The sequence below is a fragment of the Kribbella sp. ALI-6-A genome (genome assembly GCF_001984195.1).
Lineage (GTDB): Bacteria > Actinomycetota > Actinomycetes > Propionibacteriales > Kribbellaceae > Kribbella.
Window position 1 is genome coordinate 969119 of sequence record NZ_MTQN01000009.1, and the last position, 54349, is coordinate 1023467.

Below are 54349 nucleotides of genomic sequence, written 5' to 3' on the forward strand. Positions count from 1 at the left end.
TGATCCGGGCGCCGTAGCCGCGGAGCCCCAAGGCTGCATCCGAAAGGCAACCACCGTGACCGTGCGTATCGCTCTCGCGACCTCGGCCGACCACCCGGACCTGCACGAGCACGACCTCCCGCTCGTTCCCGCGCTCCGGGCGGCCGGGCTCGAGCCCGACGTCCGGGTCTGGACCGACCCGTCGGTCGACTGGTCGTCGTACGACGCCGTCCTGCTGCGCTCGGTCTGGGACTACCACACCCGGTACCTGGAGTTCACCGAATGGCTCGGCCAGCTCGACAAGGCCGGCGTCCGGCTGATCAACGACAGCGGACTGGTCCGCTGGAACTCCGACAAGAGCTACCTGCTCGAGCTGCGCGAGCGCGGCGTCGCGATCGTGCCGTCACAGGTCGCCGCCGGCGCCTGCCTGCGTGAGGTCGTCGGCGGGCTGTCCGGCCAGGAGATCGTCGTCAAGCCGACGGTCAGCGCCAGCGCGCTGCACACCGTCCGCGGCGTGGCCGGCTCCGAGGAGCTCAGCCGCGCGATGGACGACCTGCCCGACACGGTCTACCTGGTCCAGCCGTTCCAGCCGGAGGTGCAGACCGACGGCGAGTGGTCGCTGATGTTCTTCGGCGGGGTCTACTCCCACGCGGTCGTGAAGCGGCCGGGCACGGGCGACTACCGGGTCCAGCACGAGTACGGCGGCACCGCCGAGCAGGCCGAGCCGCCCGCCGCCGTCATCGCCGGCGCCACCGAGGCACTCGCCGCGCTCAGCACCACCCCGGCGTACGCGCGGGTCGACGGCATCGTCTCCGCCGGGCGCTTCCTGCTGATGGAACTCGAACTGATCGAGCCGTACCTGTTCCTGACTGACCACACCCCGGCGTTCGACACCTTCGCGCGGACCATCGCCGACGCGGTGCGTCAGCCGGCCGGGATCTCCGCGGCGAGGTAGGTCTCGTGGCCGGGTCGGCGAATTAGGCTCGGCCGCATGCCGACTCTCGCCGACATCCGCCACGCCGCCGCCGGGTTGTCCGGCCGGATCCACCGCACGCCGGTCATCACCTCGAGTGCGCTCGACGAGTTGTTCGGCGGATCGCTGGCGTTGAAGGCCGAGCTGTTCCAGAAGACCGGCAGCTTCAAGGTGCGCGGCCTGCTGCACAAGACGTTGCAGCTGACCGGCAGTGAGCGCGAGCACGGGGTGATCACCGTGTCCGCGGGCAACGCCGCGGGCGCGCTCGCCTGGGCCGCGCGCGACGCCGGGGTCCCGGCGACCGTGGTGATGGCGAGGACCGCCGTTCAGGCGAAGGTCGACGCGGCCCGCGCGTACGGCGCGCGGGTGGAACTCGTCGAGGGCGACCTGATCGCGGCGTACGAGGCGATCCGGGACGAGCGGCGGCTGACCGGCGTCCACCCGTTCGACGACCTCGACGTGATCACCGGGCACGGCAGTCTGGGCCTCGAACTGCTGGACGACGCTCCGCAGGCCCGCACGGTGCTCGTCCCGGTCGGCGGTGGCGGGCTGATCTCCGGCGTCGCGCTGGCGATGAAACTGTCCGACCCCTCAGTCCGGATCGTCGGCGTCGAGCCAGAGAACGCCGACGTCGTCAGCCGCAGCCTGGCCGCCGGATCCCCGCAGAAGTTGCCGACCGCGCGAAGCCTCGCCGACGGTCTGGCCGCGCCGGTCTGCGGCACGCACACCTTCGGCATCATCCAGCAGTACGTCGACGAGCTGGTCCGGGTCGGTGAGGACGCGATTCTCGAAGCCACCCGGCTGGTGATGTCCCGCACCAAGCTCGCCCTCGAACCGGCCGCGGCGGCGCCGTTCGCCGCCCTGCTCGAAGGCAAGCTGCGTCTCACCGGTCCCACCGCCGCCGTGATCAGCGGTGGGAACCTGGACGTCTCGAAGCTCTACTAGACCGCAACCCGCTCGCGAGGTGTGAAGTCGGGCGCGACGCCGTCGCCGGGATCGTCGACCAGGTCGCCCTGGCGGACCGGGTCCTTCTCGGGCAGCAGGATGTCGCGGGACACGATCACCATCAGGTAGAGCGTGCCGGCCATCCGCAGGATCACCGACAGCCAGTAGATCTTGTCCGGCGCCTCCGGCTGCCCGGGCACGAGGAACTGCGCCAGATGCAGCCAGACCATCATCCAGTAGAAGCACTCGCAGGCCTGCCAGATCAGCCAGTCCCGCAGCTTCGGCCGGGCCAGCGCGACCAGCGGCAGCAGCCACAGCACGTACTGCGGTGAGTACACCTTGTTGATCAGCAGGAACGCGGCGACGACCAGGAACGCCAGCTGCGCGAACCGCGGCGGCCGGGGCGCCATCAGGCCGAGGATCGCGATCGACAGACACAGGCCGGCGAAGATCACGATGTTCAGCTTGTTGACGTCGGCGACCTCGTTGCCGGCCAGCTTCAGCACGTACCAGATCGAGCCGTAGTCGCTGGCCCGCTCGTCGTTGAAGACCCAGAACGACATCCACTCGTTCTTGGCCAGCAGGTAGATCGGCGCGTTCACCAGGGCCCAGGCGACCACCGCCGCCACCACTGCCTGGAACCACGGCCACAGCTTGCGTCCTCGCAGGCACACGATCAGCAGCGGCCCGAGCAGCAGGAACGGGTAGAACTTCGCCGCCGTTCCCAGCCCGAGCAGGATGCCGAACCAGATCGGCTTGCCCCGAGACCACGCCCACATCGCACCGGCCGTCAGCACGACCGCGAACAGGTCCCAGTTGATCGTCGAGGTCAGCGCCAGCGCCGGCGCCGCCGCGACGTACAGGGCGTCCAGCGGCTGTCCGCGTGCTCCGCCCGGACGTGACGCGACCCCACGCGCGGTCGCGACGGTGAGCCCGACCAGCAGCAGCGCGCAGATGAACAGCAGCGCCACGTTCACCACGAAGAAGACCCCGGCGGTGTCACGCTTCTGCTCGGCCGTGACGTCCTGCTGCGGATCGCCGGTGATCACCCAGGTGATCTGCGCCGCGACCTCCATGAACCCGCCGGTCAGCACCGGGTACTCCAGCACCGGGTAGTTGCCGGTGTCGAGGAACGGCCGGTTGCCCTCGGCGAACCCGCGCTCCTGGTACAGGTACCCGATGTCGGAGTAACACAGCGCCTTGAACGGCCGCCAGCTCTGCCGGTCCCAGCCGGCGTCCATGCACGGCGCCTTCTGCAGCACGCCGAGCGCGAAGGTGACCGTGCAGACCGCGAGCGCGATCCGCAGCGGGGTCCACCACGACGAGCTCAACCGGGCGAACCGCCCCGCCGGGCCACCGAGACCGACCGTCAGTCCGGCGAGAGCCGGATCGGCCTCTGACGGGGCCGGCCGGGCCTGCGCGTCCTGGGCGTCACGTGAGGTCACGGGGGACATCGTCTCCTATCCGGTCGGCCGCCGGGGCAGGCGGCGCCCGCCAGGTTACCCAGAAGCGAGCGTGCCGAGTGCGTCGGGCACGGAGTCGGTGACCGGGAACCCGGTCGCCTGCAGCGCCGTACGCGACATCGCACCGGTGGTGACCAGCACACAGTGCGCGCCGACCGCACGGGCGGCATCGGCGTCGTCGACGACGTCACCGATCAGTACGACGTCCGCCGGGTCGAGCTGCTGTGCCGTGAGGTGATTGGCGAGGTGCTCCGCCTTCGAGCCGCCACCGACCGCACTCCGCAACCCGTCCACCCGCTGGAAGAGCTCGGTCAGCCCGAAGCCGTCGATCGTCGGGACGAGCTGCGCGTGGAACCACATCGACAGCAGCGACTGCGTCCGCCCACTCTCACCCCACGCCCGCAACCCGTCCGGTACGCCGGGCGCCAGGCCGCAGGTGTGCAGCAGCAGGTCGTACCGCTCGTGGTAGAGCTTGTCGACCCGGGCCCAGTCCTCCTCGGACAGCTCCCGGCCCAGGATCTTCTCGTACGACAGCCGCATCGGCCGCGCGTACACCTCGCGCCACTCGTCCCAGGTCAGCGGAGCCCGCCCGAACCCCGCGCACACCTCGTTGACCGCGGCAAGCACCGCCAAGTTGTCGTCGAGCAGCGTCCCGTTCCAGTCCCAGACGATGTGCGACACCTTCAGCCTCATCACAGCCGCAACCCTAGACATCCCCGCGGCGGGCCGGCGCGGGTGGGCAACACGAAGGCCCGCCGAGCGGGGCTCGGCGGGCCTTCGGGCGCTACGGTCTCAGCCCTGGCGGGCCTTGAACCGGGGGTCGCGGCGGTTGATCACGAAGACCCGGCCGCGGCGCCGTACCACCTGGGCGCCTGGTCGCGACTTCAGTGCTCGCAGGGAACGTCGTACCTTCATCGGACACTCCTTCGGTTCGTCCTGCTGACAGAACACCGCGAAGCCCGCGGGTGTTCCCGCGGGCCGGAGCGGCGCATGGCTCCTGGCACCCCGGGGTACCGGACTGTCACACGGGGACGCGGGAGGCATGATGCGGATCGCGAATCGGTACCAGCTGGAGTCGGTGCTCGGCCGTGGTGGAATGGGCGAGGTCTGGCGCGCCACCGACGAGATCCTCGGCCGGCCGGTCGCGATCAAGTTGCTGCCGCCGGAGCACACCGACGCGGAGGCGATGGAACGCTTTCGTCGCGAGGCGCACGCCGGAGCGGTGGTGAACAACCCGCACGTGATCGGTGTCCACGACTTCGGCCCGTACGGCGACAGCTGCTACCTGGTGATGGAGCTCGTCGATGGCGACAACCTCGCGACCGAGCTCCGCCGGGAAGGCAGTTTCGATCCGGCCGACGCGGCGTGGATCGCGGCGCAGGTCGCCGAGGGTCTGGCCGCGGCGCACCAGGAGGGTGTCGTGCATCGCGACATCAAGCCGGGCAACCTGCTGATCACTCCCGACCGTACGGTGAAGATCGCGGACTTCGGCATCGCCTGTTTCGTCGCGGACACCGACGAGGACGATTGCCCGGACGGTGAACTGCTCGGCACGAGCTACTACGTCGCCCCTGAGCGCGCGGCCGCCCAGCCGGCCGGCCCGGCCGCCGACGTGTACTCCCTGGGCTGCGTGCTCTACCAGCTCCTGACCGGCGGCCCGCCGTTCGTCGCGGATACTCCGACCGGCATCCTCCGCCAGCATCTGCACCGTTGCCCCGCGCAACCCGACCACGTGCACCGCGGCTTCCGCCGCTACCTGTCGCGCATGCTCGCCAAGAACCCTGAAGACCGCCCCGAAGCCTCCGACGTCGCGGCCTGGTGCTGGCACACCTATCTCAAGTCGTCCCACCGCCGCGGCCACCGGGCGCCGGCCCCGGTCCCCACTCTCCCGCTCGCCGACACCGCCCCGGCCACCGTGCCCGCCGAGCCGGCCGCCGTCTAAGCCGCCAGTCCCGAGCAGATGTCCCAGGCGGCCTGACGAATCAGCGCGGCCGTCTCCGCGTCGAGCCCCTTGACCGGCACCTCGATCCCGACCGGATCCGCCTCCAGCAGCGCGATCAGGAACACGCAGGCGGCCAAGTAGCTCCCGGCCACCGCGGGGTGACTGTTGTCGGCGTCGTGCAGCACCGGCTGCTCGTACGTCGCCAGGAATCGCTGCCACACCATCCCGACCGGCACGAGCGTCGCACCGACCTCGGCCGCACACCTCGCGTACGCCGCCGTGAGGGCTTCCTGCGCCTCGGGCTGGTTGCGCCGGGCCCAGGTCAGGTACAAAGCGGTCCGCGCGCCGGCCGCCTCGATCGCCGCCTGGAAGTCGCGCACGCTGTCCCGCATTCGCGCCGGGTTCTTGACCGGCAGCGTGCTCTGCTCCTGCAGGACGACGACGTCGTACTCGCGGCTCTCGATCGCGTCGAGGGCGGCGCCGGCGTTCAGGTGCTGACGCAGGGACGCGCCACCGGCGGAGATCAGCCGGTGGGTGACGTCGATGCCGCGAGCACCGGCCAGGCCGGCGAGCATTCCGGGCAGGTTGTTGCGAGCCGTGAAGCTGTTGCCGACGTACAGGAGCCGCACCCGCCGACCGTACTGCAGCCCGGGGCGACAAAGGGGCTCGGCCTGGCCGTCACGGGGGGAACGGCCAGGTCGAGCCGGACAGGAAGGTATCGATTCCAGCAGGGATCCGGCAAGACCCTGAGAGAAATCGACACCGGACAGTCACCTTTTCATCGAAACGTTGTCAACGGGACCGCAGCCGGGCCGGCCACCAGAACCTGTCACCGAGCAGGAAGGCCAGCGCGGGGACCACCACGGTCCGCACCAGCAAGGTGTCCAGCAGCACTCCGACGCAGACGATCACCCCGACCTGGGTCAGCGTGATCAGCGGCAGCACCCCGAGCACCGCGAACACCGCCGCCAGCAACAGCCCGGCGCTCGTGATCACGCCACCGGTGACGGCCAACGCCGTCCGCATCCCCTCCCGGGTCCCGTGGGTGGCGGCCTCTTCCCGGGCCCGCGTGCTGAGGAAGATGTTGTAGTCGACCCCGAGCGCGACCAGGAACAGGAACGACAGCAGCACCACCGAGCCGTCGAGCGCCGGGAAGCCGAGCACGTGGTCGAAGATCAGCCAGCTCAGCCCGAAGCTGGCGAAGAACGACGCCACCACGGTGAGCAGCAGCAGGATCGGCGCGAGCAGCGACCGCAGGACGGCGACCAGCACGGCGCCGACCAGCAGCAGGACCAGCGGGATGATGAGCAACTGGTCGCGCCGGTCAGCGCTCTGCAGGTCGAGGCTCTCGGCCGCGCCACCGCCGACGAGCACCTCGCTGCCGACCGCGTCGAGCTTCGTCCGGAGCTGCCGAACGGTCTCGAACGACGCCGCGCTGCCCGGCTCGGAGGTCAGCACCACGTCGTACCGGGCGAGGTCGGCGGTGCGTGCTCCCGGCCGGACCGACGCGACGCCCTCGACGGCGGTCGCCACCTGGGTGATCCCGGCCGCGGCGTTCGGCGGTCCGAGCACGACGACCGGCTCGGTGGTCCCCGCCGGGAACGCGGCGGCCAGGACCTTCGCGCCCTGCACCGACTCGGGCTCGACGCGGAACTGCTCGTTCTGCGCGAGCCCGGTCCGGACCCCGAACGTGCCGGCCGCACAGCCGGCCAGCAGGACCGCCGACGCCGCGAGGATCAGCACCGGACGCCGCGCGACGATCCCGCCGAGGCGGCCCCAGACCTTGCCGTCCCGCGCCGTGTCACCGACCCGGGGCACGAACGGCCAGAAGATCCCGCGGCCGAAGATCGCCAGCCCGGCCGGCAGCACCAGCAGGCCCGCGCAGATCGCCAGGGCGATGCCGATGATGCACGAGACCGCGATCCCCCGCAGCGTCTCGGTGCTCGCCAGCAGCAGTACGCCGAGCGCGCCGATCACCGTCCCGCCGCTGGCCAGGACGGGCTCGGCCACTCGGCGTACGGCGGTGCGCAGGGCGGCCAGTGCGTCGTCGGTGCCACGGAGTTGCTCGCGGTACCGCGCGATGAGCAGCAGGGCGTAGTCGGTGGTCGCACCGAACACGAGCACGCTGGTGATCCCCGTGACCTGGCCACCGCCGGGCAGACCGAGTGCGGCGAGCGCCTGCTCGGACAGCGCCGTGGTGACCTGCTCGGTCAGTGCGACAACGATCAGTGGCACCAGCACGAGTCCGGGGCTGCGGTAGGTCAGCAGCAAGAGCAGTGCGACGACTCCGGCCGTCACGACGAGGAGCCGGACGTCCGCGCCGTCGAAGACTCGCGTCAGGTCCGTACCGAACGCCGGCGGTCCGGTGACCTGGGCCTCGACGCCGGGCGGCGACTGCTCCCGCACCTTCTGGCGCAGGTCGTCGACCTGGCGTTCGGTCCCGGTCTCGTCGGCGGCGGGCAGCGGCAGGATCACCAACGCCACCTGCCCGTTCTCGGACAGCTGTGGCTGCGGGATCGCACCGCCGGGTGCGAGCCGGCGCAACGACTGAGCCAGTTGCCGGACGGCGGCCTGGTCCTGCTCGCTCAACCGGCCGCCGCCGTCCCGGCTGAACACGATCAGAGCGGCCGATTCGTCGGCCTTCGGCAGGCTCTCGCGCAACTGCTCGACCCGCGCGGATTCGGCCGACGTCGACAGCCCGGTCGACGACCGCGGCTCGGCCGGAGTCGCCGACGGCAGCAGCAGCGCGAGGGCGGCGACGGCGAGGCTGCCGAGCAGGACCAGCACAGCAGCCCCGCGGGAGCGAAGAACGGATCGGGGACCTGGCACAGTGACTCCACAGAGTTCGGTCGAGAGATAACTTGAGAATCAAGTATCTTGACAATCAAGACAATAGGAGGAGCAGGTGACCGCGCGCAAGCCGCCGGAAGGCGGACGGGACGAGCTGGTCCGGCTGGTGCAGACGCTGGTGGCCGAGGGCCAGCGGATCGGTCACGCGTTCGCGCACCGGCACGGGGTGCACGGCACCGACGTCGAGGCGCTGATCCGGGTTCTGGTCGCCGGGGACGGCGAGCGCCCGCTCACCGCCGGCGAACTGGCCGCCGAGCTCGGCCTCACCACCGGTGCCGTGACCACGCTGCTGGACCGCCTCGAACGGGCCGGCCACGTCCGCCGGGAACGCGACGAACGCGACCGCCGCCGGGTCAACCTGCACTACGGCGACGCCGGATTCGAGCTGGCCCAGCAGTTCTTCACCCCGCTGGGCGAGCTGCACCGCGCGGCCACCAGCGACTTCTCCCCCGACGAGCTGGAGACCGTACGGCGCTACCTCGGCGCCACCATCGAGGCGTTCCGGTCCTACCGCCGGCAGCTGGACTCGGGGCAGGCCTGAGAGGTCACGCGGGCAGGGTGCCCCGGATGACGCTGTCCAGCGAGTGGGCCGGATTGCCGTCGTCCGGTTCCAGCGAGACGTCGACGATCCGGTAACCCTGCGCCGGCAGGTCGCCAGGCACCTGGAACGTCCCGTCATGACCGGCCGCGAGTACGCCTAGCGAGACCATCCGCTTGCCGTCCTCGTTGATCAGCCACACCTCGTAGTACCCGCCGGCCGTCGGGAGCCCGGACGCCGAGACCTTCAGCTGCTGACCGGTCGCCGCCTGCACCAACCCCGCCGTACCGGTGCCTGTTTTCCCGGCCAGCGGCGCGAGCTGTACGACGGTCCGCGGCGTGGCCACCGGTGCGTCGTCGGAGTCGAACAGCAGGGTGCCACCGACTCCGATGCCGATTCCGGCGATCGCGGCAACACTCGCCGCCAGCGCCACCGACCGCCGCGTCCACCCGGCGGTCCGGCGTCGAGCCTCGGCTCCAGCACCCGCCGTGCGACCGGCGCCGGGCATGCCCCCAGCCCCCTGGGGATCCAGGGAGCTGGGGGCAGCTTCGGCCCGGAACCCGAGCTCGGCAGCGACGCGCTGCCACACCTCGTGCGGCGGCGATTCCAGCCGCGGCAGTTCTTCGACCGCGCCCGCCAGTTGCCGGAGCTCGGCCAGGTTGGTCGCGCAGTCGGGACAGCTCCGGAGATGGCCGGTGGCGTCGTCGTCGGGCTGGGTCTGCTCGAAGGCCCACTGGGCCAGCACCTCGTCGTCAAGATGCGTCGTCACCTTTCACCTCCTTCAGTCGGTCCCGCAAGTGCAACAGGCCACGGCGTACATGGCTCTTGACCGTTCCCAACGGTAGATCGAGCCGGTCCGCGATCTGTGGATACGTCTGGTCTTCGTAGAAGGCGAGCCGAAGGATGGTTCGGCGCGGCTCGTCGATCCGATCCAGCTCGTCGGCGATCACCACCCGGTCGACCAGCAACTGGTCGTGGCCGGGCTCGACCTCGCGCTCGACGAGGCTCTCCGCGGCGGCCTGGTCGCGCTGCGCCCGGTACCGCTCGGCCAGCCGGTCCGCGATCCGGTGCCGGGCCACGCCGGCCAGCCACGCTCCCAGCTCGCCCGCCCCGGGATCGAAACTGCCGCGTCCACGCCAGGCGGAGACGAACACCTGCTGGGTGACGTCCTCGGCGTCGGCCCGGTCGCCGAGCGCCCGCAAAGAGAGTGTGAACACTAGACCCGACCAACGCCGATAGGCGTCGGCAAGGCTGTCCTCCCGGCCATCGGTGAAGCCCTTCGCGATCTCGGCCGGAGCGGGTCCCACCTCCGCACTGGTCACGAATCGCACTCTAGCCACCTCGGGACGTGTTCGGTCACCGCGCAGCTGCGGTGACGACGAGGTTGTCGCGGTACCCACCGCCATTCGGGTCGTACGGGCCACCGCAGGTGACCAGGTGGAGGCGGCGGGCACCGGTCCGGGCGAAGAGCTCACCGACGGCCAGCTTCTGCTTGTCGACATCGCGCACTCCTTCCACCTGGTACCGCGCCGTACCACCGTCGGTGGTCCGGACCTCGATCAACGCTCCGACCCGCAGCTTGCGCAACCGGACCAGCGGGCCCACGCCGTACTCGCGGCTGTCCAGGTGCCCGCCGAGCACGACCGCCCCTTCCTGATCCGCCGGGACCGGGCCGAACCGGTACCAGCCGACCACCGCCGGATCCACCGGCAGGTCCATCTGGCCGTCGGCCGCGACCCCGACCGCCCGGACCGGCAGCTCGAGTCCGATCGAGCTGATCGTCACCCGGTCCGGCGCCGGACCACTGGTTGCCTTGGGCAACTCAGCGGCACGGGTCCGGACCGGCGCCGACGGTTCGGGTGGAGGCGCGGGGCGACCGGGAGTGGGGGAACCACCGGTCGCCGGCCCGACGCTCTCCACCCGCCCGCCTTCCGGCGCCGTCGATGACGACGACGAGGCGCCGGAGTCCCCACAGCCGCCCAGCAGCAGGATCATCGCGACGACGACCAGGCTCCGGGCGGCGTGCAGCGAGGTGAACGGTGCGGTCACGACCGGGCGCGCACCGCGGACGTGCCGACCCCGATCACACCGAGGGCGACGGCGCCGCAGAGCAGACCGAGCCACACCGGCACACCCTGCTCCTGGGCGGCCTGTCCACCGGTCCCGCCCGGGATGCCGCTCGGGTCACCGTGCAGGCCGGAGATCGACTGGACGGCGAGCTTCAGGTTCTTGCCGCTCGCACTGCCCCAGGCGTAGACGATCGTGTTCGTGCCTTCCTTCAGGTCCACGTCGGCCGGGCCGATCGCGACCGTCGAGGTGCCGGCCAGGACGACGTCCGCCTTGACCGTGCCGGCGGGCAGATCCGCCTTCACCTGCTTGGGGTTCGTCAGGCCTTCGAAGACCGGGTCGCCACCGGCCCGGACGTCGACCGCGGGTGCGGCCGCGGTGTGCCGGACGGTGATCCGGGCCTTGCCGGCGGCCAGCTTCGACGTGTCGTTCACGAACGGCGTCAGCACCGGCTTGCCCGCGGCGCTGAGGTGCGCGACCACGGTGACGTTCGCGCCGCCCGGTACGGCGACGTCGTTGGCCTGGATGACGGCGGCGCCTCCTGCGCCCGCGCCGGCCGCGGTCACCTTCAGGTCGTACTCCCCTTCGGGCAGCTTGAGCGGATCGGTCAGCGTGCCGGGCTTGAAGTCGGTCAGCAGCGCCTTGCCGTTGGCGTACACGTCGACGGTCGCGCCCGGTACGGCGTGCAGCACCGAGACGGTCGCGTTGGCCGTGGGCTTGGCCTGCGCGGTGCTGGCGGCCGCGACCGGAAGCGTCGCGGCGAGCAGTCCGGTGGCGGTCAGTGCGGTGATACGGCGTACAGACATGGAACCCTCCTGGGGTGGTGGTCTTGTGCCTGTCTGTTCCGTCCACGACCCCGGCGCGGATGCACTGCATCCGGGCCAAACTTATGCAAAACTCACGCGTGGCATCCTGGTGAGAGCACGACGAGCGGAGGAGACACGCGTGGGCCTGAGCTACAGCAGCATCGTCGCGGCACCACGGGACGAGGTGTTCGGCTGGCACGAGCGGCCGGGCGCCATCGAGCGGCTGACCCCGCCGTGGATGCCGGTCCGGATCAAGCAGGAGACCGACGACCTCGGCGCCGGCCGCGCGGTGCTCGGCTTCCCGTTTGGACTGGACTGGGTCGCGCAGCACCGCGACTGCGTGCCACCGGACCACTTCGTCGACGAGCTCACCTCGGCCCCGCTGCGCTGGGCCGTGAACTGGCGGCACACCCACCAGTTCGATGCTGTCGGCAACGACACGACCCGGATCACCGACCGGATCGACAGCAACGTGCCCGGCTTCCTGCTTCGCTCGATGCTGGCCTACCGGCACCAGCAGTTCGCCGACGACCTGGCCGCGCTACGTCGCGCGCAGGCGCTCGGCCTCACACCGCAGACCGTCGCGGTGACCGGCAGCCACGGCACGGTCGGCCGGAGCCTGGTCGCACTGCTCGGCACCGCCGGGCACACGGTGATCAAGCTCGTCCGCGGTGAACCGTCGGGCCCGAACGAACGGAAATGGAACCCCGCCGATCCCGCCGAAGACCTGCTCAACGGCGTCGAGGCGGTGGTCCATCTCGCCGGTGCGTCGATCGCCGGCCGGTTCACCGAGTCTCACCGGCGCGCGATCGTCGAGTCGCGCATCGGTCCGACGCGGGCTTTGGCGAGCCTCGCGGCCAGGAGGGGCGTCCGCACCTTCGTCTGCGCCTCGGCGATCGGTTACTACGGTCCGGACCGCGGCGACGAGGTGCTCACCGAGCAGAGCGACCGCGGCGACGGCTTCCTGGCCGAGGTGGTCGAGAACTGGGAGCGCGCCACCGACCCGGCCCGCGACGGCGGCGTCCGGGTGGTCAACATCCGCACCGGTCTGGTCCAGACTCCCGCGGGCGGCGTACTGCGTCTGCAGTATCCGATGTTCGCCGCCGGACTCGGCGGACCACTTGCCAGCGGCAACCAATGGCAACCGTGGATCGGGATCGACGACCTGCTCGACATCTACCACCGCGCCTTGTACGACGACCGGCTCACCGGGCCGGTGAACGGCGTCGGCCCCGACCCGGTCCGCAACCGCGACTACACCACCACGCTGGCCCGCGTCGTCCGTCGTCCGGCGGTGTTCCGGGTGCCGTCCTTCGGCCCGCGCATCCTGCTGGGCGACGAGGGCGCGAAGGAATTGGCCGAGGCCTCGCAGCGCGTCGTTCCCGCCGTGCTCGACCAGCTGGGCCACACGTTCCGCCACCCCACCCTCGAACCGGCCCTGCGCCACGTTCTGGGCAAGCCTTAGCGTTTGATGGCCGCCGCGAAGAGCGGAACGACCTTCTCCAGCGCGTACCCGGTGGACAACACCGAGTCGGTCGCGAAGGCCGAGCTGATCGTCTTGTCGTCGAAGACCACCGCACGTCCGGCCTTCACCGCCGGCACCGCCTGGAACAGCGGGTCACCGGTGATGTCCTGCGGCGTGACGCCGATCGGCGCCATCACGACCAGGTCGGCGTTCAGCTGGTCCAGGTTCTCCCGCGAGACCGGCACGGAGAACTTCTCCGTCGCCTTTGCCTGGATCACCGGATTGTTCTTGAATCCGAGCCGCTCGACGAAGTTCACCCGCCCGGTCCCGCTCACGTAGGCGCCGTACCCCTCGCTGGTCTTCGCACCGAGCGTGATCGTGCGCCCGGTGAACTCCGGGTGCTGGGCAACGGCCTGCGTGAACTTCTGCTTGGTCGAGGCAATCAACTCCCGTCCCTGGTCGACCCGCCCGAGCGCGGCCGCGACCAGCTCGGTCTGCTGCTCCCACGAGATCTTGTACGACTCCCCACCCGCCGGTACGCCGACCGTCGGCGCGATCGCCTTCAGCGTGTTGTACCGGTCCTCGTCGCCGCTGGACTTCGTGTCCAGGATCAGGTCCGGCTTCAGCGCCGCGACCTTCTCGTACTCCGGCTCCAGCGTGCCGATCAGCTGCGGCGCCTGCTGGTACTTGCCGGCCGCCCACGGGCCGACGCCCTGACCACCGAACGCCAGCCAGTCGCTCGCCCCCACCGGCTCGACGCCCAGCGCCAGCGCGGTCTCCGCGTCGCCCCAGCCGAGGGCGACCACCCGCTTCGGCTCCGCCGGGATCGTCACCTCGCCGAACTTCGTCGCCACCTTCGCGTACGGCGCCGAGCCGCCCGCGTCGGCGGCGTCGTCACCGCACGCCGCCAGGGAGCCGAGGGCAACGATCAGCAGGAGGACACCGAATCTACGCATGCCGCAAAGGATAGGCTGCCCTAAGTTCGGCGCCTCCGGCAGGTCTCACCAGCTCTGGTCGAGCGGCTTGCCCTCGGCGTACCCGGAGCTGGTCTGGATGCCGACCACGGCCCGCTCGTGGAACTCCTCCAGCGTGCGCGCCCCGACGTACGTGCACGAGCTGCGGACGCCGGACACGATCGAGTCGAGCAGGTCCTCGACGCTCGGCCGCTCGGGGTCCAGGTACATCCGCGCGGTCGAGATGCCCTCGCCGAAGAACCCCTTCCGGGCCCGCTGGAACGGCGTGTCGTCGGCCGTCCGCGATCGGACCGCCCGCGCCGAGGCCATCCCGAAGCTCTCCTTGTAGATCCGCCCGTCGCTGTCGTGGTGCGGGTCCCCAGGCGACTCGTACGTCCCGGCGAACCACGACCCGATCATCACGCTCGACGCGCCCGCGGCCAGCGCCAGCGCGACGTCCCGCGGATGTCGCACCCCACCGTCGGCCCACACGTGCTTGCCGAGCTCACGCGCCCGCGCCGCACACTCCAGTACGGCGGAGAACTGCGGCCGGCCCACCGCGGTCTGCATCCGGGTCGTGCACATCGCGCCCGGCCCGACCCCGACCTTCACGATGTCGGCGCCGGCCTCGACAAGGTCGGACACGCCCTCGGCGGTGACGACGTTGCCGGCCACCACCGGGACCTGCGGATCGAGCGCCCGGACCGTGCGCAGGACGTCGAGCATGCGCTCCTGGTGGCCGTGCGCGGTGTCGACGACCAGGACGTCGATGCCGGCGTCGAGCAGCGCCTTCGCCTTCTGCTCGGCGTCCCCGTTGATGCCGATCGCGGCCGCGACGCGCAGGCGGCCGTTCGGGTCGAGCGCCGGTTCGTACAGCGTCGCCCGGACGGCGCGCTGGCGGGTCAGGATGCCGACGATCCGCCCGTCACCGTCGACCACCGGGGCCAGCCGGTGCCGGCCGCCGTGCAGCTGGTCGAACGCCGCCTCGGCATCGATCCCGGCGGGCAGCGTGAGCAGCTCGCGCGACATCACGGCGTCCAGCTGGGTGAAGCGGTCGACGCCTTGGCAGTCCGCCTCGGTGACCACCCCGACGGCCCGGCCCTCGTCCATCACGATCACAGCGCCGTGGCCACGCTTCGGCAGCAGGTTCAGCGCCTCGGCGACGGTGTCGTGCGGAGTCATCACCAGCGGGGTGTCGTAAATGGTGTGCCGCTGCTTGACCCACGCGACCACCTCGGCGACCACCGGGACCGGGATGTCCTGCGGGATCACCGCCAGGCCGCCGCAGCGCGCGATCGTCTCGGCCATCCGCCGGCCGGAGACCGCGGTCATGTTCGCCGCGACCACCGGGATCGACGTCCCGCTGCCGTCGTTGGTCGACAGGTCCACGTCCAGCCGCGACGTCACGGCCGACCGGTTCGGCACCAGGAAGACGTCGTTGAACGTCAGGTCCTGACCGGGCACCGGTCCCTGGATGAAGCGCATCCCAACCACCTCACAAACCCTCGTCCCGCCCGGACGAGCTCAGCCCGAGGCTACGTGATCGGCTCCGGCGCCGGACCTGTCGACCAGCGTCCATCCGTTGTCTATGCCCGCGGCCGAGACTGAATGCCATGGACAACCTGGGGATGCAACCGTTCGTGATCGCCGAGAACGGAGCAAAGCACAAGCTGTACGCCGCGCTGGACGGCCCGGTGCATCGAGCGCAGCTGCCGAGTGGACCTGACATCTGGCTGGTCACCGGCTACGACGCGGTCCGGCAACTGCTGGCTCACCCCGACGCGGTGCGCGACCGGTTCGGCGGCGGCCCGTACTCCGAGCGGCTGCCCGCCGAGCTGCGCGACGCGCTGTTCCACAGCATGCTGCACGTCGATCCGCCCGACCACACCCGCCTGCGCAAACTGGTCGCCGGCGCCTTCACCCGCCGTACCGTTGAAGCGCTCGAGCCGCGGATCGAGGCGTTCACCGACGCGCTGCTCGACGGCTTCGAGGGCCGCGACGTCGTGGATCTGCTGACCGACTTCGCCTACCCACTGCCGATCCGGGTGATCGGGATGATGCTCGGCGTGCCGGAGCAGGACCAGCACCAGTTCCAGTCCTGGACGCCGCAGCTGATCTCGCCGAGCACGGTCGGCTACGACGCGTTCGCCGCGGCTGCGGCTGAGTTCCTGGCCTTCGCCCGCGCCCTGATCGCCGCGAAGCGCGCCACTCCCGGCCCGGACCTGTTGTCGGCGCTGATCGCGGCCCGCGACGGCGAGGACAAGCTGTCCGAGAACGAGCTCACCTCGATGGCACACGTGCTGGTCATCGCTGGTTACGAGACCACCGCCAACCTGATCGCGAACGGGACCCTCGCGCTGCTCGAGCACCCGGACCAGCTCGCGCGGCTCCAGGCCGATCCCACCGGCTGGCCGACAGCCGTCGAGGAACTGCTCCGGTACGACGGCCCGGTGCAGTCCACGCTCACCTACTACACCCGCTCGGACGTGGAGCTGGACGGCGAGACGATCCCGGCCGGATCGGTGGTTTTCGCCTCCCTGCTCGCCGCGAACCGCGACCCCGCCAAGTTCGCCCACGCCGACCAGCTGGACGTACGGCGATCGCCCGCCCACATGGGCTTCGGGCACGGCATCCACTACTGCCTCGGCGCTCCGCTGGCCCGGCTGGAGACCCAGATCGCCCTGCGCCGCCTGTTCGAGCGGTTCCCGCACCTGAGCCTGGCCGACGCCGATCTGACCCGCGCTCCAGCGGTCATCATCAACGCCTTGACCACCCTCGCGGTCAGGCCGGGTCCCCCGGCGGATACCGAAGGTTAACCCCTGGATTTTCGCCGTCCTGGTGCGGATCTGTCAGCGAACTGTCACGATCCGTGGCGTTGCGGTCAGTAGCCCACTGACCGCGTTCCGCCACCGACTAAGGAGTGAGGCTCCTATGTCCCGTCGTCTTCTGTCCGCTGTCACCGCTGTCGCCGCGGCAGCGCTTGCCGTCCCCGCACTGGCAGCGTCCACCTCCACCGCCGCCCCCGTCCCGGCCGCGCCGGCCCCCGAGACCACCACCTCGGCGTACGTCGGCACGGTCCAGGACCAGGCCGAGACCAAGGCCTTCTACGAGGCCGTGATGAAGTCCGCCCGGGCCAAGCAGGCCAAGAACCCGGACAAGACCGCCGCCGTCACGGTGGTCTACAGCGCCAGCCGCGCACCGAGCTTCGCCACCCAGATCGCCCGCAGCGCCCAGATCTGGAACAGCTCGGTCACCAACGTCCGGCTGGTCTCCGGCAGCAACTACGACTTCTACTACCGCGAGGGCAACGACCCGCGCGGGTCGTACGCGTCCACCAACGGTCACGGCCAGGGATACATCTTCCTGGACTACCGGCAGAACCAGGTGTACAACTCGACCCGCGTCACCGCGCACGAAACCGGCCACGTGCTCGGCCTGCCCGACCACTACTCCGGCCCGTGCAGCGAGCTGATGTCCGGCGGCGGCCCCGGCCCGTCGTGCACGAACGCGATCCCCAACTCGGCCGAACGGTCCCGCGTCAACCAACTGTGGGCCAACGGCTTCACCGCGGCGAACTTCGCCACCATTCGCTGAGCCCCGGCGCCGGGCTGATCACTCGGTCCGCTCGCTCGTCCGCAGCATCCGTCCGCGCCGGCCGCCCTCCGGCGCGGACGGTCTGTGTCGAGGGTTTGACCAGGACCGAAGGGCTTGGCCGGTGGCCGCGCAGGGGTCAGGTTGGAGTCGCACACCAGCTCTTCCCGGTCCGCCCTGAAGGAGAGTTCCATGAAAGACACCCGCCCCCATCTGGTCGCCCGCCGGCGTCTGCTGCTCGGCGTACCGGCTGTTGTCGCCGCCGCGACCCTCGCCCCTCGGGCCGCCTCGGCCGCCGGGCACCGCCCGCAAGTGATCGAGTGCGTCGCCGACCTGCTGCAGGCCGGCTGATGGCCACCATTGCCTGGCTGGCCGACGTACTGCGCGCGGCCGGCGTCCAGGTCGTTGAAGAAGGCAACTGGCTGGGCCGGGCGGTGAGCGGCTCGTTCAATCCGATCGGCGTGCTCTGGCACCACACCGCCTCGTCCACCACCAGCCCGACCAATCCGCACCCGGCGCTCAACATCGTCATCAACGGCCGACCGGACCTGCAGGGCCCGTTGTCCCAGGCGCTGGTCGACTACAACGGCGTCTTCCACGTCATCTCGGCCGGCCGCTGCAACCACGCCGGCGCCGCGCGGGTCAGCGGCCCGATCCCGGCGGGCGACGGCAACACCATGCTGATCGGCTGGGAGATCGACTACAACGGCGTCAGCCAGACCATGAGCCCGGCGCAGTACCAGGCTTCGCTCAAGGCGACCGCCGCCGTCCTGCGCCGGCTGGGCCGCGACGCGTCGTACGCCCGCGGCCACCGCGAGACCAGTACGACGGGCAAGATCGACCCGTACGGCGTCAACCTCGACACGATGCGCGCCGAGGTCGCCGGGATCCTCGGCGGGTCACCGCCGCCGACGTACAACTTCAGCACGTACGGCGCCGGCGTCAACGTGCGCGCCGACGCGCGGCTGAACGCGCCGATCGTCGCGACGCTGCCCGGTCCGACCCAGGTTTTCGTCCAGTGCCAGAAGCAGGGCGACACCGTCACCGCCGAAGGCCACACCAACAACTGGTGGTCGCGACTGCGCGATCAGGGTGGCTACATCAGCAACATCTACATCGACCACCCGGCCGCGCAACTGCCCGGGATCCCCAACTGCTGAACGACTTTCAGAGGTGGTCGGCGTCGATCACCGCCTGGGCGAAGGCCTGCGGCGCTTCCTGCGGGACGTTGTGGCCGATGCCCTCGAAGACCCGGTGCGCGTACTTGCCGGTGAACTTGTTGCGATAGCCCGAGCCGTCGGCAGCGGCGCCGTCGAAGTCGCTGCCGATGGTGATCGCCGGGACGGTGATCACCGGCCCGGCGGCGAGCTTGCGCTCGTACCGGTCGTACTGGCGCTCCCCCTCGGCCAGGCTCAACCGCCAGCGGTAGTTGTGGATCACGATCGCGACGTGGTCGGGGTTGTCGAACGCCGCGGCGGTCCGGGCGTACGTCGCGGCGTCGTACCTCCACAGCGGTGAGGCGATCTTCCAGATCAGGTCGTTGAACGCGTACCAGTTCTGCTGGTAGCCCTTCACACCGCGCTCGGTGGCGAAGTAGTACTGGTACCACCAGCCGAGCTCCGCGGCCGGCGGCAACGGCTCGAGGTTCTTCTCCAGACTGGTGACCAGGTAGCTGCTGACCGACACGATCGCCTTGCAGCGCTCCGGCCAAAGCGCCGCGATGACGCCGACGGTGCGCGCACCCCAGTCGAAGCCGCCGAGCACTGCCTGGTCGATCTCCAGCGCGTCCATCAGCGCGATGATGTCGAGCGCGACGGCGGACTGCTGCCCGTTGCGGAAGGTGCGTGACGAGCGGAAACGGGTCTGGCCGTAGCCGCGCAGGAACGGCACGATCACCCGGTAGCCCGCCGCGGCCAGGATCGGGGCGACGTCGACGTAGCTGTGCGCGTCGTACGGCCAGCCGTGCAGCAGCACGACCGGCTGCCCGGTCCGCGGCCCGAACTCGGCGTACGCCGTCTCCAGCACGCCGGCCTTGACCCGCTTGATCGGACCGAGCGAGGTGTGCTGGCCGGCGCCGGCCCGCAGGTCCGCTCCCGGCGTACGCGCTGTGGTGCCCGCCGCTGACGCGGTCAGCGCGCTGCCCGCCACGCCTGCCGCGCCCGTGGCCGCGACCGCCTGGGTGAACCGTCTCCTGCTGATCATCTGCATCGTCTCCACGCGTCATCGATCGGTAAGGCGTCACCACTTTGACCGGTGACGCATGGTTCGACATCATAGTCACCAGTTGAACCGGTGACGAAATGAGGAAACGATGGCCGACGCACTGCCCCCGGACCGGCTCGAACCGCACGACGAGACGGCCGGTCGCCCGATCGGACGCCGGATCGTGCTGTCGACGATCGCGGCCGGCGTCGCGGGCCTGTTCGTGGCCCCGAGCCTGCAGGAGAAGTGGAGTCAGTTGCTCGGCGCCGCGTCCCAGCGCGACCCCACCGGATTGTCCGGCCTGCTGCCGAACCCCGGTGGCTTCCGCTACTTCAGCGTCGCCGGATCGGTCCCGGAGAAGAACGCGTCGACGTACCGGCTGACCGTGGACGGGCTGGTGGACAAGCCCACGACGTACACGCTGTCGCAGCTCGGCGCGATGCCGCAGTCCCGGGTGACGCACGATGTCGTCTGCACGGACGGCTGGCAGGTCGACGACGTCCCCTTCGTCGGCGTCCCGCTGGCGAAGATCCTCGACGCGGCCGGCGTCCGGCCGGATGCGAAGGCGGTCCGGTTCACCTGCTTCGACGGGGTCTACAGCGAGAGCCTGACGATGGAGCAGGCGCGGCGGCCCGACGTCCTGGTCGCGACCCAGATGCTCGACCAGCCGATCCCGCACATCAGCGGCGGCCCGGTGCGGCTCTTCGTCGGTCCGATGTACTTCTACAAGTCCGCGAAGTGGTTGTCCGGCATCACCGTCACCGACGAGGTGGTCCCGGGCTACTGGGAGGAGTACGGCTACCCGATCGACGGTTGGCTGCCCGGCGAGGAGCCCGCCGGTGCCTGACCTCGCGGTACGCCGCTTCACCCGCGCCGAACGACTCGTCCACCAGACCACCCTGATCCTGATGGCGATCTGCCTCGCCACCGCGGCCGCGATCTACTTCGGCCCGATCGCCGCCGCGATCGGCCGACGCCATGTGGTCGCGACCGTCCACCAGTGGTCTGGCATCCTCCTGCCGGCACCGTTCCTGCTCGGCCTGATGTCCCGCGCCCTGCGACTCGACGTACGCCGCCTCAACCGCTTCACCCGCACAGACACCCGCTGGCTCCTCGGCGCCCTCCGCCGCGTCCCGCACCGCGACCAGGTCTCCGGCAAGTTCAACGCGGGCCAGAAGGTCTTCGCCTCCTGGCTGGCCGGCGCGATCGTCGTGATGGTGTTCACCGGCCTGCTGCTGTGGTTCAAGTTCAGCCTGTCCGGCATCCCCCGCGCCGGCGTGATCGCCGTCCACGACCTGCTCGCCGCGGCCATCACCATCGCCCTGGCAGGCCACGCGTACAAGGCCTACACCAGCACCGGCGGCTGACCCGGCCCGCCGATCGCGTGGCTGGACATACGGGTGGGTGGGGCTAGGCCCACTTCTGTGGCGAACTGCGGAATCCACGCGGTTGTTCGCTGCAGAGTGAGAGCATGAAGCGGATGGGAAGATTCGGGCTCGACGCCCTGACCGGGTTGTGGCGAGCGGGCGTGGTGGCCGCGGTGACGGTGCTCGTGCCGGCGATGTGGGCGGCTGCCGTGGCGCTCGCGGTGCTGTGGTCGGACAACCCGTGGTCCTGGATTCCACTGGTGATGCTGCCGGCTGTTGGTTCGCTCGGGTTGGCGCAGCCGGTCTGCCGGTGGGTTCGCTCGCTGGTCGCGCGCTGGACCGGCACGGTGATCGAGCCGGGCTATCGAGAGCCGCCGCCAGTGACGCAGCTGTCGACCGGCTACTGGTGGAACGGCTACACCTACGCGAGCAGCGCGAAACAGGCTCGGCAAGAGCAGGAGTGGCGGCACAAGCTGCGGGACCCTGCGACGTGGCGGGATCTGCGGTTCGCGGAGATTGTGGCGCTCACCGCCGGACTGGCCTCGCTGGTTCCGCTCGCCGGCATCGCCGTCGCGGTGGCCGGATTCGCCACGTCGTCGTACGTCGTGGGTGGGCTCGGGCTGCTCGCCGCGATCGGGACCGCGCCGTACGCGTGGCGGCTGCTGGAGCCGGTCGCCGTACGGTTCCTGCGTCCGCCGCCGCCGTCACTCGCCGACCGCGTCGACGAGTTGACCGCGCAGCGCGCGAACACGACGATCGCGCAGGCGGCCGAGATCCGGCGGATCGAGCGCGACCTGCACGACGGCGCGCAGGCCCGGCTGGTCGCGCTCGGGCTCTCGCTGGCCACCGCCGAGAAGCTGATGGACACCGACCCTCGACAAGCCAAAGCCCTGCTCCAGGACGCCCGCGCCGGCGCCGCCACGTCGCTCACCGAGCTGCGGGAGCTTGTCAAAGGCATCAATCCGCCGGTGCTGAACGAGCGCGGACTCGTCGACGCCGTCCGCGCCTTCGCGCTGGACAGCCCGCTCGAGATCACCGTCGATGCCGAGCCGGTCAGCCTCGACCCTCCGATCGAGTCCGCGGTCTACTTCGCCGTCGTCGAGCTCGTCACGAACGCGGTCCGGCACGCCGAGGCGACCAGCGCCACGATCTCGATCTCCCGGACGCCGGATCTCGTCGTCGTTGTCGAGGACAACGGCCGGGGAGGGGCCGTGATCCGTGCCGGCGGCGGGCTCGAAGGGCTGCACCGCCGGCTCGCCGCTTTCGACGGCACCGTCGCGGTGACCAGCCCGGCCGGTGGACCGACCCGGGTGAGGATGACGGTGCCGTGCGAATCCTCGTAGCCGAAGACCTGTACCTGCTGCGCGACGGTCTGGTCCGCTTGATCGAGGCGTACGGACACCAGGTCGTCGCGACCGCCGGCACCGGCCCGGAGACCCTCGACGCGCTGCTCACCCTCCAGCCCGACGTCGCGGTCATCGACGTCCGGATGCCGCCGACGCAGTCCGACGAAGGGCTGCGCGCCGCTCTCGCCGCCCGGCGCGAGATTCCCGGCCTGCCGGTGCTGATCCTGTCCCAGCACGTGGAGCAGCTCTACGCTCGCGAACTGCTTGCCGACGGCACCGGTGGTGTCGGCTACCTGCTCAAGGAAAGCGTGTTCGACGCCGACCAGTTCGTCGACGCGCTGGAACGTGTCGCCGCCGGGGGCACCGCGATGGATCCGGCCGTGATCGCGAAGCTGCTGTCCAGCGGCCCAACCACCCGACGCTTGGACCGCCTCACCGAGCGCGAGCACGACGTCCTGGCCCTGATGGCCGAAGGCCTGTCCAACCAGGCGATCGCCAGCCGCCTGTTCCTCAGCGAGAGCGCGATCAGCAAACACACGACCGCCCTGTTCGGCAAACTGGGCCTCACCGACAACGACACCAGCAACCGCCGCGTCCTCGCCGTACTGGCGTATCTGAACAACTAGGGCTGACCGAGCTCCACGAGCAGTCCGTAGTGGTCGCTGGGGGTCAGGTCCGGCTGGTCGAAGATCCGGTCGCAGCTGAGGATCGGCAGCGTCGGGCGGCCTCGCGGGCCGCAGCGGACCAGCACGTGGTCGATGCCTTGGAAGGGCCAGTCGCCGGACTCGAAGTAGGGGTTGTCCTGCACGTAGGTTTCCAGGGCTTCGCCCGGACGGGCCGACTCCCAGGCGCTGCGGTAGCAGACGCTCAGGTCGTCGATCACGTGCCGCCCGGTCCAGAAGCGCAGGCTGTCCGCGGTCAGTTCGGCGTCCAAATCGCCGGCGACAACGACGTCCCCGGGCGACTCGGCCACGAGCTCCTCGAGGCGTTGTGCGGCGAGAACGGTTTGCAGACAACGCTCCCGCTCGTGGTCGACCTGGTAGTCGGGGAAGTGGTTCGCCACCCAGAGCCGGCCCCACGGGGCGAGGATCTCGGTGATCAAACAGGTGCACGCGAAGTCGCTGGTCCGCTCGGTCAGGTGCAGGTCGAGTTCCTCCACCCGGCCGATCGGCCAGCGACTGGCCGTCGTGATGCCCTGCCCATCGGTCTCACGATCCGATGACTGCGCGAGCTGGTACGACGGCCCGAGCATCTCCGCCGCCTGATCGATCTCGTCGGTCAGGATCGTCTCCTGCAACGTGATCACGTCGGCGTCGAGCTGCTCGAATCCCTTGCGCAGCTGGGCTCGCCGGGCCGGCCAGTCGCCGCGGTCCCCCAGGTGTTCAGCGTCGCGAGTCGCATCCCCGTCTCCGGTCAGGGGCGGCGCCAGGACGGATCCTGCAGGTGGCTGCCCGCCATCGGGCCCATCTGCAGCATGCCGCCGTCGGCGACGACGCTGGTGCCGGTCACGTACGACGCCTTCTCCGAGGCCAGGAACGCGATCACCGCGGCGATCTCCCGCGCGTCGCCCGGCCGTCCCAGCGGTACGCCGGGCCGGTCCTTGCCGTGCGGGTCCTCGTCGGTCTGGCCGGTCATCGGCGTGGCGATCTCCCCGGGCGCGACCGAGTTCGCGGTGATCCCGTGCTCGCCGAGCTCGATCGCCAGTGTCTTCATCAGCAGCCCGAGCCCGCCCTTGGCCGCGTCGTACGGCGCGGCGCCGACGCGCGGCTGGTGCTCGTGCACGCTGGTCACCGCGATCAGCCGGCCGCCCCGGCCCTGCTCGATCATCCGCCGCGCGGCCCGCTGCAGGCACAGGAACGCCCCGTCCAGATCGACGTTGATCACCTTGCGCCACTCGTCGTACTCGAGATCGACCGCGAGCTTGCTGGTCCCGGTCCCGGAGTTCGCCACCAGCACGTCGACGCCGCCCAGCGACTCGATCAGCTCGTCGATCGCTCCCACCGCGTCCGGCAGCACCTCCAGGTCGAGTTGCCGCACCTCGGCCCGCCGCCCGGTCTTGCGCACCTCCTCGGCCGTCTCCCCGGCCCCGTCCTGATCGCTGTGCCAGGTCACCCCGACGTCGAAGCCGTCCTGGGCCAGCGCCACCGCGGCGGCCCGTCCGATTCCACTGTCCGATCCAGTCACGATTGCTACAGGCATACTCGAGCGGTACCCCGCGGCCGCACCCGAAAACCAGTGACGCGGTGGAATGCTCAGTCGACGGGCAGCACGCGCCGCCAGCCGTCGAAGGTGAGAGTGGGCTTCATGCCCACCGACGCGTACAGGTCCATCGCCCGGCTGGGATTGTTGGTGTCGACGAGCAGGATCGTGCCGACCCGCCCGGCCGCCGCGTCGATGGCGAACGCGTCGTGCAGCAAGAACTTGGCCAGCCCGCGGCCGCGGTACTGCTCGACGACTCCGAGCCCGGCGATGTGACCGCAGTTCTCGGTCTCCAGGGACAGGTCGCAGCAGTCCCGGAACGCGACCCCCTGGCCGTCGATCTCCAGCAGACAGAGCTGCGACCAATCGAACACGGCGCTGTGCTCGCGGAACTCGAGCCACTCCTCGTGCGGGCGAGGAACGAAGCCGAACTGGCCGCGGAAGCAGTCCACGATCGTGTCGTGAGCGGCCTGGCGGGCGGCGTCGCTGTACATACCTCGACGGACGACGACACCGGGCGGTGGTGCCGGAGCCGCGACCGGACCGGTGTGGTCGATCCGCATCCGTCGGTACGTCGTACCGGAGACGAAGTCGTGGTCGGACAGCAACCGGCGCAGCGGTTCGTCGGCCCGGTAGGCGAAGATGTCGATCGTGATCTCGGCATGCCCGCCGCGGCGGCCCATCTCCCGGGCGCGCGTCATCGACTGCTCGTACAGCCACGCGGCGACCGACGGATCCTGAGCGGTCACCTCGAGCTCGATCAGCTCGCCGGCGGCCTTGCCGAAGGCGGATCCGTAGCCCACCGGCACACCATCCGCGGCGAGCACCAGCCAGCCGTCGGTCATCCGGTCGAACCCGGGCTCGACCACCCGGTCGGCGATGTCGCCCAGCGTGCAGTCCGGGAACCCGAGCAAGGCGGTGTGGTGGGCCGAGACAAGCCCGAAGATCGCCTCGACATCGGTCGGTGCAGGTCGCCGGACGGTCAGACCGTACGGCAGTGAAGCGGTGCTGTTCATGTCTCACAGTGGTCGCTCGGGTCCGGATAGTCCACAGCCGGGCGACGAACAACTTCCGTGCGCCGGGCCGCATCTAAGAGGTGTCTCTAAGGGGGGACCAAGTGAAATCCATACACACCATCCGAAGACCGATCAGAACTGCGGTCGCCGTCCTGGCGATCACCGCCGTGCCGGCGGGCGCGGTCGCTGTGCCGAGCCTCACCGGCACCACGACCGCGATGTCGTCCACTGCTACCACGTGCCCCACCGGCTGGGGTTCGTTGCCAGAGGCAAACACCTTCGTGACCACCGGGATCCTTACGACCGTTCGGTCCGGCCGGCACTCCTGTTTCGACCGCGTCGTCTTCGACGTCTCCGGCACCACACCGGGGTACGGCGTGCGCTACGTGTCGAACGTCTTCCGCCCAGGCGCCGGCCACCTGATGCCCCTGCGCGGTGGCGCGAAGCTGCAGATCGTGCTCGGGGTCAACGAGTTCGACGACGCCGGGCACTGGGCCTACCAGCCGTCGAGGTCCGACGAGCTGACGAACGTGACCGGCTACCGGACCTTCCGGCAGATCGCGTACGCCGGCAGCACCGAAGGCGCCGCCTGGATCGGTATCGGGCTCCGTGCCCGTCTTCCGTTCCGTGTCCACACCCTCGCCGGACCCGGGACCGGCAGCCGAGTCGTCCTCGACGTCGCGCACACCTGGTGACACCTGGCCGGGCGCTCTCCCCAGCGCTCGGCCTTCCGCTCACTCAGAACGCGTACCGCACCCGGCAGTACGGCGCGTGGTGCTGCAGCAGTTGCTCGAACTGCGCCAGGTAGTCCTGTTTGTCCCGCCACCGGTAGCGCACGTTGGTCGCGCCGTTCTGCGAACGCTTCGTCTCCTGCAGCTCCGGGCGCCAGATCAGCTCCTCGGCCTTGGGATGCCAGCCGAGGTTGACCTGGTGCAGCTCTTCGTTGTGGGTCAGGAAGATGACTTCGCAGGCGAGCTGCTGCTTCGTCGCCGCGCTGGTCGCGGCGTCGAGCTGCTCGAACAGCTCGGCCCAGTCCGCGCGCCAGCCGTCGTACACGACCACGGGTGAGAAGTTGACGTGCACCTCGTAGCCGGCCTCGACGAAGTCGTTCAGCGCGGCGAGACGCTGCTCGACGGGTGACGTCCGGATGTCGAGCAGTTTCGACGCACGCGCCGGCATCAGCGAGAACCGGATCCGGGTCCGGCCCTCCGGCCGCAGCTCCAGCAGCTCGCGGTTCACGTACTTCGTCGCGAACGAGGCCTTCGCGTTCGGCAGACGGCCGAACGCGGCGATCAGCTCGGCCACGTTGTCACTCACCAGCGCGTCCACGCTGCAGTCGTTGTTCTCCCCCAGGTCGTACACCCAGTCGGTGGGATCGCACTGGTTCGGTGTCTTCGGTCCCTGCCGGCCGGCGTGCCGGGTGATCGCGCCGATGATCTTGTCCAGGTTGGTGAACACCGTGATCGGGTTGCTGTACCCCTTGCGGCGCGGGACGTAGCAGTACGCGCACGCCATCGCGCACCCGTTCGCCGACGACGGCGCGATGAAGTCGGCCGACCGCCCGTTGGGCCGCACGCCGAGCGACTTCTTCTCGCCCAGCACGAGAGCCTCACGCTTGATCCGCACCCAGCGCCGCACGTTGGTCTCGTCACCGTGCAACTCGGGAATCTTCCAGTGGCTCGCCACCTCGACCACCTCGGCACCAGGCCACCGATCGAGCACCTGGCGCCCACGCTCCGACACCATCGCCGCCGGCTCGGCGTAGATCCGCTGCACGTCCAGCAGCGGCGGCGTCCCAGCGGAGGCGTTCGACTCGTCCACGCTTCCACTGTCACAGACGCCTCCGACAGTTTGCGCACTCGCTCACCGATGAGCTCTACCCGACGATCTCCACCCCGGCCACGGCGACCACGAAGCCGGTCACGATCAGCGTCGTACCGATCACCAGGCGGTACCGCAGCGTGGCCACCAGGCCGCCGAGCACGGCGGCCAGGCCCACGATCCAGATCAGGACCCCGATGCGCATCCCGGCACCCTAACCACCGAAAACCGCGGCTCTGCCCGTCCTCACAAGCCTCTAACAAACTCCTGATCGACCAGCAGCAGGATCGGGCAAGAACCGAAGAGGATCGGTCTGTCCGCACACAGTGCCGGCTTGGTTGCCTGGAGGAGTCACATTTTCACGGCCAGGAGGCACATCATGAAGGTAGCCGTCGTCACCGGCGCCAGTTCGGGCATCGGGCAGAGCGCTGCCATCCAACTCGCCGAGCGCGGAAGCGGCGTCGTCCTCACGTACAGCTCGAACGAGCAGGGCGCCAAGGAGACTGTCGCACGCATCGAGCAGTCCGGCGGCAGCGCCGTTGCGCTGCACCTCGACATCAACGACACCGCCGGCTTCCCGGCCTTTCGGGACGCGGTGGCGGTCGCCGTACGCGACACCTGGCAACGCGACACGGTCGACCAACTGGTCAACAACGCGGGCTTCGCCGGCATGGGGATGATCGAGGACACCAGTGAGGACGAGTTCGACCGGCTGACCCGTGGCCTGTTCAAGGGTCCGTTCTTCCTCACCCAGACGCTGCTCCCGCTGCTCGCCGACGGTGCCGCCGTCGTCAACGTCACCAGCACCGCGGCGCGGACCCACGTGACCGCACCGGGCTACTCCGTCTACGCGGCGCTGAAGGGCGCGATGGTGGTGCTCACCCGCTACCAGGCCAAGGAACTCGGTCACCGGCGCATCCGGGTCAACTCGGTCGCTCCCGGCGCCACGCAGACCCGCTTCGCCGACGACGCGTTCGCGAAGAATCCGGAGATCATCCCGGAGCTGGCCCGGACCTTCGCGCTGGGCCGGATCGGTCAGCCGGACGACATCGGCATGGTGATCGCGATGCTGGTCAGCGACGAGGGCCGCTGGATCACCGGGCAGGACATCGAGGTGTCCGGCGGCCAGAACCTCTGATGGTCACAGGACGGGGTGGGCGCCCGAGGCCGCCGACGTGCTCCACTGGGCGTATGCCGGTGGAGGAGATGCGCGCGTTGCTGGACCGGCACGCCCGCCCCGACCTGGGCACGGCCATCGCCGGCGTACAGGTCTGCAGGTTCGAGCACACCGATCCACCGGTCTCGGGGATGTCCGGGACCGTGCTCGCGGTCATCGCCCAGGGTGGCAAGCGCCTGGCTTTGGGTGAGCGTCTGTGCGAGTACCGCGCCGGCCAGTACCTGGTCACGTCCGTCGATCTGCCGGGGACAGGACAGGTGATGGACACCGCGCAGCCGACGCTGGCCTTCGGCATGACGCTGCACCCGGCCGACATCGCGGCGCTCCTGCTCGAAGCCGACCCGGACGACCTCCCGGCCGCACCCCGCACGCCACAGGCCGGCGTCGCGGTCACCGACGCCCCGCCCGAACTGCTCGACGCGATCGTGCGCCTGCTCCGCCTGCTGGACCGTCCTGCCGACCGCCGGATCCTCGCGCCGATGATCAAACGGGAGATTCTCTGGCGACTGCTGTCCGGTCCGCAAGGACCGGCGATCCGGCAGCTCGGGCTGGCCGACAGCAGCCTCACCCACATCACCCGCACCGTGCAGTGGATCCGCGAGAACTACGCCAAACCCTTCCGGGTCGAGGAGCTCGCCGACCTGGCCGGCATGAGCGTGTCCGCGTTCCACCGCAACTTCCAGACCGTCACCGGGATGAGCCCGATCAGGTTCCAGAAGCACATCCGGCTGCAGGAGGCCCGGCTGTTGCTGGCGGGTCGCGGCGCCGACGTCACCGGAGTCGGCCACGCGGTCGGGTACGACAGCTCGTCGCAGTTCAGCCGCGAGTACCGCCGGATGTTCGGTACGCCGCCCAGCCAGGACGCCGTCCAGCTCCGTGCGCAGCCCGCCGTACCGGCTGCGGCGCTGCCCTAGACTGCTTCGGCAGCGGGGAGCGGGCGAAACTGAGGTGAACGTGAGCGGCCATCACATCGGCATCCTGGTCTTCGACGGTCTGAAGATGCTGGATCTGTCCGGGCCGGCCGAGGTGTTCAGCGAGGCGAACCTGCACGGCGCCGACTACCGGCTGAGCATCGTGTCGGCCGACGGTACGGCGGTCCGCTCGTCGATCGGGATGACGGTCCCGGTCGATCTGGCGGCGGACGAGTGCGTTGCCTTCGACACCGTGCTGATCTCCGGCGGCGACCGGATCCCGCAGCGGCCGGTCGATGAGGACCTGGCGGACGCGGCCCGGACCCTGGCCGCGCGGGCCGGGCGGGTCGCGTCGATCTGCACCGGCGCGTTCATTCTCGGCGCGGCGGGGCTGCTGGACGGCAAGCGCGCCACCACCCACTGGCGGCACACCACCGAGCTGGCCCGGCGGCATCCGACCACCCAGGTCGAGCCCGACGCGATCTACGTCAAGGACGGTACGACGTACAGCTCGGCGGGCGTCACGGCCGGGATCGACCTGGCGCTGGCTCTGCTCGAGGAGGACCGCGGGCCCGACATCACCCGGCTCGTGGCCCAGTCGCTGGTGGTCTACATGCAGCGCGCCGGTGGTCAGTCGCAGTTCTCCGCGTCGCTGCAGGGGCCGGTGCCGCAGACTCCCGTACTGCGACTGGTGATGAACGCCGTGCAGGCGGATCCAGCCGCGGACCACAGCCTGCCCGCGCTCGCCAACCGGGTCCATGTCAGCGAGCGGCACCTCACCCGGATGTTCCGCGCCGAGCTGGACACCACCCCGACCAAGTACGTCGAGCTGATCCGCTTCGACCTGGCCAAGGCGCTGCTGGACTCCGGGCGCAACGCGACCGAGGCCGCCGAGGCTGCCGGATTCCCCAGCTACGAAGCCCTGCGGCGGGCGTTCGCGCGGCATCTCGGGATCTCGCCGACGCGCTACCAGCAACGGTTCCGGACCAGCCGGGTCGACCAGGCCTGACGCCGCGCCGGATGGCCGGATTTGAGGGACTGATGGCCGAGCAGTAGCGGCCGAGGAGGTGGCGCCGCGCACACAGTGGAGCCATGACTCAGACAGCCTCGAACCAGACCACCATCGCCGGCATCACGATCCCCGACAGCCCGCTGGCCGTCGAAGCCACCGAGCTGATCCGCGAGACCACCAACCCGCTGATCTTCCACCACTCCCGCCGCGTCTTCCTGTTCGGCAGCCTGCAGGCCCGCGCCCTCGGCATCACCCCCGATCCCGAGCTCCTGTACGTCGCGGCGCTGTTCCACGACGCCGGCCTGGTCCCGCCGTACCGCAGCGACGACCAGCGCTTCGAGCTCGACGGCGCCGACCAGGCCCGGGCCTTCCTGCTCGACCACGGCTACTCCGAAGCCGACGCGCAGACCGTGTGGATCGCGATCGCGCTGCACACCACGCCGGAGGTCCCGTACAAGCTCGCGCCGGAGATCGCGGCCACCACGGCCGGCGTCGAGACCGACGTACTCGGTATGCGCCTGACCAACCTGCACAAGGCCGAGATCGACGCCGTCACCTCCGCGCACCCCCGCCCGGACTTCAAGCGGCAGATCCTGCAGGCCTTCACCGACGGCTTCAAGCACCGTCCCGACACCACTTTCGGCACCGTCAACGCCGATGTCCTGGAGCACTTCGTCCCCGGTTACCGCCACATCGACTTCGTCGACGTCATCCAGAACTCCGCCTGGCCCGAGTAAAGAAAGCACCGATGAACACGGCAACCATCACGACCCACGACGTCAGCTTCGAGCACCAACTCGTCGACCTGGCCCGCTACGCCCGCAAGGCGGCAACCGATCCCGCTTTGACCGGTCCCGGCACCACACTCCCCCTGCGCGACTGGCTCACCTACCTCGCCGACGACCTGCAGCACCACGCCGACACCTTGCGCCTGCCGACCACCGAAACCGGTGATGTCGCCCCCGCCGAAGAGCACCCGCTCGTCGCGATCAAGCAGGCCCTGGAACAACTCGGCAACACAGCACGCCACCGACTGATCGCAGTCCCCTCGGGATCCACCGAGGCCCACCGGCTGGACGAGCTGGTGCAGTCGCTCGACATGCACTGGTGGGTCTGCCACCGCGCCGCCGCCTGACCGCGGCGCGGTGCCCAGGCCGCAATGCTCGTGGGCCCGGGCCGGGCACTGGGGACAGCCGACCAGGGGGAATCCCGGGGGCGATCAGCGCCCGGACCGTGGACCGTGGAAGGTGAGCCGGCGGCAACCAGCCGCCGGCACCCAGCCACCACGGAACGCAAGAGGTGTGTCATGGACAACCTGCAGTCCTGGGAAGAGATCGTCCGGGCCCACTCGGCGCGGGTCTACCACTTCGCCTACCGCCTCACCGGCAACCGGCACGACGCGGAGGACCTGACCCACGACGTGTTCGTCCGGGTCTTCCGTTACCTGCACACCTACCGGCCCAACACCTTCGAAGGCTGGCTCTACCGGATCACCACCAACCTGTTCCTCGACCAGATCCGGCACCGCCGGCGCCTCCACATCGACGAGCTCACCAGTGACCTGCAGCACCGGCTCCCCGCCCACGACCTCGACCCGGCCGAAGCCTTCGACCACCGCACCCTCGACCCCGACGTCCGGGGTGCACTGGCCGAACTCGATCCGCGGCTCCGGGCAGCCGTCGTCCTGCGCGACATCGAAGCCCTGTCGTACAAGCAGATCGCCGCGGTGCTCGGCGTCGAGGTCGGCACTGTCGGCAGCCGGGTCCACCGCGGCCGGGCCCACCTGCGAACCACCCTCGCCCACCGGGCACCTCGGCCGCGAGCCCTGACCTGACTCCCTTGTCCGGCTAGTCGTCGTCGAGCTCGGACCGCTCCCGGCTGTCGCGGGTCAGGTTGCTGCGGTCGTCGGCGGCCGAGAGCCGGTCGACCTTCGAGTCCACCCGATCCATCCCTGCCGACAGTCTGGCCTTGTGTCCAGGGCTGTAGTCGCCGTCACCGAGAAAGGCCTCCAGGCTGGCAGCTCTGTCCCGGTCGTCGGCGGCCACGTCGCGCTTGTCGGCCAGCCTGTCGCGCTCGTCGGCGGCCGCGACGATCGCGCGGTTCTCCTCATCCCGGCTCACCTGCGCGGACTCTCTGGCCGCGGCCTTCTTCTCGCGCGTGTCCAGCGCGCTACCCGCAGGCCACGAACTCGCTGCTCCTGGTCACCACCAACAGCACACTGCTCTCTGACCCTACGCCCAGAACCGCGTCCAGGCGGTGGAGCGTCAGGACTGCGCCAACACGGCCAGCGGGTCGGTGTGCCGGGGTGACCATCCGAGTTCCCGCTGCGCCTTCGCCGGCGTGAACTGCTGGTCAAGTGCGAACGCGTCCGCGATGGGCCCCATTTCATCGCGGGCTTGGTCCAGGGTGATCGAGACGGTCTTGCCGTCCAGGCCGGCCGCGTGTGCGATCGCTTCGGCGACCTCCTTGGCGGTCGGGTTCACCCCACCCACACCGACATAGACCGAACCGGGCGGAGCAGAAAGCGCGGCGACGTAAAGAGAAGAGATGTCGTCGACATGCACCAGCGCCCAGTGGTTGGCGCCGTCCCCGATATAGGCCACGGCGCCGTTCGCTCTGCCCGGCTGGGTGAAGAACACGTCGATCAGCCGGTTGTCGCCGCCGTAGAGCAGCCCTGGCTGAACGATGACCGGGCGCCCACCGTCTGCTGTGCGCGCCAGCACGGCGTCCTCCACGGGTTTGCGCCATGCCACCGCACCCGGTGGGTTCCACGGCGCAGTCTCGTCCTGCACTCCGTGAGTATCGCCGTACACCCAAGTACCGCCAGTGTGCACGTACGGCCCGCCACCCACACCGTCCTGCATTGCGGTGGCCGCGGCGAGATCCTCTTCCCCAGTTGTCGCTTGGGCAAGGTGGATCACCGCGTCCGCGCGCGCCGCGGCGCCCTTCAGAACGTCCAGGTCCGTCAGCTCGCCACGGACCGCGGCCGCACCGGCGGCCACCACGGTTTTCTCGGCGTTCTCACTCCTGGCGAGCGCTTCGACGGTGTGCCCGTGCTCGATCAGTTCAGCGATCGTGGCGCGGCCGATGTAGCCCGACCCACCGGTCAGGAAGATCCTCATCACAGCTCCTCTGTTCAGGTTCGCCTCCACGATGCGCCGAAACCAAGGTCGCCGTCCAAGACCTGTTCGGCGCTCTGTGATACCCGAACGGCATGACTCCGCACTGATAGCCGTGCCACCCGTACCCGCCGCAGGTGACCGATTCGTCGTTGCCTGCGAATCGGGGAAGGCGCTGCCGGAGATCTGCCACCGGATGCGGTGGCCGACCTCGAACCAGCAAGCGCTAGGCCGGGTTCCCGGTGGCGAGGGTGGCGGCGATGTCCGCGAAGTCATCGATGGCCTGCGACTCGCGGACTGCCATCCAGGCCAGGCACACCCGGTTCGGGGCGATGTTCCGAACCGGAACATGCACGACGTCGCCGCGGGTGTAGAAACTGGCGGTGGAAGCCGGAACGATCGAAATCCCGGACCCGGCGGCAACGTGTTCGAGTTTCTCCTCGACGCTGCGAATTCTGGGGACCGGCTCGGCCGTGCCGTCGCGCAACTCCACTGCGATGTCGCGCCATTCGGGAACCGCGTCGGGATCCTGCAGAAGATGTTCTGAGGCGAGGTCGGCAATGTCCACCGAGTCCTTGCCGGCGAGGCGGTGATCGGCGCGCAGCACAACCACCCGCGGTTCTTCGAACAGCGGCCGGACGGTGAGGCCACGCTGATCGACCGGCAGCCGCACGACGCTGACGTCGGCCCGGCCGTCATGCAGTACCTCGACCTGGTCGTCCCAGGTCGTCCGTACCAGCCGCACCTTCAGCTCTGGGTGCCGGTCACCGAAGGCGCGCACCAACTCGGTGACGATGATGCCGGGCATGAACGCGAGCGAAAACGTCGAACCGTCCCGTGCGGCCTCGATCACCCGCCGCTGCAATGCGGCGGCAGCAGCAAGCAGCGGGCGAGCGTCGTCCAGCAACTGACGCCCGGCGACGGTCAGTTCGGTTGTCCGCCGGTCCCGGCGGAAGACCTGGACGTTCAACTCGCTTTCGAGCGCGCGGATCTGACGTGACAACGCAGGTTGGGCAACGTGCAGCCGCTCCGCCGCCCGGCCGAAGTGCAGTTCCTCGGCCACCGTGACGAAGTACCGCAGCTTGCGCAGGTCGACGTCCATCCGAATCCCATCGTGGTCATCCCTTGCCAGCAAGATACGCGAGTCGCACCTTTCGAGCCCACCAGCCAACGGGCTCGCCAGGCAATGCCGACTCGCCCGGGATGATGTCGACCCAGTGCTCTGGCTTCGGGCATCGTCCCGGCCGCTTCGACGGGGTGAGGTCGCTGCGCTCCAGAACAGTCTCGGCGAGCAGTGCGCCGTCGGACCAGCACTTCCCGAGCAAGGAGGCACTGATCCCAGCCTGCAGGATGCGTTCCCGCGCCCCACGAGTATGCTGGATGACATGTCAACTCAAGGTGAGTACGCCCCTAGCCCGTCGCCGTTCGTCTCCGACATGGTGGCCACGATCGAACAAGCCGGTACGACCAGCGTGATCGAGCACGGCAACGGCGTCGTACTGCTGACCATGCGCGGCGCGAAGAGCGGCAAGATCCGCAAGGTGCCGTTGATGCGCGTCGAGCACGACGGCCGGTACGCCGCGGTGGCGTCGCTGGGCGGTGCGCCGAAGCACCCGGTCTGGTACTACAACTTGAAGGCCGACCCGAAGCTCCAGCTGCAGGACGGCGCAACCACCAGCGAGTTCATCGCCCGCGAGCTCGAGGGCGAGGAGCGTGAGGTGTGGTGGACGCGTGCGGTCGCGGAGTGGCCGGACTACGCCGAGTACCAGACCAAGACCGACCGCTTGATCCCGGTCTTCCTCCTGGAGCCGGCCGGCAACTGAACCACCCCGTGCTGGCTATGGGCTGCCCATGGCCAGCACCACCAACGCACTCGGTCACCGGTGCAGGTCCCGGGGCCGAGCTACGACCTGACCGCACCGGCCGCGCCGTCGCCGATGTCGATCTGCTCGGCGAAGGCGCGGAGCTTCTCGTGTGAGGCTGAACCGGTGTCGGCGGTGTAGATGATCAGCGACAGCTCGGGCTCTGCGGGGAGCATCAGTGATTGATAGTTCAAAGTCACCGAGCCGACGGTCTCGTGGCGGAAGCGGTGCGTGCCGTGCGTGTGCCGACATACCCGGTACTCCTCCCACAGCTGTTCGAATTGCTCGGATCTGGTGGTGAGCTCGTCCACCAGGGTCGCGAGCGAAGCCAACCGAGGCCGGCGACCTGCGGTTGCGCGCAGGACCGCGACAGTTTGCGCGGCGATCTCGGGCCAGTCGGGGAAGGTACGGCGGGCCTTCGGGTCGAGGAAGATCCAGCGAGCCAGGTTGCGGTCTGCGATCGGCATGGCGTCGAAGTCATCGAGCAGGACCTTCGCCATCCGGTTGATCGCGACCACCTCGAGAGCGTCGCCGTGCAGCAGTGCGGGGACCGGGTCCAGAGCCTCCACCAGCATGCGGAGGGCCGGCCGGGGCCGGGTCCGGAGTTTCGGCTCGGTCTCCGGCCACGCATCGGCGGGCCGGGCAAGGTCGAACAGGTGCCGGCGCTCGAATTCGTCAAGTCGCAACGCGTTCGCGACCGCGTCCAGAACCTGGGTCGACACGTTGGTTGCCCTGCCCTGCTCCAAGCGGGTGTAGTAGTCAGCACTCACCCCGGCCAGCAACGCCAGTTCTTCGCGCCGCAACCCAGCCAGCCGTCGACCGTTCGGCTGAACAGGTAGACCGAGCTCGACAGGATTCAGTCGGGCACGCCGGGATCGAAGGAATACTCCGAGTTCCATCTGCCGTGGCTCGGCCATCATCTTCTCCGATCACTCCTTGAACGGCTGAGCATCCGCCGGCCACGCGGCTGTGCCCTGCGCCGGCGGACGACCCCTCCGTGCGCGAGGTAGGAGTCCAACTCGAGGCGACCGCCCAGTCGCTTGCCATCAGCAACCAGGCGGGACGGGAGGCCTGTCATCTCTGGCCGGCCGGTCTGGCATACAGACTCTTGCCACCGCAGACGTAAAGTACCTGGCCGGTGATCGTGCGAGCATCCGGCTCGGCGAAGAACCGGGCTGCCCAGGCGACGTCCTCAGGTGCCCCCAGGGTGCCGGTCGGCTGTGCCTGCAGCAGTCGTTCCAGCACCTCGGCGGGTTCGTTGCGAAGCAGCGGGGTGTCGATCAGCCCGGGTGCCAGACAGTTCACGGTGATGCCGTACTTGGCCAGTTCGATCGCCAGTGATCGGGTAGCAGACACGACGCCACCCTTCGAGGTGGAGTAGGCCAACTGCCCGAACCATCCGAGCCACGCCCGGGACGCGATGTTGATGATGCGCCCGGTTTTGCGGGGGATCATGCTGGTGGCCGCTGCCTGCGAGCACAGGAACACACCGGTCTGGTTGATCCCGATGGTCTTGTGCCACTCGTCGTCGGTGATGCGGCGGACGCCGCGGTCGATGCTGATCCCGGCGTTGTTCACCAGGATGTCGACCGGTCCCAGCTCGGCCTCGGTCCGCGCGAAGAGTGCCTCGACCGCCGTTCGGTCGGAGACGTCGACCGGCAGCCCGACCGCGGTACCGCCGTCGGCCGAGATCCGCGCGGCGGCCGTGACGGCCCGGTCCTCGACGATGTCCGCGACAACAACCCTCGCTCCCGCGGCGGCGAACTCCTGCGCGATGGCCAGCCCGATACCGCTGGCTCCGCCGGTGATCACGGCTGTTTTTCCGTCCAGGCTCATGGTTTGTCCTTCGTGTGGTGGCAGGTCCGGGTCAGACGGACAGGCTGGACAGCAGGCTCGCGCCGCCGCAGCAATAGAGCACCTGGCCCGTGATGTAGCCGCTGCGGTCGTCCAGGAAGAACGCGACGGTCCGCGCGATGTCCTCGGCGGTCACGGCGTCCGGCGTCAGCTCGCTGGGTTCGGCCGCGGCGCGCGACGTGCCGGCCTCGGGTGGCACAGCCGCCACCACGTTGACCGTGACGCCGGCCGGGGCCAACTGGAGCGCGAGGCTGCGAGCGGCCGCGACGAGCGCGCCGGAGGCGGCGGCCGCGTGCGGCCGATCGGCCCAGCCGAGCCCGTCGCGGCTGCTGACCACGACGATTCTGGCGCCGCCCTCCGAGCTGGTCGGAAGCCGAGGGCGTACCGACTCGACGAGGTCGAAGAGCTGGTCGACGATCTGACCGGGACGAGCGCCGTCCGCCGAGGCGAGCAGTCCCGGCTCGTAGACCAGCCCGCTGATCGGGGCCTTCGGTACGACGGGGGTCCCCGTTGCGCGCTCGACGCGCCAGCCGGACGAGCGCAATCGTGACGCGATCGCGGCGGCGACCGGTGAGTCGGCGCCCGTCACGATGGCCGCCGGTTGTTCGGGGTGCTGCAGTGAGGTCATCGGATCGCTCTCGTTCAGGTCGTGGTGAGGATGTGGACAGCGCAGGCGCCGTTGTCCACACCGAAGATTCCGCCACCGGTCACGTGGGTGAGCGCCACCTCGGCGCCCGGGACCTGGAGTTCCGCGGCCTCGCCGGTGAGTTGCCAGTACGCCTCGCAGATCTGCGTCACGCCGGTCGCGCCGACCGGGTGCCCGCGCGACAGCAGCCCACCGCTGGGACTGACCGCCACCCGTCCGTCGCGGTCGAAGTCGCCCGCGGCAACCGCTTTGAAAGCCTGGCCGCGGTCGGCGATGCCCAGTGCCTCGGCGTGCAGCAGCTCCGCCACGCTGAACGCGTCGTGCAGCTCGACCAGGTCCAGGTCAGCCGGGCCGATGCCGGCCACGTCGTACGCTGCTTGCGCGGTGCGTTCGGTGATGTCTGGCCAGGTCATGTCCCGGAACGAAGTGTGGAACCGGCCGGACCGCACCACGCTGGCCCGCATCCGGACCCGTGCCGTCGGGAGGTCCTTGGCGAAGTCCTCGGAGCAGAGCAGGACGGCTGCCGCGCCGTCGCTGTTCGGGCAGCAGTGCAGCAAACGCAACGGGTCGGCGATGGGCCGGGACTGCTCGACGTCATCGGGTGAGACCTCCCGCTGGAAGTGCGCGCGCGGATTGGCCGCACCGTTGCGCCGGTTCTTCACCGACACCCGGGTCAGGTCGTCGACGGTGGCCCCGAAGTCGTGCAGGTACCGCTGGGCCCGCATGGCGTACGCCGCCGGCATCACCATGCCCTGATCGATCTCGAGGTCGGCCGTGGTGAGCGGCAGGGTGCCGCCTCCGAAGGCCGACAGATTTTCCGTACCGAACGCGATCACGCAGTCGGCGGTGCCGGCGGCGATTGCCTGCCACCCCAGATGCACCGCCGAAGCGCCGCTGGCACAGGCGTTCTCGACGGTGAACACCGGCTGACCGGAGACACCGACACGCTGAAGGACGCGCTGCGCGAGCAGCGAGCCACCGTACGTCGAACCACCGAAGCCGGTGTCGACCTGCTCGGGTGCAACCCCGGTCCGCGCGATCAGATCCTGCACGGCTCGGTAGCCGAGCTCGGCGGCGGGCAGATCGGGGTGCTTGCCGAACGGGTGGACGGCGGCGCCCGCCACGAAGACCGGCCTCATCGCGCACCTCCGGCGGTCTCGGCGACGAGGTAGGAGGAGAACTCGCCGTTCTCGTCGGCGCCGATCGGTCCGACCCGCAGCGTGACCGGCGTACCGGGTGGGAGCGCCTCGAGCGCGTCCACGTGAGCCAGCACCCGTACGTCACTGATGTCGACGTAGGCCAGGACGTAGGGCGGGCGAAACGCCGCAGGTCCGATGCGGACGACGGTGGAGGCGTAGGCGATGCCGTGGTCGGCGGTGGTCGTCTCTTCGGTGTCGGCCGATGCGCAGCTGGAGCACACGTCCCGCGGAGGGAACCAGGTGCTGCCGCAGTTGTGGCACTTGGTGATGGTGAGAGTGGCATGGTCACCGTCACGGTGGATCCATTCGCCGCCGATCACGCGAGCGTCGGGGATTGCTGGTGTGGTCATCTTCCGTCCTTGGTTTATTGGGCGATCAGCGGCCGTGGTAGTCCGGAGCACGTCGCTGGGCGAAGGCGAGCCGGCCCTCGACCCGGTCTTCGGTGTCGCGCAGCAGGCCCCAGAGCAGTTGCTCGAGTTCGATCGACCCGCTCAGCGGAAGGTCGTCGGTGCGCATGGCCAGGGTTTTCAGGCTCTTGATCGCGAGCGGGCCGTTGGCCGCGATCCGGTCCGCGATCTCCAGCGCGGTGTCGAGCAGCCGATCCGTGGGTACGACGTCGCTCACGAGGCCGACGCGGTGCGCCTCGGTCGCGTCGATGCGGTCACCGGTCAGGATCATCTTCATCGCCACCGCCCGCGGTACCGCGCGCAGCAGCTTCGAGACCCCGCCGACCGCCGGCACGCTGGCCCACCGTGGTTCCGGCAGGCCGAAGGTCGCGTTCTGGCCGGCGATCCGCAGGTCGCAGTCGAGCGCGATCTCGGTTCCCCCACCCAGCGCGTGACCGTTCACCGCCGCGATCAGGGGTTTGTTGATCCGCAGCTGGCTGATCGTGATGGCCCGGACGTAGAGTCCCTCGTCCACACTGCGTTCGTAGGGGTCGAAGTAGGCGGCAGCGAACGGCGTCTCGGGCGGGGGTGTCTGCTTGAGGTCCGCGCCCGTGCAGAAGGCGCGGTCCCCCGTGCCGGTGAGGATTCCCACGGCCAGCTCAGGGTCGTCACGGAACTCGCGCAGGGCCTCGTTGAACGCGCGCATCGAGGCGGGGTCGAGGGCGTTGAGTGCGTCGGGCCGGTTGATCCGGACGACGAAGGTCCGGTCCCGGCGCTCGGTGTCGATCGTCATGTCAGCCCACCACTCCTTCGTGTGCCAGGTCTTCGTACGCCGCGTCGCTCATCCCCAGCAGGTCGACGCAGACGGCACGGCTGTCCGCGCCGAGCAACGGGGCTGGACTGCGCAGCCGCCCAGGGGTCTCGGAGAGCCGGTAAGGGATACCGTCGTAGACGCTCGGACCCATCACGGGATGATCCAGCCGCACCCAGTGGTCGCGCGCACGCAACTGCGGATCGTGGTGGAGGACTCCCTCGGCATCTCGTACCGGTGCGGCCGGAACGCCCCGGTCCGCGAGCGCGGCAGCCAGTGTGTCGGCGTTCCACGCCACGGTCTCGGTCGCGAGCAGCGTGTCCAGCTCCCGGCGGGCGTTCCGCCGTCCATCCGGATTGGCGTACTCCGGACGCCGGGCCAGCGCCGGTGCCTCCAGCACATCGGTCAATGCCTTCCAGTGCTGGTCGGTGAAGACCCCGATCGCACACCACTCGTCGTCGCCCACACACGGATAGACGCCGTGCGGGGCGGCGATCGGATCGTCGTTGGCCATCCGCTCGGTGCTGTGTCCCGCCGCGGCGGCGAGCAGGGCAGGGCCGATGGCATTGACAGTGGATTCCAGCTGAGCCAGCTCGATGTACTCGCCCCGCCCGGTACGACGCCGGTTGCGCAGCGCGGCGAGGACCGCGATCGCGCCGTGCAAGGGATTCGGTACGTGGTCCGGGTAGTTCGTGCCGGTGCCGACGGGCGGTCGATCGGGATACCCGGACAAGCCGAGCAGTCCACCGGCGGCGGCGATGGTGAGGCCGTAACCGCGAAAGTCGCGATGTGGCCCGCTGACCCCCTGCATGGGCATTTCGAGATAGATGATCTCCGGAGTCCGCCGGCGGACGGTCTCGTAGCCGAGGCCCAGCCGGTCCATCGTCCCGGGGGTGTAGTTGTTGGCGACCACGTCGCTGCGGGCGATCAGCTCCAGGGCGATCCGCCGGCCCTCCGGGTGCTTCAGATCGAGGCAGATCGAGCGCTTGCTCGAGTTGCGGTTGGCGAAGTAGCCGCTGCGGTCGGGCCCGGGTTCGCCGTCGCGGAACGGTGCCATCCAGCGGATCGGATCGGTCCGGGTCCGCGACTCGATCTTGATCACGTCGGCACCGTGGTCGGCCAGCGGCTTGGTGAGGAACGGCCCGGCCCCGACCCAGGTGAAGTCGGCCACCCGTACACCGTCGAGAGGCAGCGCGGTCGTCATGCTCGTGTCCTTTCGTGCTCCGGTGTCCCTGAGCGTCGTGGTTCGGCGCCGGCGGCGACCGCCGGTTCGCCCGAACGCGGCCCGACCGGCGCCCCGGCGAACCGATACGGCGGGCCGGGGCAGAGCAGTTGCTCGCCGTCGACCGAGATCGGGACGAAGAACCCCCGCTCGGTCAGTTGCGGACTCGCGAGCAGATCTGCCGGGGTGGCGACCGGCGCGATGCTCACCCCGCGGCTCTGACCGGCCTCGTAGAGCTCCTGCTTCGTCCCGCTGCGCGCGGCGCGCTCGAAGATCGAGCGGAAGATGCGGCTGGCCTCGCTGCTGCGTCGCCAGGACCGCTCCTGCCACTGCGGACCGAGCAGCGTCTCCGCCTCGGCGATGCCCTGGTCGAGAAGCCAGTTGACGAGAGCCGGCCAAGCGAGCGGGCGACCGCCCAGCCCACCAACCAGGTAGACCCAGCCGTCGGCACAGCGGAAGAGACCCGTGCCGGCTTCCACTGGGCCGGCACCGGCTCGTCGCCGGACGGAGCCCTCGAGGTCCAGGTACTGCACGGCGTTCTCCAGCGAGTGCGCGACGGCCTCCTGTGCTGACAGGTCGACCACCTGGCCGCGTCCGGTGGACTCCAGCGACAGGAGGGCGATCAGCGCGGCGGTGGCCGCGTGGGTCCCGGCGATGACCGCGGTTTGATCACCCCAGGCACGAACCGGCTCGCGATCGGGGTCCCCGGCCAGCGCGAGCAATCCGCCCGCCGCCAGCAGGGTCAGATCGCTCGCCGGCCGGTCGGCGTACGGGCCGGTCAGCCCGTAGGGGCTGATCGAGACGTGAACGAGGGCGGGGTTGCGCTGGGTGGTGTCGCCCGGGTGCAGTCCGCGAGCCGACAGCGCGGCCGGGCCTTCGCTGGTGAGCAGCAGATCGGCGGTACCAATGACGGACGCGACGTCGACGTCGGCTTCGCTGACGATGCGTTTGCCGGCCTCCATGAACGCCCAGTTCAGGCTCAGGCCCGACTGGGACAGCGGCGGCCGGTGCCGTTCGGGCCTCTCGGTGACCGGTTCGACCCGGATCACTTCGGCGCCGAGATCGCTGAGCAGCCGGCCGGTGTAAGCGCCGAGCGAGGTGGTGAGATCGACGACTCGCACATCGTCGAGTGGCCCCCGGCAACGGTTGGGGTCGGTCATCGTCACCACCAGCCCGTCGACACGAGGAGCGCCCAGGTGAGGAGTGGGGCGACCAGGACCAAGCTGAATCCCCACACCATCAGGCGCCGGTAGACGAGCGCCTGTTGCTCGGCCGGAGAGTTGGCCACCACCAGCGCCCCGTTCGTCGAGAACGGACTGGAGTCGACCACCGACGCCGAGATCGACAATGCGGTGACCAGGCCGATCGCGCCGACCTCGCCGGAGGCCAGCAGCGGGACAGCGAGCGGGATCAGGGCACCGAGAATGCCGGTCGTGGAGGCGAAGGCGGACACGACAGCGGCGATGAAGCAGACGACGAGCGCGGCGAGCACAGGTGCGGAGATGGAGAGGATGCCGTCACCCAAGTAGCGCACCGTGCCGGCCGACTCCAGCAGACCGACGTACGTGACGATGCCGCAGATCAGCAGCACCACTCCCCAGCTCACCTGACCGAGTGCGTCCTTCGCACCGGCCGGGGCCAGCAGCGCGACGAGGACGGCCACCGACAACGCGAGCAGCCCGATGTCGAGATCGAAGACGAGCGATCCCAGCACGAGCCCGGCCAGGCCGAGGGCGGTGATGGTGCGGTCACGGTCGAGGCTGACGGTGCGGCTCGACGCGGGCGTCCTGGTGGCGAGGCCGCCGGCTGGCCCCCCGGCGGCCGGTGGGCTCGCGGTGGGGTCGGCGTGGGACAGGTCGGTGGCTGGGTCGTCGTCGCACCGGCGCCGTTCGCGCAGCAGTTTCAAGCCGCCGAAGGCGCAGTAGATGACGACACCGAGCAGGACGTTGAAGATCGCGTTACCAAGGAACAGCGCGGTCGGGTTGCCGGGCAGTTGGCTGCGCTCAACGATGCCGTTGGCAATCACGCCGAGCACCCCGAGCGGGGAGAAGTTTCCCGCCGCGGAGCCGTGCACCACCATGAGGCCCATCAGCAGCGGGCTGATGCCGTACCGCACGCCGAGTGCCATGCCGATCGGCGCGATGATCGCCACCGCGGCGGGGCTGAGCGCACCGAAGGCCACCAGGACCCCGCTGAGCACGAACATCACCCAGGGGATCGCCGCCACATGGCCGCGCACCGCCCGGACGGCCCAGTGAACGAGCCAGTCGATGGTGCCGTTGTTCTTCGCGATCGCGAACAAGTAGGTGACCCCGACGAGGATCACGAACAGACTCGCGGGAAAGCCGTCGAGCACGGCGGAGGTGTCCTTGCCGAACACCCAGGTCCCGACCAGGAACGTCGCGACGAGCGCGAGGGCGCCGAGGTTGAGCGACCGGACGGTGCCGATCAGGAAGATCACCGCAAGAACCAGGATCGAGACGAGATGGGGAGACATGAGAACTCCTTGCTGGGCGCCGGAGAGGCGACGTCGCGAAGCCACTTCGTATTTCCGATGCAGACTTCGTGTTCTCGAAGTTAACTGCAGAGCATTGGAAGGTCAAGAGTTCGACTTCGAGTACACGCAGCGAACTTCGAAATCTCGGACCGTTGCGCGCTAAGATCAGGCCAGACCTGTTCCCTGAAGGCTGCGAGGCGTGATGAACTCGGCCCGGTTGGACAGAGCGCTGAAGATCCTGGAATACCTGGGGCATCACCAGGAGGGAGCGGCGCTCAAGCGCATCTGTGACGATCTGGCGATCCCGATGAGCAGTGCGCACGATCTGCTGCACGCATTGGTGGAGATCGGAGCGGTCCGCCTGGCCGATCAGCGCACCTACCTGCTCGGGCCGCGCTCACTGGTGCTCGCGCTGTCGATCGTCGACGCGGTCGACCTTCGGCACATCAGCCGGCCGTTTCTGATCGAGCTGTGTGAGGAGCTGAACGAGAACACCTACCTCGCGGTGCGCAGTGGCAACACGGTCACCTACGCCGACCGTTACGAGGCCGGCCAGACCCTCTCGGTCGTGATGAAGCTCGGCGGACCGCGGCCGCTGCACGGGTCGAGCGTCGGCAAGCTGATCGCGGCGTACAACTCCGACCTGGAAACGCGATTGCTGAACGCTCCGGCACTCGAGCAGTTCACCCCGTTCACTCACACGAACCGCGCCGAGCTCCGCACCGAACTGGCCAACATCCGGTCCCGGGCGTACAGCGTGAGCGACGGTGAGAGCGTCGAAGGAATCATCGGGCTGGCCACGCCGATCACCGATGCCGCGGGCGTGGTCGCTGCCGCGGTCCATGTGTCTGCTCCGCGCGGACGGCTTGCCTCCGATCGGCTTCCCCAGGTGCTGGCCGCGATGTCGCGGACCGCGGCGCTGATCTCCGCACAGCTCGGAGCTCCGGAGACGGCGGTGCACGCGAAGGAACTGCCGGAGATCGTCTCTTCCGAGGCGCAACGAGTGGCTGCGACCGGATGATCTAGCTGGTGGCGAACAGCATCCGGAACCGCTGGGTCACTTCGCGGCCGGGGCCCGGATTCCTCCGCAGCCACGCGATGGACGGCGCCTACGTCGATCTGTTCCGACCACTCGAATGCGCTTCTGGTCCCTCGTCATGGATCGGCCCCGTCAGCTGCGCGAGCGGGGAGGCGGTTGCGCCGGTACGGTGGGCCAGAATTTCGGCGGCGATACTGATGGCGGTCTCCTCGGGAGTGCGAGCGCCGAGGTCGAGACCAATGGGCGCGGACAGGCGGCTCAGTTCTGCCGTGGTGAGGCCTTCGGCGCGCAGCCGGGCCAAGCGGTCGGCGACGGTACGGCGCGAACCCATCGCGCCGACGTAGGCCGGTTCCGGCAAGCGCAGGGCCACCTCGAGCAAGGGGATGTCGAACTTCAGGTCGTGGGTGAGCGCACAGAGCACTGTCCGGGAGTCCAAGCGGCCGCCGTCGGCCTCGGCTCGAAGGTAGCGGTGCGGCCAGTCGACGACCACCTCGTCGGCAGCGGGAAAGCGGGCCGGGGTGGCGAAGATCGCGCGGGCGTCGCAGACCGTCACCCGGTAGCCGAGGAACGCACCGGCCGTGCTGAGCGCGGCCGCGAAGTCGATGGCGCCGAAGACGAGCATCCGCGGTGGCGGCGCGAAGGACTCCACAAAGATCTCGAGCCCTTCACCGAGCCGTTGCCCCGAATCGCCGTACCTCAGGGTCGAGTTCTTGCCCAGGGCAAGCAGGCCGCGCGCGTCGGCGGTGACCACCGCGTCCAGGCAGGGATCGCCGAGTGTGCCGGTCCCCCCGGGTGGTGGCTCGGCCCCTGCAGGGCGCACGACAAGGTGGCGACCGAGGCGGTCGTGGAGGCGGTCCGCTGTGACCACGGCGACGGCGACGGGCCGGCCGGACGCCACATCGGCGGCGACGCCGGACAGCTCGGGGAACGACTCGGCGTCGACGCGCCGGACGAAGATGTCGATCAGGCCGCCGCAGGTCAGTCCGACCGAGAACGCCGTCTCGTCGCTGTAGCCGTATTTCTCCAGTGTCGGGCGGCCTGAGGCGATCACCTCCTGCGCGACGTCGTACACAGCACCCTCGACGCAGCCGCCGGAAACCGAGCCGACGGCCACGCCCTCCGGACCCACCAGAAGCGCCGCACCAGGGGAACGCGGCGCGGACGACGACGTGGCCACCACGGTCGCTACCCCGACCGAGTGGCCGGCTTCCCACCAGCCGAGGAGCTCGTTCAGAACGTCACGCATCGGAGAAGTTCCGATCCAGCCCCGAGGCGCGGTCACAACACTCGACCGGAGCGCACCCTGCGCTACCGAGATAGGTGACCGCGCCCCGGTCTCCGCTCGACGCCGAGGCCACGGCTGTCCAATGGTCCCGCTCGAGGAACACCGGATGCCCGGGCCTGCCGCCGTACGATGCGCTGGTCATGCTGCTTCCGCACCCGGAGTCACAGCAGCGTGTCGAGGGTGATCGGCAGCGAACGAATCCGCCGGCCTGTCGCGTGATAGATCGCGTTCGCGATGGCGGCGGCGACGCCGACCAGGCCGACCTCGCCGACTCCCTTGGTGCCCAACGGAGTCCCGCGATCGGGTGCGCCGACGAACACCACGTCGAGGTCGGGAACGTCGCCGTTCACCGGGATCAGGTAGTCGCCGAACGTCGCGTTGGCGATGCGGCCCGTGCCCGCATCGGTGACCGTGTCCTCGAACAGGGCCTGGCCGATACCGCCCACCGTACCGCCGACGATCTGACTGCCGGCCGTCTTCTCGTTCAGGATCCGTCCACCGTCGATCACCGACACGATTCGCGTGACGCGGACGAGTCCCAGATCGGCGTCCACTCGGACCTCGACGAACTTCGCGCCGAACGCACCCGCCAAGGCCATCCCCAGATCAGCTGCCTTGCCCGGGTCGCTGGCTCCGTCCGCTGTCAGTTCGGTGAGGTTGTGCCGCGCGAGAATGTCCGCGTAGGTCTCACCTTCCAGCGGCGCGTCCAGGCGGTGGATCCGGCCGTCCTCGACCGCCACATCGGCCCGGGTGCAGCCCCGCAGCGGCGACATCTCGTCCTCGTGTACGAGTGTCAGGAAAGAGTCGAGGAGCTGCCGGCACGCGTCCTGGACGGCGTTGCCCAGCGCGCTGGTCAGCCCCGAACCACCGGCCTGGGGCGCGATCGGCATGTCGGAGTCGCCGAGGTCGAAGCGAACCCGGTCGAGCGGAAGTCCGAGGGACTCCGCGGACACCTGTGTCATGACCGTGTAGGTGCCGGTGCCGAGGTCGGCCGCCGCGCTGCGCACGTAGCCGTTGCCGTCGGCGCTGATCGTCGCGCGGGCCTGGCAGGGCGCCTGGTACCACGGGTAGCTGACGCCCGCCACGCCGTACCCGATCAGCCAGTCGCCATCACGCCTCGACCGCGGCTCCGGACTCCGCTGGGACCAGCCGAACCGTTCGGCCCCCACCTCGAAGCACTCCCGCAAGGCTTTGCTGCTCCAGGGCAGTTCGGCCTCCGGGTTGATCTCCGCGTAGTTCCGCAGCCGGATCTCCAGTGGATCGACGCCCACCGCATAGGCGAGCTCATCGATGATCGACTCCAGGGCGAAGTTGCCCTGCGCCTCGGCGGGTCCACGCATGGAGGTGGGGTTCGGGATGTTCAGCCGCGCCTGCCGGTCCCTGGTGAGGACGTTCGGGCAGGCGTAGGCCACCGCCGAGCCCGCCGCGAGAGGCTCGTAGTCGTCGTCCTCCATCGCCACCGCGGACAGGCTGCGGTGCTCCAGCGCAACGAGCTCGCCGGTCGCGGTGGCGCCGACCTTGATGTGCTGGACGCCCTCGGGCCGGTGGCCGACCGAGGTGAACATCTGCGGGCGGGTGAGGACCAGCTTGACCGGCCGCGCGAGGGTCCGCGCGGCGAGCACGGTGAGGATGACGTGGGGCCAGGCGCGCAGTCCGTTGCCGAAGCCGCCGCCGATGAAGGGGACGTGCACCCGCACGGAATCCTCAGGCACCTTGAACACCTGCGCCATGGTGGCCCGCACCATCGAGGGCCACTGCGTCGAATCGTGCAGGGTGAGACGGTCGCCGTCCCAGTGCGCCAGCGTGCAGAAAAGACCGAGGGGATTGTTGGTGTTGTCCGGCGTGGTGAAGGTGCCTTCCACTACCACCTCCGCCGAAGCCATTGCCACCGCAACGTCACCCCTTTGGGTGTCGAGGCCCCACGGATTGTCGAGGATCTGTGCCCGGGGGTCGTCGAGGTCCAGCACCGCCTCGTCCGCCTGGTACTCCGCAGTCACCAGGCGGGCGGCGTCTGTCGCCTGCTCGGCGGTCTCCGCGACCACGATGGCGATGTGCTGGCCGTGGTGCAAAATGCGGTCGTCCTGAAGGGGCGGTGGCGGGGACGCACCCAGCCCGGTCATCGGCCCTCGGTCCAGCCTGGGCGCGTTGAGATGTGTGATGACGGTCAGTACGCCGGGCGCGTCCTCGGCAGCACTGGTGTCGATCCTGGTGATCCGCCCCGCTGCGATGGTGCTCTGGACCAGGGCGGCGTGCGCCTGGCCGGGCACGTCGAAGTCGGACGGGTAGTGCGCCTGGCCTGAGACCTTGAGCGGGCCGTCGACCCGGTTCAACGCCGCACCGACCAGCGGCCGGCTCTGGGTGGCGGTCACGATGACACCTCCGTCACGTTCTGCAGGGTTCGTACCAACGTCCGCTGGGCCAGTTCGACCTTGAACGCGGTCCCCGGGACCGTCCAGGCCCCGGCGAGCGCCGCGGCGGCTGCCGCTCGATACGTTTCGACCGCCGGCGGGGCACCGATCAGCACCTCTTCGGCCGACCTGGCCCGCCACGGCTTCGATCCGACCCCACCCAGACCGATCCGGGCGTCCTGGATCACGCCGTCCTCGATGACGAGCGCGACCCCGGCCGACACCAGCGCGAACTCGTAGGAGACCCGGTCACGGACCTTGAGGTATCCCGACCTCGCGCCTTCAGGGAGCAGCGGGATCTCGATGCCGGTGATCAGTTCGCCGTGGGCCAGCATGTTCTCAGCCACCGGGTCCTCGGCCGACTCCAGATAGAACTCCGTCAACGGAACGCTGCGCCGACCCTGGTCGCCTTGGATGCGGACGACGGCGTTCAACGCCACCAGCGCGACCGCGACGTCGGAAGCGTGCAGCGCGATACACCGGTCGCTCACACCGAGAATGGCGTGCATCCTGGCAGCGCCGGTGACAGCGGCACAGCCTGAGCCGGGTGACCGCTTGTTGCAGGCCGGCACGGACGGGTCACGGAAGTAGCGGCAACGCGTTCGCTGCAGCAGATTCCCACCGATCGTGGCCATGTTGCGGAGCTGGGTCGAGGCTCCGAGCAACAGCGCCTCACGCACGATCGGAAGCCGGGCGACGACCGTGGGGTCGGCCGCCAGTTCCTCCATCGTGGTCAGGGCGCCGACATGGATCGTGTCCGGGCCGTGCTCGATACCGTGCAGCGGAAGACGGGTGATGTCGACCAGCCGCTCCGGAGCCAGCACACCGTCCTTCATCAGGTCGACCTGAGTCGTGCCGCCTGCCAGGTAGGAAGCGAACGGGTCGTCGGTCACCGTTGCCACAGCGGCATCGACGTCTGCCGCGCGGACGTACTCAAAGGCGCGCATCGGAACCTCCCTCGGACGCAACCTGCCGGATCGCCGCGACGATGTTCGGATAGGCGCCGCAGCGGCACAGGTTGCCGCTCATGAACTCGCGGATCTCAACGTCCGTTCTCGTCCGGCCCTCCTCGAGCAGTGCGACCGCCGACATGATCTGGCCAGGAGTGCAGTAGCCGCACTGGAAACCGTCGTGGTCGACGAACGCCTTCTGCAGCGGGTGCGGTTCGCCGTCACGGCCCAGGCCGTCGATCGTCGCCACCTCTCGTCCCTCGCATTGGGCGGCCAGGGTCAAGCAGGCCAGAACCCGTTTGCCGTCCACGTGCACCGTGCACGCCCCGCAGGCGCCCTGGTCGCACCCCTTCTTGGTGCCGGTGAGACCCAGCCGGTCTCGTAACGCGTCCAGCAGGGTCACGCGGGGATCTGCCGACACGGTGCGCTGCTCCCCGTTGACCGTCAGCGTTGTGGTGACTTCGGAGACGGTCCGCGGCGCACCCGCACCCGTCGTCTGTACATCAGGTACATGGGTCATCGTGCCTCGATTCGCTACAGCACCGTGACGGCGCGGATCTGCTCGGCTTGCTGGACTCGTTGCAGAGAATGCGGTGCGGCGCCGTCGCGATCCCAGGCGACCGGCCCCGGTGGGAGGATGCTCCAGTCTCCAACGTCTTCGATGCCGGTGGCAGCGGATAGATGGCTCTGATGCAACCAGGATTGGCAGACCTATGGTCAGCTGGCCTAGGACCAGATCTCCGCCCTCAAGCCGTTCGGGCGCTCCTGACATGGCAAACCTTGCATCGTTTCCCAGGCTGGTCACGAGCCTGGCCATCAGCTTGAGGCCCACGGATGGTCTGTAGTGCCAGCGCGGTCCAGACCGCCCAGGCGAGCCCGATGAACAGGTTGCCCGCGCTGCTGATCGCCAAGCCGATCACCAAAGCACCGGCATGCTGAACCTCGAGCCCCAGCGGGTCAGCAGTGCGTACCCGACCACGAGACCGATCCCGACGCCGGCGTACAGAGTGGCGGCAGCGAAGGCGGTTGGGCTCGGCACCCGCTGTCGCCTGGCAAGGCGAAACCCCCGGGCCGAGAACAACAGCCCGAGGTGACCGCGCACCACCTCCGTCACTGTTACGGCCGTGCCCTCAGCCGGCGGTCACGGCGTACGGAGGAAGGTGAGAAACGTCTGCCGGAAAGCGGACGGCTTCTGGCCTGTGGTGTCGTAGAGAACCGCCTGAGCATGGCCCGACCCGGCGGGCAGCAGGACGAAGCGCGATCCCTTGGTCGCAGCGCTCAGAGACTTCATCTCCGCTACCGACGAGGCCGGGTCATCCTGCGCCAGAACGTAAAGGACCGGCTGCCGAATGCCCCGCGCGACCGACATCGCGGTGACGTCCGGTGCGTCTGCCGTACCGATCGGCGTTGTCACGTCGGCCGGGGACAGCGCGACCACAGCAGAGATCCCGGAGTTCGGCCTGGCCGCGGCGACGAGCGGCATCGAACCGCCCGCCGATGCGCCGACCACCACGACCTCAGTGGCTCCACGTCGACGCAGATCGGCCACAACCGCGAGCAGGTCATCGACCGGCCGGACGTCGTTGGCGCAGGTACTCGCACCGACGCAGCTCTGGTCGTAGCCGACGACATTCAGCCCGGCCTTCGCCAGCCAGCCGATCTCACCGGCCCAGTTGCACACGCCCCGAGATCCCGAGCCGTGCACCAGCACAACTCCCAGGCGCCCGCTGCCGGCTCCGACCTCGTACAACCGGACGTCGCCACTCCCCTTCACCAGGCGGGCGGTCGTTACGTCGTGCTGAGCTGTCTGACCGCACCGCTCGACCAGCGACTGGAGCTGGACCGATGGTGTCGGTGATGGCGACGACTCGATGGTGCGCGGCGTCGTAGCCCCTTCCGAGGCCGCTGTACCGGGCGTTCCGTCCGAGCACCCGGACACCAGCAGACCGGCGAAGGCCAAGGTGGTCACGATGGTCTTGAGTAGGCGCACGGTGACAGATCCTCTCGGTCGGCTGTCGGACCAGATCGTACGCACGGGCGGTATCACCCTCGCCCAGAACCGGATCGCAAAGCGGACGCCGCCGTCCTGCGGAACGTTCCCGAGTTCGTCGTACCAAGCAATGGTGAACCGCACGATACCGAATCTTGAACACGTCCACTATTAGATCGTCATCACACGGAGATCGGTATTTCAGCGGCGTTCATCCCGCGGTTTCCCGCGAACCTGCGGATGTCGCCAACAATCGAAGCTCCTCTGTTGGTCGAACAGATTGGGAGCGAAATGAAGAAGCTGTTCATGGCGGTCGCGGCCGCTGCGGTGGTCGTCGGTGGAGGCGTCGTCACGGCACCCGTCGCGTCGGCGTCGCCGCTGCGTTACTACACCACCTTCTACACCGGTGACACGTATTCCCAGTGCGTTCAGCGCGGCAACCAGGGAATCAGCAACGGCGAGTGGTGGGACTACCAGTGCAGGCTGGAAAGCTACGGGTCGGATCTCTACATCCAGATCAGCCCGAACTGACCGATCCACTGCCCGGCCGCCACGCCCCGACGGGTGGCGGCCGTACCCGATACCAACGCCACACCACTGCTGGCGCCTGTCACTGCAAGCACTCACCGACGCCGCGTCAAGGTGCCCTCGACAATCACCGGAGTTGCTCCGCGGCCCAATTGCCGATGCTGCTCCGTGTGCATCGACCAATTTCTACGGACCGTGAATTGAATTCCGACGGTCCTGGATTTCGATTGACCTCGCAACATACATGCACCCAAGCGCAGATCACGTACGACGGGGCAGACGTGGCGGCGGGTTGCGCATCTGGTCAGCGGCTTCCACGACTACCAAACTGCCGCCCGTCGATATCGCGTGAGGGGCATCGAGGTGCCGCGAAGGACGGGCGCAGCGTTCCAAAAGGTGAGGCTGACCCGTTTCGGCCGATCATGGCCGCAAATCAGTGGGCCCTCCCAGGGGCATACCTGACTCCTTGTCAGCGCCTGATCGACAGGCTCGGATCTCTTCGATCAGCAAGGGGAGATAGGTCCGAGCAGCGGCGATCAAGTCCAGAAACGAGTCGTCGGCGGGGCCGCTGTCTCGCGTCACATAGATGTCCTCGCCGCGGTCCCGATCCTCGCCGACCTGGATGAAACTGTCTCCGGACTCGTGATCCCGTCCCTCAACCATCGCCTTCCAGGGTGGCGGGTCGCAGCGCTGAGACAGGTCGGCCAATCGGTCCAGCAGTTCGTCCGACAACTCCATGTGAACTCCTTCCGTTCAGGCGGATTCACTTCCACGGATTCTTGACGGCCGGCCGTCACGCGAAGTCGTCGGGGACGATGTGCAGTTTCTGTGCGATCCGGGCGAGGGCCTTCTGGTCCGTCGGGTTGAGCGAGTCGAGAACGATCCGGCGTACGGAGCGCAGGTGGGTCGGCGCTGCCTGATGCACGGTGCCGAAGCCGGCCTCGGTGAGTTCGGCGAGGGTGTAGCGACCGTCGGCCGGGTCCGGGGTTCGCACCACCCAGCCGCGCTGCTCGCAGCGTTTGACGACGTTCGAGAGGCGGGAGAGCGACCCGCTGGCGAGGAAGGCGAGCTCTCCCATCCGCAGCTTGCGCCCAGGCGCCTCGGACAGGTGGCTGAGCACGAGGTACTCGAACAGGGTGAGGTTGTGCTCCTGCCGCAGCGGCGACTCCAATTTGCCGGGCAGTAGCAGGACAAGGGAGATCAGCCCCGTCCACGCCGACTTCTCCTGTTCGTCGAGCCAGCGCAACTGCTCGTCCTCGTGTTCGCCCGTACCGCTGCTGGACTCTTTCGTGCTGCTCATGGACCTCTCCACTCTCCCACCACGCGCTATCACTTTGAGCTTGAAGTCATCGCCTGCTAACGTCACTTTACGCGTGAACTCATCCAGAGCGAACGCGCCCCTACCGAACGGACGTGGAACACCATGAGCACAGTCACCTTCGGCATCACTCCGGGCTACGGCCAGAAGTTGCACGATGCGCTCGGTTACAGCAGCGCCGTCCGCATCGGCGACCGGGTCGAGATCTCCGGCCAGGCCGGAGTCGACGACGACCTGACCGTTCCCGACTCGCTGGAAGAGGAGATCGTCCGGGCCTTCGACAACGTGGAGCGCACGCTCGCCACGGTCGGCGCGACCTGGAAGGACGTCGTCCACGTCAACTCCTACCACAAGGTCGAACCGGGCGACGACGTCATCGGCGACGACCACAACCGGGTCATGGCCGAGCAGTTCCGCCGGCGCCTCGGCGGCCGCGCGCCGATCTGGACCGAGACCGGCGTCACGGTCCTCGGCCTGGCCGCCATGCGCGTGGAGATCCGGGTCACCGCGATCGTCGACTCCGGCAACTGATCGACTGCGACCGGCGCAGGACGGCCGGAGCGGCGAGGCAACGAGTGAAGCCAACGACCCGCCAAGCGACGGTCCCGCTCT

61 protein-coding genes (1 of these 61 only partly in view) are annotated in these 54349 nt (G+C 69.5%); 25 read left to right on the forward strand and 36 right to left on the reverse strand.

Annotation, left to right across the window (positions count from 1 at the left end; translation table 11 throughout):
• The 3 genes in view from BWI15_RS13380 to BWI15_RS13390 are tightly spaced (at most 38 nt apart) and all read left to right on the forward strand, a layout consistent with a single transcriptional unit that may run on beyond the window.
• A protein-coding gene (locus BWI15_RS13380; RefSeq protein ID WP_077014619.1) for a glycosyltransferase 87 family protein crosses the window boundary here: on the forward strand, positions 1-17 show its 3' end. 1327 nt of this gene lie to the left of the window's left edge; the window shows 17 of its 1344 coding nt (coding positions 1328-1344); its start codon lies off the left edge, out of view; the stop codon is at positions 15-17.
• Positions 18-55: 38 nt separating this feature from the next.
• Positions 56-934 (forward strand): ATP-grasp domain-containing protein, encoded by an 879-nt coding sequence (locus BWI15_RS13385; protein ID WP_077014620.1) that lies wholly within the window; start codon positions 56-58, stop codon positions 932-934.
• 36 nt (positions 935-970) lie between these two features.
• Positions 971-1897 carry a threonine ammonia-lyase gene (locus BWI15_RS13390; RefSeq protein WP_077014621.1) on the forward strand — a complete coding sequence of 309 codons (927 nt, stop codon included), beginning with the start codon at positions 971-973 and terminating at the stop codon, positions 1895-1897.
• Here BWI15_RS13390 and BWI15_RS13395 read toward each other — a convergent pair.
• The 3 genes from BWI15_RS13395 to ykgO all read right to left on the reverse strand — a co-directional run bounded on the left by BWI15_RS13395 (position 1894) and on the right by ykgO (position 4275).
• Positions 1894-3351 (reverse strand): glycosyltransferase family 87 protein, encoded by a 1458-nt coding sequence (locus BWI15_RS13395; RefSeq protein WP_077014622.1) that lies wholly within the window; start codon positions 3349-3351, stop codon positions 1894-1896. The genes BWI15_RS13390 and BWI15_RS13395 overlap by 4 nt on opposite strands.
• Before the next feature lie 45 nt (positions 3352-3396).
• Complete coding sequence (locus BWI15_RS13400; protein WP_083750728.1) at positions 3397-4053, reverse strand: HAD family hydrolase; 657 nt, start codon at positions 4051-4053, stop codon at positions 3397-3399.
• Positions 4054-4152: 99 nt separating this feature from the next.
• Positions 4153-4275 (reverse strand): type B 50S ribosomal protein L36, encoded by a 123-nt coding sequence (ykgO, locus tag BWI15_RS13405; RefSeq protein ID WP_077014624.1) that lies wholly within the window; start codon positions 4273-4275, stop codon positions 4153-4155.
• Between the two features lie 130 nt (positions 4276-4405).
• Here ykgO and BWI15_RS13410 point away from each other — a divergent pair, with 130 nt between their 5' ends.
• The gene (locus tag BWI15_RS13410; RefSeq protein ID WP_077014899.1) at positions 4406-5302 is read left to right on the forward strand and encodes a serine/threonine-protein kinase; all 897 of its coding nucleotides are present in this window, start codon (positions 4406-4408) and stop codon (positions 5300-5302) included.
• Here the strand turns inward: BWI15_RS13410 and BWI15_RS13415 are convergent.
• Positions 5299-5931 (reverse strand): hypothetical protein, encoded by a 633-nt coding sequence (locus BWI15_RS13415; RefSeq protein WP_077014625.1) that lies wholly within the window; start codon positions 5929-5931, stop codon positions 5299-5301. The two genes, BWI15_RS13410 and BWI15_RS13415, sit on opposite strands and share 4 nt — an antisense overlap.
• 163 nt (positions 5932-6094) lie before the next feature.
• Positions 6095-8131, reverse strand: coding sequence for an MMPL family transporter (locus tag BWI15_RS13420; RefSeq protein WP_077014626.1), 2037 nt, complete (start codon positions 8129-8131; stop codon positions 6095-6097).
• A gap of 76 nt (positions 8132-8207) precedes the next feature.
• Here BWI15_RS13420 and BWI15_RS13425 point away from each other — a divergent pair, with 76 nt between their 5' ends.
• Positions 8208-8693, forward strand: coding sequence for a MarR family winged helix-turn-helix transcriptional regulator (locus tag BWI15_RS13425; RefSeq protein WP_077014627.1), 486 nt, complete (start codon positions 8208-8210; stop codon positions 8691-8693).
• A 4-nt stretch (positions 8694-8697) separates the two neighbouring features.
• On the opposite strand, the gene BWI15_RS13430 is transcribed toward BWI15_RS13425, so the two are convergent.
• From BWI15_RS13430 to BWI15_RS13445, 4 genes are read right to left on the reverse strand one after another with little or no spacing between them, the layout of a single operon-like run.
• On the reverse strand, positions 8698-9459 hold the full coding sequence (locus BWI15_RS13430; protein ID WP_077014628.1) for an anti-sigma factor: 762 nt from the start codon (positions 9457-9459) through the stop codon (positions 8698-8700).
• Positions 9443-10012, reverse strand: a complete 570-nt coding sequence (locus tag BWI15_RS13435) for an RNA polymerase sigma factor (protein ID WP_077014900.1) — start codon at positions 10010-10012, stop codon at positions 9443-9445. The genes BWI15_RS13430 and BWI15_RS13435 overlap by 17 nt, the downstream gene beginning before the upstream one ends.
• A 34-nt stretch (positions 10013-10046) precedes the next feature.
• Positions 10047-10739: a class F sortase gene (locus BWI15_RS13440; RefSeq protein ID WP_083750730.1), complete on the reverse strand. Its 693-nt coding sequence runs from the start codon at positions 10737-10739 to the stop codon at positions 10047-10049.
• Complete coding sequence (locus BWI15_RS13445) at positions 10736-11563, reverse strand: DUF4397 domain-containing protein (RefSeq protein WP_077014629.1); 828 nt, start codon at positions 11561-11563, stop codon at positions 10736-10738. Before BWI15_RS13445 ends, BWI15_RS13440 begins: the two co-directional genes overlap by 4 nt.
• Positions 11564-11702: 139 nt before the next feature.
• Between BWI15_RS13445 and BWI15_RS13450 the strand changes: the two genes are divergently transcribed.
• The gene (locus BWI15_RS13450) at positions 11703-13028 is read left to right on the forward strand and encodes a TIGR01777 family oxidoreductase (RefSeq protein ID WP_077014630.1); all 1326 of its coding nucleotides are present in this window, start codon (positions 11703-11705) and stop codon (positions 13026-13028) included.
• On the opposite strand, the gene BWI15_RS13455 is transcribed toward BWI15_RS13450, so the two are convergent.
• Together BWI15_RS13455 and BWI15_RS13460 are read right to left on the reverse strand one after the other, a co-directional pair.
• Positions 13025-13984, reverse strand: coding sequence for an iron-siderophore ABC transporter substrate-binding protein (locus tag BWI15_RS13455; RefSeq protein ID WP_077014631.1), 960 nt, complete (start codon positions 13982-13984; stop codon positions 13025-13027). The two genes, BWI15_RS13450 and BWI15_RS13455, sit on opposite strands and share 4 nt — an antisense overlap.
• Before the next feature lie 45 nt (positions 13985-14029).
• Positions 14030-15466, reverse strand: coding sequence for a GuaB1 family IMP dehydrogenase-related protein (locus tag BWI15_RS13460; protein ID WP_077014632.1), 1437 nt, complete (start codon positions 15464-15466; stop codon positions 14030-14032).
• Between the two features lie 128 nt (positions 15467-15594).
• Between BWI15_RS13460 and BWI15_RS13465 the strand changes: the two genes are divergently transcribed.
• From BWI15_RS13465 to BWI15_RS13475, 4 genes are all read left to right on the forward strand, one after another.
• Positions 15595-16797, forward strand: a complete 1203-nt coding sequence (locus tag BWI15_RS13465) for a cytochrome P450 family protein (RefSeq protein ID WP_143465547.1) — start codon at positions 15595-15597, stop codon at positions 16795-16797.
• Between the two features lie 115 nt (positions 16798-16912).
• On the forward strand, positions 16913-17575 hold the full coding sequence (snpA, locus tag BWI15_RS13470; protein WP_077014633.1) for a snapalysin: 663 nt from the start codon (positions 16913-16915) through the stop codon (positions 17573-17575).
• A gap of 189 nt (positions 17576-17764) precedes the next feature.
• Positions 17765-17923 carry a hypothetical protein gene (locus tag BWI15_RS39360; protein ID WP_168197304.1) on the forward strand — a complete coding sequence of 53 codons (159 nt, stop codon included), beginning with the start codon at positions 17765-17767 and terminating at the stop codon, positions 17921-17923.
• The gene (locus BWI15_RS13475) at positions 17923-18732 is read left to right on the forward strand and encodes an amidase (RefSeq protein ID WP_077014634.1); all 810 of its coding nucleotides are present in this window, start codon (positions 17923-17925) and stop codon (positions 18730-18732) included. Before BWI15_RS39360 ends, BWI15_RS13475 begins: the two co-directional genes overlap by 1 nt.
• Before the next feature lie 7 nt (positions 18733-18739).
• Here BWI15_RS13475 and BWI15_RS13480 read toward each other — a convergent pair whose 3' ends face one another.
• The gene (locus tag BWI15_RS13480; RefSeq protein WP_077014903.1) at positions 18740-19774 is read right to left on the reverse strand and encodes an alpha/beta fold hydrolase; all 1035 of its coding nucleotides are present in this window, start codon (positions 19772-19774) and stop codon (positions 18740-18742) included.
• 109 nt (positions 19775-19883) lie between these two features.
• On the opposite strand from BWI15_RS13480, the gene BWI15_RS13485 reads away from it, so the two are divergent.
• From BWI15_RS13485 to BWI15_RS13500, 4 genes are all read left to right on the forward strand, one after another.
• Positions 19884-20621: a molybdopterin-dependent oxidoreductase gene (locus tag BWI15_RS13485; RefSeq protein WP_193432157.1), complete on the forward strand. Its 738-nt coding sequence runs from the start codon at positions 19884-19886 to the stop codon at positions 20619-20621.
• Positions 20614-21141, forward strand: a complete 528-nt coding sequence (locus tag BWI15_RS13490; protein WP_077014635.1) for a cytochrome b/b6 domain-containing protein — start codon at positions 20614-20616, stop codon at positions 21139-21141. The genes BWI15_RS13485 and BWI15_RS13490 overlap by 8 nt, the downstream gene beginning before the upstream one ends.
• A 104-nt stretch (positions 21142-21245) precedes the next feature.
• Positions 21246-22484 (forward strand): sensor histidine kinase, encoded by a 1239-nt coding sequence (locus BWI15_RS13495; RefSeq protein WP_077014636.1) that lies wholly within the window; start codon positions 21246-21248, stop codon positions 22482-22484.
• A complete protein-coding gene (locus BWI15_RS13500) occupies positions 22469-23113 on the forward strand; it encodes a response regulator transcription factor (RefSeq protein ID WP_077014637.1) in 645 nt (214 codons plus the stop codon). The genes BWI15_RS13495 and BWI15_RS13500 overlap by 16 nt, the downstream gene beginning before the upstream one ends.
• Here BWI15_RS13500 and BWI15_RS39365 read toward each other — a convergent pair.
• Genes BWI15_RS39365 through BWI15_RS13515 form a run of 3 tightly spaced genes read right to left on the reverse strand, consistent with a single transcriptional unit; the run spans position 23110 to position 25702 of the window.
• Positions 23110-23916 carry an endonuclease/exonuclease/phosphatase family protein gene (locus BWI15_RS39365; RefSeq protein WP_269087174.1) on the reverse strand — a complete coding sequence of 269 codons (807 nt, stop codon included), beginning with the start codon at positions 23914-23916 and terminating at the stop codon, positions 23110-23112. The genes BWI15_RS13500 and BWI15_RS39365 overlap by 4 nt on opposite strands.
• The gene (locus BWI15_RS13510) at positions 23901-24686 is read right to left on the reverse strand and encodes an SDR family oxidoreductase (protein ID WP_077014638.1); all 786 of its coding nucleotides are present in this window, start codon (positions 24684-24686) and stop codon (positions 23901-23903) included. Before BWI15_RS13510 ends, BWI15_RS39365 begins: the two co-directional genes overlap by 16 nt.
• A gap of 53 nt (positions 24687-24739) precedes the next feature.
• Positions 24740-25702, reverse strand: coding sequence for a GNAT family N-acetyltransferase (locus BWI15_RS13515; protein WP_077014639.1), 963 nt, complete (start codon positions 25700-25702; stop codon positions 24740-24742).
• A gap of 281 nt (positions 25703-25983) precedes the next feature.
• Here BWI15_RS13515 and BWI15_RS13520 point away from each other — a divergent pair, with 281 nt between their 5' ends.
• Positions 25984-26397, forward strand: a complete 414-nt coding sequence (locus BWI15_RS13520) for an AMIN-like domain-containing (lipo)protein (RefSeq protein WP_202817633.1) — start codon at positions 25984-25986, stop codon at positions 26395-26397.
• A gap of 43 nt (positions 26398-26440) precedes the next feature.
• On the opposite strand, the gene BWI15_RS13525 is transcribed toward BWI15_RS13520, so the two are convergent.
• Positions 26441-27523, reverse strand: a complete 1083-nt coding sequence (locus BWI15_RS13525; RefSeq protein ID WP_202817634.1) for a spore photoproduct lyase family protein — start codon at positions 27521-27523, stop codon at positions 26441-26443.
• Positions 27524-27578: 55 nt separating this feature from the next.
• Positions 27579-27728 (reverse strand): hypothetical protein, encoded by a 150-nt coding sequence (locus BWI15_RS39370; RefSeq protein WP_168197305.1) that lies wholly within the window; start codon positions 27726-27728, stop codon positions 27579-27581.
• Between the two features lie 174 nt (positions 27729-27902).
• Here BWI15_RS39370 and BWI15_RS13530 point away from each other — a divergent pair, with 174 nt between their 5' ends.
• The 6 genes from BWI15_RS13530 (at position 27903) to BWI15_RS13555 (ending at position 32457) form a co-directional block, all read left to right on the forward strand.
• Positions 27903-28661, forward strand: a complete 759-nt coding sequence (locus BWI15_RS13530; protein WP_077014640.1) for an SDR family NAD(P)-dependent oxidoreductase — start codon at positions 27903-27905, stop codon at positions 28659-28661.
• A gap of 53 nt (positions 28662-28714) precedes the next feature.
• Positions 28715-29614, forward strand: coding sequence for an AraC family transcriptional regulator (locus tag BWI15_RS13535; RefSeq protein ID WP_077014641.1), 900 nt, complete (start codon positions 28715-28717; stop codon positions 29612-29614).
• Positions 29615-29654: 40 nt separating this feature from the next.
• The gene (locus BWI15_RS13540) at positions 29655-30620 is read left to right on the forward strand and encodes a GlxA family transcriptional regulator (RefSeq protein WP_237771264.1); all 966 of its coding nucleotides are present in this window, start codon (positions 29655-29657) and stop codon (positions 30618-30620) included.
• Between the two features lie 83 nt (positions 30621-30703).
• The gene (locus BWI15_RS13545; RefSeq protein WP_077014643.1) at positions 30704-31360 is read left to right on the forward strand and encodes an HD domain-containing protein; all 657 of its coding nucleotides are present in this window, start codon (positions 30704-30706) and stop codon (positions 31358-31360) included.
• 11 nt (positions 31361-31371) lie between these two features.
• Positions 31372-31758: a hypothetical protein gene (locus tag BWI15_RS13550; protein WP_077014644.1), complete on the forward strand. Its 387-nt coding sequence runs from the start codon at positions 31372-31374 to the stop codon at positions 31756-31758.
• Between the two features lie 171 nt (positions 31759-31929).
• Positions 31930-32457: a sigma-70 family RNA polymerase sigma factor gene (locus BWI15_RS13555; protein ID WP_077014645.1), complete on the forward strand. Its 528-nt coding sequence runs from the start codon at positions 31930-31932 to the stop codon at positions 32455-32457.
• Between the two features lie 13 nt (positions 32458-32470).
• Here BWI15_RS13555 and BWI15_RS13560 read toward each other — a convergent pair whose 3' ends face one another.
• The 3 genes from BWI15_RS13560 to BWI15_RS13570 form a co-directional block, all read right to left on the reverse strand.
• Positions 32471-32743 carry a hypothetical protein gene (locus BWI15_RS13560; protein ID WP_077014646.1) on the reverse strand — a complete coding sequence of 91 codons (273 nt, stop codon included), beginning with the start codon at positions 32741-32743 and terminating at the stop codon, positions 32471-32473.
• 144 nt (positions 32744-32887) lie between these two features.
• Positions 32888-33745 carry an NAD-dependent epimerase/dehydratase family protein gene (locus BWI15_RS13565; protein WP_077014647.1) on the reverse strand — a complete coding sequence of 286 codons (858 nt, stop codon included), beginning with the start codon at positions 33743-33745 and terminating at the stop codon, positions 32888-32890.
• A 223-nt stretch (positions 33746-33968) separates the two neighbouring features.
• The gene (locus BWI15_RS13570; protein WP_077014648.1) at positions 33969-34844 is read right to left on the reverse strand and encodes a LysR family transcriptional regulator; all 876 of its coding nucleotides are present in this window, start codon (positions 34842-34844) and stop codon (positions 33969-33971) included.
• A gap of 283 nt (positions 34845-35127) precedes the next feature.
• On the opposite strand from BWI15_RS13570, the gene BWI15_RS13575 reads away from it, so the two are divergent.
• Complete coding sequence (locus BWI15_RS13575; RefSeq protein ID WP_077014649.1) at positions 35128-35565, forward strand: nitroreductase family deazaflavin-dependent oxidoreductase; 438 nt, start codon at positions 35128-35130, stop codon at positions 35563-35565.
• An 80-nt stretch (positions 35566-35645) separates the two neighbouring features.
• Here the strand turns inward: BWI15_RS13575 and BWI15_RS13580 are convergent, their stop codons facing one another.
• The 9 genes from BWI15_RS13580 to BWI15_RS13620 form a co-directional block, all read right to left on the reverse strand.
• Complete coding sequence (locus BWI15_RS13580) at positions 35646-36524, reverse strand: helix-turn-helix transcriptional regulator (protein ID WP_077014650.1); 879 nt, start codon at positions 36522-36524, stop codon at positions 35646-35648.
• A 154-nt stretch (positions 36525-36678) separates the two neighbouring features.
• The gene (locus BWI15_RS13585; RefSeq protein ID WP_077014651.1) at positions 36679-37440 is read right to left on the reverse strand and encodes an SDR family NAD(P)-dependent oxidoreductase; all 762 of its coding nucleotides are present in this window, start codon (positions 37438-37440) and stop codon (positions 36679-36681) included.
• Positions 37441-37471: 31 nt separating this feature from the next.
• Positions 37472-38086 carry an SDR family oxidoreductase gene (locus BWI15_RS13590; RefSeq protein WP_077014652.1) on the reverse strand — a complete coding sequence of 205 codons (615 nt, stop codon included), beginning with the start codon at positions 38084-38086 and terminating at the stop codon, positions 37472-37474.
• Between the two features lie 14 nt (positions 38087-38100).
• Positions 38101-39243 (reverse strand): thiolase family protein, encoded by a 1143-nt coding sequence (locus BWI15_RS13595; protein ID WP_077014653.1) that lies wholly within the window; start codon positions 39241-39243, stop codon positions 38101-38103.
• Positions 39240-39653: a Zn-ribbon domain-containing OB-fold protein gene (locus tag BWI15_RS13600; protein ID WP_077014654.1), complete on the reverse strand. Its 414-nt coding sequence runs from the start codon at positions 39651-39653 to the stop codon at positions 39240-39242. The genes BWI15_RS13595 and BWI15_RS13600 overlap by 4 nt, the downstream gene beginning before the upstream one ends.
• A gap of 25 nt (positions 39654-39678) precedes the next feature.
• Positions 39679-40482 carry an enoyl-CoA hydratase/isomerase family protein gene (locus tag BWI15_RS13605; RefSeq protein WP_077014655.1) on the reverse strand — a complete coding sequence of 268 codons (804 nt, stop codon included), beginning with the start codon at positions 40480-40482 and terminating at the stop codon, positions 39679-39681.
• Position 40483: 1 nt separating this feature from the next.
• Positions 40484-41704, reverse strand: a complete 1221-nt coding sequence (locus BWI15_RS13610; protein ID WP_077014656.1) for a CaiB/BaiF CoA transferase family protein — start codon at positions 41702-41704, stop codon at positions 40484-40486.
• Positions 41701-42882 (reverse strand): CoA transferase, encoded by a 1182-nt coding sequence (locus tag BWI15_RS13615; RefSeq protein ID WP_143465551.1) that lies wholly within the window; start codon positions 42880-42882, stop codon positions 41701-41703. The genes BWI15_RS13610 and BWI15_RS13615 overlap by 4 nt, the downstream gene beginning before the upstream one ends.
• Before the next feature lie 2 nt (positions 42883-42884).
• Positions 42885-44219 carry an SLC13 family permease gene (locus tag BWI15_RS13620; RefSeq protein WP_077014658.1) on the reverse strand — a complete coding sequence of 445 codons (1335 nt, stop codon included), beginning with the start codon at positions 44217-44219 and terminating at the stop codon, positions 42885-42887.
• A gap of 202 nt (positions 44220-44421) precedes the next feature.
• Here BWI15_RS13620 and BWI15_RS13625 point away from each other — a divergent pair, with 202 nt between their 5' ends.
• Positions 44422-45240: an IclR family transcriptional regulator gene (locus BWI15_RS13625; protein WP_077014659.1), complete on the forward strand. Its 819-nt coding sequence runs from the start codon at positions 44422-44424 to the stop codon at positions 45238-45240.
• Positions 45241-45328: 88 nt separating this feature from the next.
• On the opposite strand, the gene BWI15_RS13630 is transcribed toward BWI15_RS13625, so the two are convergent.
• From BWI15_RS13630 to BWI15_RS39375, 5 genes are all read right to left on the reverse strand, one after another.
• Positions 45329-46504 carry an XdhC family protein gene (locus BWI15_RS13630; RefSeq protein ID WP_077014660.1) on the reverse strand — a complete coding sequence of 392 codons (1176 nt, stop codon included), beginning with the start codon at positions 46502-46504 and terminating at the stop codon, positions 45329-45331.
• A gap of 200 nt (positions 46505-46704) precedes the next feature.
• Positions 46705-48912: a xanthine dehydrogenase family protein molybdopterin-binding subunit gene (locus tag BWI15_RS13635; protein WP_077014661.1), complete on the reverse strand. Its 2208-nt coding sequence runs from the start codon at positions 48910-48912 to the stop codon at positions 46705-46707.
• Positions 48909-49898, reverse strand: a complete 990-nt coding sequence (locus BWI15_RS13640; RefSeq protein ID WP_077014662.1) for an FAD binding domain-containing protein — start codon at positions 49896-49898, stop codon at positions 48909-48911. Before BWI15_RS13640 ends, BWI15_RS13635 begins: the two co-directional genes overlap by 4 nt.
• Positions 49885-50421, reverse strand: coding sequence for a (2Fe-2S)-binding protein (locus BWI15_RS13645; protein ID WP_077014663.1), 537 nt, complete (start codon positions 50419-50421; stop codon positions 49885-49887). The genes BWI15_RS13640 and BWI15_RS13645 overlap by 14 nt, the downstream gene beginning before the upstream one ends.
• 621 nt (positions 50422-51042) lie before the next feature.
• Positions 51043-51612 carry an alpha/beta hydrolase gene (locus BWI15_RS39375; protein ID WP_168197306.1) on the reverse strand — a complete coding sequence of 190 codons (570 nt, stop codon included), beginning with the start codon at positions 51610-51612 and terminating at the stop codon, positions 51043-51045.
• A 570-nt stretch (positions 51613-52182) separates the two neighbouring features.
• On the opposite strand from BWI15_RS39375, the gene BWI15_RS13660 reads away from it, so the two are divergent.
• Positions 52183-52422 (forward strand): hypothetical protein, encoded by a 240-nt coding sequence (locus BWI15_RS13660; protein WP_077014666.1) that lies wholly within the window; start codon positions 52183-52185, stop codon positions 52420-52422.
• Between the two features lie 417 nt (positions 52423-52839).
• On the opposite strand, the gene BWI15_RS13665 is transcribed toward BWI15_RS13660, so the two are convergent.
• Both BWI15_RS13665 and BWI15_RS13670 read right to left on the reverse strand, forming a co-directional pair.
• A complete protein-coding gene (locus tag BWI15_RS13665; RefSeq protein ID WP_077014667.1) occupies positions 52840-53157 on the reverse strand; it encodes a hypothetical protein in 318 nt (105 codons plus the stop codon).
• A 55-nt stretch (positions 53158-53212) separates the two neighbouring features.
• Complete coding sequence (locus tag BWI15_RS13670) at positions 53213-53719, reverse strand: MarR family winged helix-turn-helix transcriptional regulator (RefSeq protein WP_077014668.1); 507 nt, start codon at positions 53717-53719, stop codon at positions 53213-53215.
• A 123-nt stretch (positions 53720-53842) separates the two neighbouring features.
• Between BWI15_RS13670 and BWI15_RS13675 the strand changes: the two genes are divergently transcribed.
• Positions 53843-54268 (forward strand): Rid family hydrolase, encoded by a 426-nt coding sequence (locus tag BWI15_RS13675; RefSeq protein WP_077014669.1) that lies wholly within the window; start codon positions 53843-53845, stop codon positions 54266-54268.
• The last annotated feature ends 81 nt before the right edge of the window (positions 54269-54349 follow it).

Excerpts from the sequence above, each read along its gene's own strand:
- BWI15_RS13575 (WP_077014649.1), top strand. The coding sequence starts at position 35,128 with ATGTCAACTCAAGGTGAGTACGCCCCTAGCCCGTCGCCGTTCGTCTCC.
- BWI15_RS13465 (WP_143465547.1), top strand. The coding sequence starts at position 15,595 with ATGGACAACCTGGGGATGCAACCGTTCGTGATCGCCGAGAACGGAGCA.
- BWI15_RS13630 (WP_077014660.1), bottom strand. The coding sequence starts at position 46,504 with ATGCGTGACGTTCTGAACGAGCTCCTCGGCTGGTGGGAAGCCGGCCAC.
- BWI15_RS13410 (WP_077014899.1), top strand. The coding sequence starts at position 4,406 with ATGCGGATCGCGAATCGGTACCAGCTGGAGTCGGTGCTCGGCCGTGGT.
- BWI15_RS13390 (WP_077014621.1), top strand. The coding sequence starts at position 971 with ATGCCGACTCTCGCCGACATCCGCCACGCCGCCGCCGGGTTGTCCGGC.
- BWI15_RS13530 (WP_077014640.1), top strand. The coding sequence starts at position 27,903 with ATGAAGGTAGCCGTCGTCACCGGCGCCAGTTCGGGCATCGGGCAGAGC.
- BWI15_RS13570 (WP_077014648.1), bottom strand. The coding sequence starts at position 34,844 with ATGGACGTCGACCTGCGCAAGCTGCGGTACTTCGTCACGGTGGCCGAG.
- BWI15_RS13545 (WP_077014643.1), top strand. The coding sequence starts at position 30,704 with ATGACTCAGACAGCCTCGAACCAGACCACCATCGCCGGCATCACGATC.
- BWI15_RS13565 (WP_077014647.1), bottom strand. The coding sequence starts at position 33,745 with ATGAGGATCTTCCTGACCGGTGGGTCGGGCTACATCGGCCGCGCCACG.
- BWI15_RS13670 (WP_077014668.1), bottom strand. The coding sequence starts at position 53,719 with ATGAGCAGCACGAAAGAGTCCAGCAGCGGTACGGGCGAACACGAGGAC.
- BWI15_RS13475 (WP_077014634.1), top strand. The coding sequence starts at position 17,923 with ATGGCCACCATTGCCTGGCTGGCCGACGTACTGCGCGCGGCCGGCGTC.
- BWI15_RS13580 (WP_077014650.1), bottom strand. The coding sequence starts at position 36,524 with ATGATGGCCGAGCCACGGCAGATGGAACTCGGAGTATTCCTTCGATCC.
- BWI15_RS13515 (WP_077014639.1), bottom strand. The coding sequence starts at position 25,702 with ATGAACAGCACCGCTTCACTGCCGTACGGTCTGACCGTCCGGCGACCT.
- BWI15_RS13535 (WP_077014641.1), top strand. The coding sequence starts at position 28,715 with ATGCCGGTGGAGGAGATGCGCGCGTTGCTGGACCGGCACGCCCGCCCC.
- BWI15_RS13480 (WP_077014903.1), bottom strand. The coding sequence starts at position 19,774 with ATGATCAGCAGGAGACGGTTCACCCAGGCGGTCGCGGCCACGGGCGCG.
- BWI15_RS13660 (WP_077014666.1), top strand. The coding sequence starts at position 52,183 with ATGAAGAAGCTGTTCATGGCGGTCGCGGCCGCTGCGGTGGTCGTCGGT.
- BWI15_RS13555 (WP_077014645.1), top strand. The coding sequence starts at position 31,930 with ATGGACAACCTGCAGTCCTGGGAAGAGATCGTCCGGGCCCACTCGGCG.
- snpA (WP_077014633.1), top strand. The coding sequence starts at position 16,913 with ATGTCCCGTCGTCTTCTGTCCGCTGTCACCGCTGTCGCCGCGGCAGCG.
- BWI15_RS13585 (WP_077014651.1), bottom strand. The coding sequence starts at position 37,440 with ATGAGCCTGGACGGAAAAACAGCCGTGATCACCGGCGGAGCCAGCGGT.
- ykgO (WP_077014624.1), bottom strand. The coding sequence starts at position 4,275 with ATGAAGGTACGACGTTCCCTGCGAGCACTGAAGTCGCGACCAGGCGCC.
- BWI15_RS39370 (WP_168197305.1), bottom strand. The coding sequence starts at position 27,728 with ATGCGCATCGGGGTCCTGATCTGGATCGTGGGCCTGGCCGCCGTGCTC.
- BWI15_RS13455 (WP_077014631.1), bottom strand. The coding sequence starts at position 13,984 with ATGCGTAGATTCGGTGTCCTCCTGCTGATCGTTGCCCTCGGCTCCCTG.
- BWI15_RS13605 (WP_077014655.1), bottom strand. The coding sequence starts at position 40,482 with ATGACGATCGACACCGAGCGCCGGGACCGGACCTTCGTCGTCCGGATC.
- BWI15_RS13610 (WP_077014656.1), bottom strand. The coding sequence starts at position 41,704 with ATGACGACCGCGCTGCCTCTCGACGGTGTACGGGTGGCCGACTTCACC.
- BWI15_RS13460 (WP_077014632.1), bottom strand. The coding sequence starts at position 15,466 with ATGCGCTTCATCCAGGGACCGGTGCCCGGTCAGGACCTGACGTTCAAC.
- BWI15_RS13550 (WP_077014644.1), top strand. The coding sequence starts at position 31,372 with ATGAACACGGCAACCATCACGACCCACGACGTCAGCTTCGAGCACCAA.
- BWI15_RS13510 (WP_077014638.1), bottom strand. The coding sequence starts at position 24,686 with ATGCCTGTAGCAATCGTGACTGGATCGGACAGTGGAATCGGACGGGCC.
- BWI15_RS13400 (WP_083750728.1), bottom strand. The coding sequence starts at position 4,053 with ATGAGGCTGAAGGTGTCGCACATCGTCTGGGACTGGAACGGGACGCTG.
- BWI15_RS13445 (WP_077014629.1), bottom strand. The coding sequence starts at position 11,563 with ATGTCTGTACGCCGTATCACCGCACTGACCGCCACCGGACTGCTCGCC.
- BWI15_RS13640 (WP_077014662.1), bottom strand. The coding sequence starts at position 49,898 with ATGCGCGCCTTTGAGTACGTCCGCGCGGCAGACGTCGATGCCGCTGTG.
- BWI15_RS13600 (WP_077014654.1), bottom strand. The coding sequence starts at position 39,653 with ATGACCACACCAGCAATCCCCGACGCTCGCGTGATCGGCGGCGAATGG.
- BWI15_RS13675 (WP_077014669.1), top strand. The coding sequence starts at position 53,843 with ATGAGCACAGTCACCTTCGGCATCACTCCGGGCTACGGCCAGAAGTTG.
- BWI15_RS13620 (WP_077014658.1), bottom strand. The coding sequence starts at position 44,219 with ATGTCTCCCCATCTCGTCTCGATCCTGGTTCTTGCGGTGATCTTCCTG.
- BWI15_RS39360 (WP_168197304.1), top strand. The coding sequence starts at position 17,765 with ATGAAAGACACCCGCCCCCATCTGGTCGCCCGCCGGCGTCTGCTGCTC.
- BWI15_RS13665 (WP_077014667.1), bottom strand. The coding sequence starts at position 53,157 with ATGGAGTTGTCGGACGAACTGCTGGACCGATTGGCCGACCTGTCTCAG.
- BWI15_RS13595 (WP_077014653.1), bottom strand. The coding sequence starts at position 39,243 with ATGAGGCCGGTCTTCGTGGCGGGCGCCGCCGTCCACCCGTTCGGCAAG.
- BWI15_RS13495 (WP_077014636.1), top strand. The coding sequence starts at position 21,246 with ATGAAGCGGATGGGAAGATTCGGGCTCGACGCCCTGACCGGGTTGTGG.
- BWI15_RS13590 (WP_077014652.1), bottom strand. The coding sequence starts at position 38,086 with ATGACCTCACTGCAGCACCCCGAACAACCGGCGGCCATCGTGACGGGC.
- BWI15_RS13395 (WP_077014622.1), bottom strand. The coding sequence starts at position 3,351 with ATGTCCCCCGTGACCTCACGTGACGCCCAGGACGCGCAGGCCCGGCCG.
- BWI15_RS13485 (WP_193432157.1), top strand. The coding sequence starts at position 19,884 with ATGGCCGACGCACTGCCCCCGGACCGGCTCGAACCGCACGACGAGACG.
- BWI15_RS13615 (WP_143465551.1), bottom strand. The coding sequence starts at position 42,882 with ATGACCGACCCCAACCGTTGCCGGGGGCCACTCGACGATGTGCGAGTC.
- BWI15_RS13625 (WP_077014659.1), top strand. The coding sequence starts at position 44,422 with ATGAACTCGGCCCGGTTGGACAGAGCGCTGAAGATCCTGGAATACCTG.
- BWI15_RS13645 (WP_077014663.1), bottom strand. The coding sequence starts at position 50,421 with ATGACCCATGTACCTGATGTACAGACGACGGGTGCGGGTGCGCCGCGG.